Raw genomic sequence first — 54,899 nt, 5'->3', positions numbered from 1 at the left:
GCTGGCGCTCACATGTGCTTCATCACTGCCGGTATGGGCGGTGGCACGGGTACAGGCGCTGCTCCGATCATCGCACAAGCGGCTCGCGAGCTTGGCGTTCTGACCGTCGGCGTCGTTACCAAGCCGTTCCAGTTCGAGGGCGGCAAGCGCATGAAGCAAGCTGAAGAAGGCGTTGAAGCCCTTCAGAAAGTTGTCGACACGCTGATCATCATTCCGAACCAGAACCTGTTCCGTCTGGCCAACGAGAAAACGACCTTCACCGAGGCGTTCTCCATGGCCGATGACGTGCTCTATCAAGGTGTTAAAGGCGTCACCGATCTGATGGTGCGTCCCGGCCTGATCAACCTCGACTTCGCCGACGTTCGCGCCGTGATGGACGAGATGGGCAAAGCCATGATGGGCACAGGCGAGGCAGAAGGCGAAGATCGCGCCGTTCAAGCCGCCGAGAAAGCCATCGCCAACCCGCTGCTGGACGAAATTTCCCTGCGCGGTGCCAAAGGCGTGCTGATCAACATCACCGGCGGTCACGACCTGACTTTGTTCGAACTCGACGAAGCTGCAAACCGCATCCGCGAAGAAGTGGACCCAGAGGCCAACATCATCGTCGGCTCCACTTTGGACACCACAATGGACGGCAAAATGCGTGTCTCCGTCGTGGCGACCGGTATCGAGGCCTCCGAAGAACTGCTGTCGCACCCAGTTGCACGCCGCTCTTTGGCAGCCCCGTTGACCTTGGATCGCGCCGAACCTGCTCCGCAGCCAATGCCGGAAGCTGAAGTCGCCGCTGCACCTGCTTATCAGCAGACTGCGACCGCAGCGCCAGAGCCTTCTTTGTTCGAAGACATCGTGCAGGACGAGGTGGAAACCGAAGATGGTTTGCCACAGCCGGTCTATACTCCAGCACCGCAGCCAGCCTTCCAGCCCGTTGCAGAATCAGAGCCAGCACAGCCGGTGTTCCAGTCTCGTCAGCAGCCCGGCACTCCAACGCCGGAAGCGATGCAGCGTTTGCGCGCCGCCGTTGGTCGCAACCCCGGTCACGACCATCAGCAGGACCAGCAGCACCAACCTGAAGTTGCAGAAACGCATGCCGAGAAGCCACGCTTCGGGATCAATTCGCTGATCGGTCGCATGACAGGTGCTGCGGAAGGCGAAGGCCATCACGGCTCTGCGCCACAGCGTCAGCAGCCACAATTGTCGCAAGCTCCGGCGTCTCAGCCACAGCAAGCCAAGGCCGATCCAGAGCAGGAAAAGATCGAAATTCCTGCCTTCCTGCGCCGTCAGGCCAACTAAAACAAACGTTGTAACGCAACGTCAAAAGGCCGGGCACTGCCCGGCCTTCATCGTTTTTATTCTTAAATTTCAACACACTTGCCGCGTTGCAGCGAAATGCGACAGTTATGTTGCAAACGGTCATAAAGAGTGAGTTGTGACACGCCCCCCAACCCCATATTTTACACTCAACCCGGACAGACCAATGCGTCTCGATGGATTGAGCAGAAACAACGAAGCCCAAGTAACGGCTTTATCGGGGGTCTTGCGTGCAAGCCACTTTGACACAGACGATCAGCTTTGAGGGCGTGGGCCTTCATTCCGGCAAGCCGGTTCGCATGGATGTGCATCCTGCGGCTGCTCGTTTTGGCATCTGGTTCAAACGCACCGACGTTTCGGACGCGGACAACATGGTGCGTGCGATCTATTCCGCCGTGGGTGCCAAACCTCTTTGCAGCGAATTGACCAATGATGCGGGCGTGGGCGTATCCACCGTCGAACATATCATGGCGGCGCTGGCAGGCTGCGGTATCCACAACGCACTGATCGAGCTGGACGGACCCGAAGTTCCGATCATGGACGGCTGCTCCGCTGATTTCGTTCGGGCCATCGTTGAAGTTGGCGCGCGTAAGCAAGCGGCGCGGCTTTATGCGATCGAAGTCCTCTCCCCTGTGATGGTCGAGGAAAACGGCGCTATGGCGATGCTGACCCCTGCGGGCGGTCTCGAAATCGACTTCCACATTGAATTTCCCGATGCCGCAATCGGCCGCCAGCATATGGCGCTGGATATGCGCAACGGCACATTCGTGCGCGAGCTGTCCGACAGCCGCACTTTCTGCCGCAAAGCAGATATCGACATGATGCATGACAACGGCTTGGCTCTTGGTGGCACATATCACAATGCCGTGGTCGTGGATGGCGACGACGTCCTCAGCCCCGGTGGCCTGCGCCACGCGGACGAGGCTGTACGCCATAAAATGCTGGACGCTTTGGGCGATCTGGCCTTGGCTGGCGCGCCGATTTTGGGCCGCTATACAGGTGTGAGAGCGGGTCACGCGATGACCAACAAACTGCTGCGCAAGCTGTTTGCCAACCCGTCAGCCTACCGTTTTGTGCCTTGCACGCCAGAGCAGGCGGCGCGTCTGCCCGGTGTTGGTGTCCGCAAGGCCGATCTGGCACTGGTTGCCTAAACCATCATAAAGGCGTTTTGCCCTGCAAAGAGATGTGTTAGACCAGCCCAAACAGGCCGTGAACCGGATACCGGGACGGTCAAGCAATGAGGTTGGCGGTCAATGACAGGGCGCAGCGGGATTATCCTAAGAACAGTCACAGCGCTCGCGCTGGCATCAAGCCTATCTGCATGCGGTAATCGCGGCGGGGACGGATTTTTGGCTAACTTTTGGGGCTCCAAAGCAGAAGCGCCACTCGAGACCTTCGGACCCGAAGAAATCTACAAACGCGCCGAATTCCAACTGGAAGACGGCGATATCGACGAAGCCGTCCGCCTTTTTGGCGAGGTGGAGCGTCTGTACCCCTATTCCGAATGGGCCAAACGCGCGCTGATCATGCAGGCTTTCTCGTACCACGCTGACCGTGACTACGAAAACTCCCGCGCCAGCGCCCAACGCTTTCTCGACTTTTATCCTGCAGACGAAGATGCCGCCTATGCGCAATATCTGCTGGCGATCAGCTATTACGACCAGATCGACCAAGTCGGCCGCGACCAAGGTTTGACGTTCCAAGCCTTGCAAGCCCTGCGCACGGTGATCGAACGCTACCCCGAAAGCGAATACGCCAAGTCCTCTATTTTGAAGTTCGATCTGGCATTTGACCATCTGGCTTCCAAGGAAATGGAAATCGGGCGCTATTATCTCAAGCGCGGCCATTATGCGTCTGCCATCAACCGCTTCCGCGTGGTGGTCGAAGAATTCCAAACCACGACCCACACCGCAGAAGCGTTGCACCGTCTGGTGGAATCCTACCTGTCGCTGGGTCTGACCGACGAAGCGCAAACCGCTGGGGCCATTCTGGGCCATAACTTCCAGTCTACGGGCTTCTATCAGGACAGCTACAACCTGCTTCAAGGGCGTGGTCTGGAGCCGGAGGCGGCGGGCAAAGGCTGGTTGCAGGACATCTATCGTCAGGTAATCCGCGGCAAGTGGTTGTAACGGGCGGCGGGGTCTTCCTCGCCCCACAGGTGGTGTAGATGCTGCGCACGCTTGAAATTCGCGACATGTTGATCATCGACCGGCTGGAGCTTGAGTTTCAGCCCGGTCTCAACGTGCTCACCGGTGAGACCGGTGCAGGTAAGTCTATCCTATTGGATTCGCTTGGGTTTGTCCTTGGCTGGCGCGGGCGCGCGGAGCTGGTTCGGGCAGGGGCCGAGAAGGGCGAAGTGACCGCGCAGTTCGATTTGCCGTCGGGGCATGCCGCGTGGGCCGTGTTGGAAGACGCAGGGTTCGAGCATGACGGCGAGTTGATCCTGCGCCGCACCAACTATCCTGACGGGCGCAAGCAAGCCTATATCAACGACCGCCGCACCTCCGGCGAATTGCTCCGCAGCCTGTCCGAAACGCTGGTCGAATTGCACGGTCAGCACGACGACCGCGGCATCCTGAACCCCAAGGCCCACCGCGAAATGCTCGACAGTTTTGCGGGGTTGGACCTGTCCAAACTTGGCACCCGTTGGCAAGCGCTCACCGCCGCCAAACGCGAGTTGAAGCGCGCGCAGAAAGCGCTGGACGAGATCCGCGCCGAGGAAGAATTCCTGCGCCACGCGGTGGCAGAACTGGACGCCATTGACCCGCAACCCGGCCAAGAGGCCGAACTGGACGTAAAGCGCCGCCAGATGCAGGCGGGCGAGCGTATCCGTGACGATATTGCAAAGGCATTGCAAGGGCTTGGCCTGAACGGGGCGGAGGGGCTGGTCAACGACGCCGCCCGCTGGCTCGACGGCGTGGCCGATCAGGCGGAAGGCCAATTGGACGGCGCGCTGTCCGCGTTGGAGCGCACGGTAAATGAACTTAGCGACGCCCAGCAAGTGGTCGAAGCCGTACTGGACCGCTTGCAATTCGACCCGATGGAGTTGGAGCAGGTCGAGGAACAGCTCTTCGCCCTGCGTGGCCTTGCCCGCAAACATGACGTGTTGGCCGATGATCTGGCAGCGTTCGCCGAAGGTCTGCGCATCCGCCTTGCCGCGCTCGACGGGGGCGAGGTGGAACTGGCCGACCTGCGCAAAGCGCTCGACGACGCGACCGCGACCTATCAGGAAGAAGCCGACCGCGTCACCAAAGCCCGCCAATCCGCCGCCGCCAAGCTGGACAAGGCGATGGGGACGGAACTTGCGCCGCTTAAGATGGAGCGCGCGGTGTTCAAAACCGACGTAACCCCTGAGGCCGCAGGGCCCGAAGGCAAAGACGATGTGTCCTTCACCGTCGCCACCAACCCCGGCGCACCCTCCGGCCCACTCAACAAAATTGCCTCCGGCGGCGAGCTGTCGCGCTTCCTGCTGGCCCTCAAGGTGTGCCTGTCCGGCACTGCCGAAGGTGTCACCATGATCTTTGACGAGATTGACCGTGGCGTCGGTGGCGCGACCGCCGACGCCGTGGGCCGCCGACTGAAATCGCTGGCCGACGGCGCACAAGTGCTTGTCGTTACCCACTCGCCGCAGGTGGCCGCTTTGGGCGGGCATCACTGGCGGGTGGAAAAACAGGTGCGCGACGAGCAGACATTTTCCACCGTCATCCCGCTCGACGAGGCCGCCCGCATCAACGAAATCGCCCGCATGGTGTCGGGGGATACGGTGACCGATGCCGCCAAGGACGCCGCACGGTCCTTGCTGAAGGTCTAGCGCCCTAGACCCCCTGCATCCATTGTCCTAAGACGGAATGAACGCAGCGCGGGGCGTCGGAGATTTATGGCCGAGCAACCACCACAAAACGACGAAGATCGCGGCTTTATCCGCGACCAAGTCACGACCGGCCTCAGCGAGCTGCGCCGCGCGTTCCATGTCCTGCGCCACAGAGGCCCGTCGCAGGTGCAATTCTGGTTCATCGCCTTGCTCGTCGGGATCGCGGCGGGCCTAGCTGCCCTGCTGTTTCGCAAGGGCATCTCGATCATCCAAGGCGTGGTTTATAATTCCAAAGACGTGCGCGCGTTGCAGGAATTCGTCACCGATGTGGACTGGTACTGGATCGTCCTGATCCCCATTATGGGCGGCTTGCTGACGGGCTGGATATTGCACCTGTTCACCGATGACGGGCGTGTCCGGTCCGTGGCCGACGTGATCGAAGGATCGGCGCTCTATGACGGGCGGGTCGAAAAGCGCGCAGGGCTGGCCTCCGCCGCCGCCTCGATCATTACGCTGAGTACGGGGGGCTCGTCCGGTCGGGAGGGGCCGGTCGTCCACCTTGCCGCCGTCATTTCAAGCTGGGTCTGCGGGCTAATCAAGGCCAACGGCATCACCGGTCGCGACTTGCTGGGCTGTGCTGTGGCCGCCGCCGTCTCCGCCTCGTTCAACGCGCCCATCGCGGGTGCGCTGTTCGCGCTGGAGGTGGTCTTGCGCCACTTCGCCGTGCACGCCTTCGCACCCATCGTTATCGCCTCGGTCGCGGGCACGGTGATCAACCGTCTGGCCTTTGGCGATGTGACCGAGTTTATTCTTCCGGTGAACACCACCCTCGATTTCTACGTCGAGCTGCCCGCCTTCCTGATGCTGGGCCTTGTGTGTGGACTTGTCGCCGTCGCGCTGATGCGTGCGATTTTCTGGGCCGAGGACGTGGGCAATCACGTCCAAACCCTCACCAGAATGCCCCGTTGGCTGCGCCCCGCCTGTGCCGGTGGGCTGTTGGGCGTGATGGCGATCTGGTTCCCGCACATCATCGGCGTGGGCTACGGCACCACGTCCGCCGCGCTCACCGGCGAGTTGCTGCTGCATGAGGCGATCATCTTCGCGATCCTTAAGGTGGCCGCCGTGGCGATCACTATGGCGGGCCGCATGGGGGGCGGGGTGTTCTCGCCGTCACTAATGGTCGGGGCGTTGACGGGGCTGGCGTTCGGCGGGATCGCGACAAGCGTGTTCCCGAACGTCTCCGGCTCGGAGACACTCTATGCGCTGGCCGGAATGGGCGCGGTCGCCGCGGCGGTTCTGGGTGCGCCGATATCGACAACGCTGATCGTGTTCGAGCTGACGGGGGATTGGCAAACGGGCTTGGCCGTGATGGTCGCGGTGTCGCTGTCGACGGCCTTGGCCAGCCGTCTGGTCGATAGGTCGTTCTTCCTCACACAACTGGAGCGGCGCGATGTCCACTTGGCCGCGGGGCCACAAGCTTACCTGCTGTCGATGTTTCGGGTCCGCAACGTCATGCGCGACGAGGATCATCCGCATGCAGCGGCGGAGGACGATATCTGGGCAATGATCGAGCAAGGCATCTACATCGACCCCAACGCGACGCTGGAAGACGCCATGCCGCTTTTCGAGCGCAACAATGACGTCTTCATCCCCGTCGCCACGATGGGCGAAGAGGGTAAGCCGCCCACAATTCTGGGCGCGTTGTTTCAGGTGGATGCGTTAAAGCAATATAACCGCGCCTTGGCTGCCACAGCGGCCGAGGAGCATTCCTGACGCCGCCACCAAATCCTCCCCGAGGATTTAGGTCCAGACTTTCCACGAAAGTCTGGCGCGCCTAAACCTCTTCGACGGTGACCTTGTCTTTGTAGAACGCCAAATGCCCCGCAATGTCTTCAAGCCCTGCTTTCGGGGTCTCATAGGACCATGCCGCATCAGGGATCGGCCCGCTTTTGGCTTCCAGCGTATAATAGGTCGCGTCGCCCTTGTGCGGGCAGTGGCTGCTGGTGTCTGTTTTGTCGAAAAACGCCATAGCCAGATCGGCACGCGGTACATAGAGGACCGGAGCCAGATCACCCTCAGACAGCTCAATCACATTGCTGCTTTCACCCAACACGGCCCCAGCTGCTCGGATGGAATATTTACCGGGTGCGTTACGCAATTTGATCTGGTTGGCCATGTTGAAAGCCCCTCTGTGAACGGTCATTATCTGCTGATCGCGGAACATTGCATGTTCATGGCGTTTTGGGAAGCCGTGACGTTACAGCGGCTGTGTCGCAGCCTCCAGCCAGTCGCGGGCCTTGCCCTGAACGCTTAATTTTTCAGCGATTGTTGCGTGATACCGGTCGATCCAGTCCCGCTCGGACGGGGATAGCATATCGACCGCGATCAGACGGCGATCCAGCGGCACCCATGTCAGGGTTTCAAAGCTCAACTGGTCGCGCTTGTCGCCCATCTGGGGCGCGTCTTGCACGACGATAAGATTCTCGATGCGGATACCGAAAGCCCCTTCGCGGTAATAGCCGGGCTCGTTCGACAGGATCATGCCGGGTTGAAGCGCGACATCCGAGAGGCGGCTGATACGGGCAGGGCCCTCATGGACGCTCAGATAAGAGCCGACGCCGTGGCCTGTGCCGTGGTCATAGTCCAACCCGTGCCGCCACAAGGGCGCGCGGGCCAGCGCGTCAATGTCACGACCGGCCAACCCGCGCGGAAACCGCGCCATCGACAGGGCAATCATGCCTTGCAACACCAGCGTGTAGCACTCTTGTTGCTCCCGGGCAGGGCTGCCCATGACCACCGTGCGGGTGATGTCGGTGGTGCCATCCACATATTGCCCGCCACTGTCGACCAGCAGAAGCTCTCCGTCTTGGAGCGCGCGGTTGGTGTTTTTGGTGCAGCGGTAATGCACGATGGCCCCATTCGGTCCAGCCCCGGCAATCGTCTCGAAGCTGATGTCGCGCAGCGCGTTGGTCTCGGCACGGAAACCTTCCAACGCGGTTACGACGTCGATTTCCGTCAAGCCCGGCTGTTGCTCGTCCAGCCACGCCAGAAAATTCACCATCGCATGGGCGTCACGCAGATGGGCGCTGCGTGCGCCCTCGATCTCGGTCGCGTTCTTGCAAGCCTTGGGCAGGATGCATGGATCATCGTCGAAGGCGATCTGCGCCGTGATCGTTTGCGGGACGATGGCAGGGGCGTAGGCCTTGTCGACGCGGACGGTCCCATTCAATGCAGCAAGCGCTTCTAAGAAGTCTTCCGGTGCGTGAAGGCGAATATCGCAGCCCAGATGATCGCCGGTCTCGGTCAGTTTCTCGGACGCTGCGAAAAGGTCAAGGCTGGCATCGGCATGCAGGATCGCAAGACAATGCGGCACCGGATTGCGCGGAATGTCCGAGCCGCGGATGTTGAGCAGCCACGCGATACTGTCCGGCAGGGTCAGTATGGCGGCATCATGGCCCGCGTCGCGCAGCTGCGCGGCCAGTCGCGCGCGTTTGTCTTCATGAGATTCACCCGCCAGTTCAAGCGGTTGAACGGTAATCTTGCCCACTGGCGGGGCCGGACGGTCGGCCCAAACCCGGTCCACCAGATTGTCGGTGGTCACAAGCGTGACACCTGCCGCCTCGATCGACTCGATCTCTGAGAGGGTGTGCAACCACGGGTCATAGGCCATCACATGGGGCGCGGGCAAATGCTCTTTCAACCACGGGCCCGGTTTGGTTTCGGGCCACGCTACGGGGGTGAAATGGGTCGTATCGACTTGAGATTTGACCTGCAAGCGGTAGCGCCCGTCGATGAAGACCCCCGCGATGTCGCGCAGAACGACACAAAATCCAGCCGAGCCCGTGAACCCTGTCAACCACGCCAAACGGTCATCCGATGGTGCGACATATTCCCCCTGATAGGCGTCGGCGCGAGGAATGAGAAAGCCGTCAAAGCTTTCGATTTCAAGCTGTTGGCGCAAGGCCTTCAAGCGCGGCGGACCTTGGTCTGGGGAGGTGGAATCGTCAAAGCGTTGGAACATGGGAAGCTCTCGGGTTGGGTTGGCGTGAGGGTGCTTAGAAACAGGGCGTGGTGCAAGTGGAAAGCAAGGGTTTGCGCCGCGCCAAGGGCCGCGTCGCCACGCCGGGGAGGCGCTGCCTCCCCGGACCCCTCCGAGGTATTTTTAAAGCAATGATAGGAGATTAGCTGGCGCGCTTGATGCCCATAACGCGGGCGCGGGCGCGCGGGTCGCTGTCGAACAGCGCAGCCAGTTGTTCGGTCATCGCACCGGCCAGTTGTTCGACATCGGTGATCGTCACCGCGCGTTCATAATAGCGGGTCACGTCATGGCCGATACCGACCGCGATCAGCTCCACCGCTTTGCGTTTTTCCACCATGGCGATCACGTCGCGCAGGTGTTTTTCCAGATAATTCGCGGGGTTAACCGACAAAGTTGAATCATCGACGGGCGCGCCGTCGGAGATCACCATCAGGATTTTGCGCGCCTCAGGGCGGCCGATCATGCGTTTATGCGCCCATTCCAGCGCCTCGCCGTCGATGTTCTCTTTGAGCAAGCCCTCTTTCATCATCAAGCCCAGATTGTCGCGGGACCGGCGCCAGGGAGCGTCGGCGGATTTGTAGATGATGTGGCGCAGATCGTTCAAGCGGCCCGGTTGTTGCGGGCGTCCATCGGCCAGCCAGCCTTCGCGGCTGAGGCCGCCTTTCCACGCGCGGGTGGTGAAGCCGAGGATCTCGGTCTTGACCTGACAGCGCTCCAGCGTGCGGGCCAGCACGTCGGCGCAAATCGCGGCGATGGAGATCGGGCGGCCGCGCATCGAGCCGGAATTGTCGATCAGCAGGGTCACGCAGGTGTCACGGAACTCCATGTCCTTTTCCTGCTTGAAGCTGAGCGGGGTCGTCGGGTTCGCCACCACACGGGCAAGGCGGCCTGCATCGAGGATGCCTTCCTCCAGATCGAACTCCCACGAGCGGTTTTGCTGCGCCTGAAGTCGGCGTTGCAGCTTGTTGGCCAGCCGCGACACAGCGCCTTTCAACGGCTCCAGCTGCTGGTCAAGATAGGCGCGAAGGCGTTCCAGCTCGGCCGGTTCCGCCAGCTCCTCGGCGCGGATTTCCTCGTCATGTTCCGTGGCATAGACCGCGTAATTCGGGTCTGCGTCGGAATGCGGCGCGGGGGGGGGCGGGTCCATCGGGGCCTCGCCCTCGGGCAGTTCGGCCTCGTCGCCCATCTCCGCATCGGCCATATCGTCGAGCTGCACCGTCGCCTGAGACGCGTCGTCCTGTTGTTCCTGCGACTGCTCGGCAGAGGCGTCCTGATCCTCGGAATTGTCCTCCTTGTCGGGGTTCGCGTCGTCGCTTTGATCCTGGTCCTGCTCGTCCTCGGAGGCTTCGTCTTCCTGATCCTCGTTGATGTCGTCAGGGTCGTCACCCAGCTGGTCGCCATAGCCCAGATCGTCGATGATCTGGCGTGCAAATTTGGCGAAACTGGCCTGATCGGACAGCACGTCTTGCAGGTTCTCCAGCGTGCCACCCGCAGCCCCTTCGATGAAGTCCTTCCACAGGTTCATCACGTTGGAGGCATCCGCTGGCAACTCGCGCCCGGTGGCCAGATGGCGGATCAGGTAGCCCGCCGCGACAGACAGGGGGGCTTGGCCGGCTTCGGTGATTTGGCCGTAGCCTTTGCGTTCCGCCTCTGCGCCGATTTTGGCGTCGATATTGCCCGCCGTGCCGGGCATGGTGCGTGCGCCCATGGCTTCGCAACGCGCGGTTTCCATCGCGTCATAGAGCTCGCGCGCCATGTTGCCTTGCGGCAAATACCGGTTGGCGGTGCTGTCACTGTGGAAGCGGCGACGCAGTGCGAACGCATCCGCTGTGCCGCGCGCCAGCAGCACTTCGGCCTTCGTCATCCGCCGCGTGACCTGCGGCAGGCGCACTTGGTCGTTGGTCATCCCCGGAGGGTCGACCGAGAAGGCCACACCCAGATCAGGATCATTGGCGAGCGTCTTGGTCGCCTCGGCCAGCGCCTTTTTGAACGGGTCGGCGGGGTTGTCGTTGTTAGCCAAGGCTCACACTCGCAGCGCTCTCCGGAAGCTCCTCGTCAAAACAGCGCTGGTAGAACTCGGCCACGGTTTCGCGCTCCAGCTCGTCGCATTTGTTCAGGAAGCTCAGGCGGAAGGCGTAGCCGACATCGTTGAAGATCAACGCGTTTTGCGCCCATGCGATGACGGTCCGTGGCGACATCAGCGTCGACAGGTCGCCATTCATAAACGCGGTGCGGGTCAGGTCGGCGACGGTGACCATCTGGCCCACGGTTTTGCGGCGCTCTTCGGTGTTGTAATACGGGTTCTTGGCCAGCACGATCGCGGCCTCCGCGTCATGGCTCAGGTAGTTCAGCGTGGTGACCAGCGACCACCGGTCCATCTGGCCTTGGTTGATCTGCTGGGTGCCGTGATACAGCCCCGTCGTGTCACCCAAGCCGACCGTGTTGGCGGTGGCAAACAGGCGGAAATAGGGGTGCGGGTTGATCACCTTGTTCTGGTCCAGCAGCGTCAGCTTGCCGTCCACTTCCAGCACGCGCTGGATCACGAACATCACGTCGGCGCGGCCCGCGTCATATTCGTCGAACACGATGGCCGTCGGGGTGCGCAGGGCCCAAGGCAGAATGCCCTCTTGGAATTCGGTCACTTGCACGCCGTCTTTCAGCTTGATGGCGTCCTTGCCGATCAGGTCAATCCGGCTGATATGGCTGTCGAGGTTCACCCGCACACATGGCCAGTTCAGCCGCGAGGCGACTTGCTCGATATGTGTCGATTTGCCCGTGCCGTGATAGCCTTGGATCATCACGCGGCGGTTATGGGTGAAGCCCGCAAGGATCGCGAGGGTGGTGTCGCGGTCGAACTTGTAGGTGCTGTCATGCTCCGGCACGCGGTCCGTCCGGTCGGCAAAGCCTTTGACCTTCATGTCGCTGTCGATGCCAAAAACTTCGCGAACCGAGATATCCTCGGTTGGTTTCGCGTTCAAATCCATGCTGCCGTCGGCCATATTTTCGTTCCCTCAGAATAACCCCATCGGGATGCAACATATCGCGGGGAAGGGCAAGGGGAAGGCCCGCGCCAGATCTGAATTCACAAGCGACCTGACGCCGCGTTTTATCAGCCCGAGAAGTTGCGGCTGTCTTTCAGCTGGTCCCATGCCCAGACGACCTGTTGCAACTGCTCCTCGTCGGTGCGGTTGCCGCCATTCATGTCGGGGTGCAGCTCTTTGATCAGGCTCTTATATTTCTTGCGCAGGTCGGGTTTGCTCATGTGAACAGTGCCTTCCAGAATTTCCAGCGCCTTGCGTTCCATCGCGGGCAGCTTGCGTCCTGCGCCATTGGGGTTGCGGCCCGGGTTGCGGGTGGCGTTTTCGCCCAGCACGGCCATCGGGTCGTCCACGCCAAGGCGCGACCACGCGCGTTGCTCCTCGCCTTTTTTCATCGGTTTGGTCGGGCGCTCCCAGACCTTGTCCGAGGACATCTGGCGCTCCATCTCTTCTTGCGTGTGGGTCTCGAAGAAATTCCACTTCAGGTTGTATTCGCGGACATGCGCTTGGCAGAACCAGTAGAAGTCATCCAGCACATCCGGCGATTTCGGCGCGCGGTATTTGCCCGGCTCTTCGCAGCCCGGCGCTTCGCAGGTCCGCTGGGATGTCTCCACGGCACCTGACATACCCCGACGCCCTTTGGCACGGCGAGCTTTGTCACTCTTCGCGGAAATATCGAACTCGAACGGATCAAACGGGGGGCGCGCCATGACTTAACCTTTTAGACTCGGAGAAGACACTTTAGGGTTTTGAGCAGCGAGGTGAAGGGCAGATTGGAAAAAATATGGGTATAACACAGCAGATTGACGACAAACTGCGCACAGCCTTCGCGCCGACGCATCTAGAGGTGGTCGATGATAGCGAAAGTCACCGTGGGCATGGCGGATACCAAGAGGGGGGCGAGAGCCATTTCAACGTGGCCATCCGCGCGCCTGCGTTCGCCGACATGTCACGTGTGCAACGCCACCGTGCGGTGCACGCGGCGTTGGGGCCCGAGCTGATCGGGCGCATTCATGCGCTGGCTTTGGATATCTCGAGCTGACGGCCGCGCAACTTACTCGGCGGCGACGCCCTTGCGGTCCTCGGACGGCGTTTCGGCCTCGCTCATAAACCCTTCGGAGGCGGGGCCTTCCGTGCGGCTTAGCACTGGCTCCGGACGGGTGTTCTCGACCGGGGTCTCAACGACCTTTTCGACCACAGGCGCGGCAACCACCGCGGCCACGGGCGCATCTGCGATGACTTCTTCTGCGGCCAATTCACGGCGGAAGACCAGCATGGAATGGTATTTGATCGTCTTGCCGGTAAAGCCCTGACGCTCTTCGCAAGGCAGGGTCTCGGCGCGCTGGTATTCCCAGCCCTCTGCCGCCATTTCGTTCATCAACTCACTGATAGTGTTGGCAAACTTGGCTTCGGAGCCACGAATTTTACGCGCGGACTTGCCCTTGCGGGGCGCCGGAACAACTTGGTATTCAAAATTTGGCATCGCTTATACCCCCTGCAGCAGAAGGCTTTGTGTTACAAAAGCCCTGCATCCGAGTCCAGCGAAAGCCGCGCTGTCAGCCCAACTGGTGCGCGGACGCCACGGCAAACCGCCTGCGATACAGGCCAAGCAGTCCAAGGACGATCCAAGCCACCTGAATCAACGCGGAGGCAAAGTTGAACGCGTGATACAGGCTGACCAACACCAAGGACGCACCGATAATATTGCTCACGCAATAAGCGCATCCATTGCCGTCCAGCCAGCCCAGTTGGAGCCCCGCAAATCCCGTCATATAGGCGATGAAACCACATACTCCGATAACTTGATACAGCATCGCTGGGTCCATGACGGTGGGGCTCCGGGGAAAAATGTTACTCGTTACTACTGTAAAAGCATCATGCACGAAGGGCGCGCGTGAAAGCGAGTGAAACAAGTGTGAATGAATCGTTCCCCGGGCAGCGCACGCTGCCTTTCCAGATTGCTAACACCTTGAGGCTAAACCCTGTCACCGGTACCGCGCGGCGGGGTGACACCCTCCGCATTCAAGACATCAGAAACATGCGGCAGTCCGTTCGGGCTGCTGGCGTTTCGCGAAACAATGGCCGCCGGAAGGGAAACCTTTCGGGGGAACCGCATGGATCATGGCCGTCTGACTTTAGGTGGCGCCACCATTTCGCTAACAAGATGCGAGACGCTTCCCCCGCCACGGCACTTGAGCCGTTGGTGGGTGGAGGTGCGCCGGGTGTCTGCACCGAATGGCGTCGAAACGGCTTCGTAGAATGCTATCCCTAAAATATGTTGTCAAAGTCACCAGTATTGCCCTACCAGTTTTGAATTATGAAGCAACGCTCATCAGTAGTTACAAACACATGACCGATGCCGGTGGCCAAGCTAAGAGACGCAGCGGCGGCCGAGCGCAACGCCTTATTCAACGGGCAGCCAACCCGGTTGTCGATCCGTGCCCGCCAGGTCAGATCGGCGGTTCATATAAACCGCTGAGCGAAGTAGATCTGGCTCGTATTTTCAAGACCGCCTTAAAGCTTTTGTCCGACCTTGGAATGGGAGAAGTTCCCGATAGGCTTAGACGCGACCTTCTTGCGGCTGGCGCGCAGGACAATGGAAAGGATCGCGTAACCTTCCCGACGCCTCTTGTTGAGGATGCGATCGCGCGGGCGGCCAAAACCTTCACGTTGCATGGTCGCGATGACAATCGCTCAATTGAGGTAGGTGGCAACAAGGTTTATTTTGGCACTGGTGGAGCAGCGGTTCAAACGCTGGATTTGGAGGACGGCATCTACCGTCCGTCAACGCTTGCCGACCTTCACAATTTCACGCGACTGCAAGATACGCTGGCGAATGTAAGCTGGTATACACGCTGCTGCGTTGCGACTGATGTGCCCGACAATTTCGATCTGGACGTGAACACGGCCTATGCTTTGTTGCGCAATACGACAAAGCCGACAGCGACGTCGTTTACCTTGGCTGAACATATAGATCCGATCGTCAAAATGCTCGACATCGCAGCAGGTGGCGAAGGCGAATTCTCAAAGCGCCCCTTCATGAAAGCACATATCAGTCCGGTGATTTCGCCTATGCGGTACGGGGAAGACGCGGTGGATGTCGTCTACGAATGCATCAAACATAACATTCCGATGTCATGCATCACGGCCGCCCAAGCCGGTGCGACTGCGCCCGCAACGATGGCGGGCTTTCTGGCGCAATCCTTGGCTGAAACGCTGGCAAGTCTCGTTATGGTCCACGCGATCAAGCCCGGATTTCCCATGGTCTTTTCAAACTGGCCATTGGTTGTTGACCTGCGCACTGGCGCGTTTTCAGGTGGGAGCGGGGAAAGCGCTGTTCTGAATGCCGCCTCTGCGCAACTGTCGAACTGGTTGGGACTGCCATCCGGCGTGGCGTGTTCGATGACGGACGCCAAAGCAATCGACGCGCAATACGGCGCGGAAAAGGGCCTAAGCTCGCTTGCCGCGGCCCTCGCTGGTGGCAATTTGATTTACGAGAGTTCAGGCATGACCGCGTCCTTGCTGGGGGCCAGTTTTGAAGCCTTCATTCTAGACGACGAGATGCACTCGCATACCTATCGTGCGCTGCGTGGGATCGAAGTGACCGAAGAAAACCTTGGATTTGATGCGATCAACGAGGCGGTTCTTGGCCCGGGTCATTTTCTAGGGGGGGAACACACGATAGCTGCGATGGAGCGTGACTATTTTTACCCGTCAGTTGCCAATCGTGACGAACCGCGCACATGGGCCGAAAACGGAGCAAAAGACGCGAGAACAGTAGCGCGGGAACGCGCGCGAAAAATCTTGGCGGATCACCATCCTGAATACCTTTCGAGCGACCAAGACGCCGCCATCCGCCGTCAGTTTAAGATCCTTTAGCGTATTACTCTGAAGATAAGAGCCCACCGCTGCGGCTCAAAGCACCAATCCCCTCCGGCCTTCAGGAAAAAAGTGCGTTTGGACCCAAATCAGTCACCCAACAAAACTGTCGGACGATAGCGCTTAGGGTTCTCTTTCGCATTTTCCACCTGCGCGGATTTGGAGATTCTCAACGGCACTCAAGATATCAGCACCATGCGGCAGTTCGCTTGGGGCAGTGGGCGTTTCGCGAAACAATGACCGCTGGAGGGGAAACGTTCTGGGGGAACCGTATGGATCATGGCTTTCTGCCCAAGGCGGCGCCACCATTTCGCTAATAAGATGCGAGACGCTTCCCCCCGCCACGGCATCCCAGCCGTTGGTTGGTGGAGGTGCGTCGGGTGTCTGCGTTCAGCCTCTTACGAAAGCTGCTGCCATTGAAACTCGTTTGAGATTTTTAATTGCAGCTTTGCGAAACAAAGCAAATTCACCGCGAGGTAGATCAAATTAGTTTGGGTCGGATTGACCTAAGCTTATGTACTCACGAATAAAGTTGGCCAGTTTTCGGTTCTTAGTCGTCAGCTTAGTCGACAGTGACCTTAGCAAGGAGATATCAGTTGCGCTCAAGGAGACTACTTCACGAATAAAATCAAAATCATGTTCATCTGCCCATAAGGTAACAAGAGTGACAGCGTTTTCGCTTCCATGGAGACTAGAAAAACCAGTTGTTAGCGCCGCCGCTGAGTAATCGCTATCCTCCGTTATTGCGTCCAGACAGATTTCAGAAATACCATTTAAGTTTGCCGTGAACCAATCCTCCAATCTGGCAAGAACTACCGTGTCTTCAGGTCGCAGGTGCTTTTCCTTTGGAAGCCAACCCAGCGCATGTTCGTTACAATTGAGCGGAAGCCCTCGGTACTTGCCACGAGGTCCTTGGCCGTCGCATCCAGTTCCGCCTGAAGTTGTTGCGCAATACAAGACGTGTGAAAAAAACAGCAGACTATCTAGGTCAGCACCGCTTTTCGCGTCTGAAATTTTCCATAGCCAAGGCAAGGCCGCGAATGTGACCGGGTATATATCATCTTGGTGGTGGAGTTTTTCCCAGTAGAGGTCTTTCGCAATTGCTTTGTCCCAACCCCACTCTAATTTTCCTAAGATTCCTGCTACGTCGTCTATGCCGTAAGGACCATAGAGACGGGACCAGATTGGGTCAGACAAAGGGATGAGCAATGATCTAGCCTTTCGAAAATGCTATTTCGAGAAGCGTAGCCATACAGTTGAAAAAATCGCCAGCCTGTCTACCAAGGCCTCAGAGCAGTAGCCCAACATTCTTGTCGGCTAACCACCCCTCATCCCTCAAACCCGCTACCCAGCCAACTTCTTCGCCACCAGCTCGTTCACCGCTTTCGGGTTGGCCTTGCCGCCCGTCGCCTTCATCACCTGACCCACAAACCAGCCGGCCAGCTTGGGGTTCTCTTTCGCCATTTCCACCTGCGCGGGGTTGGCGGCGATGATTTCGTCCAGCGCGGCCTCGATCGGGCCAAGATCGGTGACCTGCTTCATGCCGCGCGCCTCGACGATCTCGGCAGGGTCGCCGCCTTCCGAGTAGACGATCTCGAACAGGTCCTTGGCGATCTTGCCAGAAATGGCATCCGACGCGATCAGGTCGATGATCCCGCCCAACTGGGCAGGGGAGACGGGGCTGTCCCCAATCGCCTTGTCGTCGTCTTTCTTGAGACGTCCGAACAGCTCGTTAATCACCCAGTTCGCGGCCATCTTGCCGTCGCGGCCTTTGGCAACTTCTTCAAAGTAAGCCGCATCAGCGGTATCCGCCGTCAGCACGCCGGAATCGTAATCCGACAGGCCGAACTCCTCCATAAAGCGCAGGCGCTTTTCGTCGGGCAGTTCCGGCAAATGGGCTTTCAGATCGTCAACCCAAGCCTGCTCAATCTCCAACGGCAGCAGGTCGGGGTCGGGGAAGTAGCGGTAGTCATGCGCCTCTTCCTTGGAGCGCATCGACCGCGTCTCGCCCTTGTCGGGATCATACAAACGGGTCTCTTGGCTCACCGTGCCGCCGCCCTCAACAATGGCGATCTGGCGCTTCGCCTCGACTTCAATCGCCTGCTGGATAAAGCGCAGCGAGTTCATGTTCTTGATCTCGCACCGCGTCCCCAGATGGGAAAAATCGCCGCTCTCTTGGTACTTCTCATACTGACCCGGTGCACAGATCGACACGTTCACATCGGCGCGCATGGAGCCGTTTTGCATGTTGCCATCGCAAGTGCCCAAATAGCGCATGATCTGGCGCAGCTTGGAGACATAGGCGGCGGCCTCTTCCGGCCCACGGATGTCAGGCATGGAGACGATCTCCATCAGTGCCACGCCGGTCCGGTTCAGGTCGACAAACGACATCGTCGGGTCCATGTCGTGGATGGATTTGCCCGCATCCTGCTCCAAATGGATACGCTCGATGCGCACGGTGCGCGCAACGCCGGAGCCCATTTCAACCAGCACTTCGCCGACGCCCACAATGGGGTGGTAGAGCTGCGAAATCTGGTAGCCCTGCGGCAGGTCGGGGTAGAAGTAGTTCTTCCGGTCGAAGGCCGAATAAAGGTTAATCTCGGCTTTCAATCCAAGGCCGGTGCGCACGGCTTGGGCCACGCATTCCTCGTTGATAACCGGCAACATGCCGGGCATGCCCGCGTCCACGAAGGCCACGTTGGAGTTCGGCTCCGCCCCGAATTTGGTCGACGCGCCCGAAAACAGCTTGGCGTTGGAGGACACCTGCGCATGCACCTCAAGGCCAATCACCAGCTCCCAATCCTGCTTGGCGCCAGCAATCACTTTGGGCTTCGGGGTCTCGTAGGTCAAATCAAGCATGGGGGTCTCCATTAGGTCGTCCGCGTTCTAGTGAAATTCCAAGGGTCGGGCAAGGTGACAAAGGCGCGTCGGCCTGCTTTGTTGAAGTCGCGTCCAAGGCGCTGAATCGGCTTAACAGGTGTGTAGTCCCGCGAAACTCAGCGGATTGTTGCGAGATTGGAGACAGTTAGGGGGCGGAACATACAATGTTGTTGTCAGCGTTCCTTATCTCTGATTGTCATATTCGCCATGCGCTGCCACGCACTTATAATCGCCGCTTGTTTCGCGGCAGGATCCGCATTTGCTCAGGATCAAGGTACCCCACATTCGGGCGCCGACAATGTCGTGCCCGCGTCATTGTCTGTTGCACCGCCCGATATCGTGCGACCTATCCCCCGTAAAGACCACATACCCCGCGCCCGCTGGGACTTCCGCCCCGAAGGTCGGCTTTGGACGCGCACCACGTTGGAGGCGTTGAAGGGACACGGTCTGCCGCTGCTAACAATGGTGCCCCGCGACATAGCCGACTGGTGCCCAAACTACGAGGCCAACGGCTTGGACAAGCGGGCGGCGTTCTGGAACGGGTTTCTCAGCGCGCTGGCCAAGCATGAAAGCACATGGAAGCCCCGCGCGGTGGGCGGCGGTGGCCTGTGGTACGGGCTGACCCAGATTTTACCCGGCACGGCGCGCGGCTATAAATGCCGCGTCGGCTCGGGGGAGGCATTGAAGAACGGCTCCGACAATCTCAGCTGCGCGGTGCGGATCATGGCTCATACGGTGGTCCGCGATAACGCCGTGGCTCGGAAGGCCAATGGCCGTTTGGGGGGGGTGGCGGCTGATTGGGGGCCGATGATCAAAGCGGGCAAGCGCAATGAAATGGCGTCGTGGCTGCGCAAGCAGAAATACTGCAAGCTGCTGAGCGACACCAAGCCGATCCCGCGCCCGCGCGAAATTACCCAGCGTTTGCCGCTCGAGAAGCGGCTTTCCGATATCAAACCGGCGGAGCGGCCCCAAGGTCCGGCAAACTAGCCTACGGCTGAGATGCCCGCAAAAAAACCCGCCCTCCGCGTAGGGAGGACGGGATAAGTCGGGCAGATAAAGTCGGGACGGTTCAGGCGGCGTCGCGTTGATGATCGCCTTCTTCCATCTCTTCGACGATTTTGGACACGAAGGCTTTCAGGTCTTCTGGGCTACGTGAGGTGATGATGCCGTTGGATACTGCAACATCCTTGTCCACCACGTCAGCACCCGCATTCTTCAGGTCGGTGCGGATTGAATGATAACTCGTCATTTCACGGCCCTTTACAACGCCCGCCTCGATCAGAAGCCATGGCGCATGGCAGATGGCCGCGACGATCTTGCCGTGCTCGACAAAGCCGCGCACCAGGTTGACGGCGTCCTTGTTTGCGCGCAGCAGGTCGGGATTGATCTGGCCGCCGGGCAGAACCAGACAGTCGTAATCTTCGATTTTGACCTCAGAGAGGGCCAAAACCGCCTCGGCCTCACGCCCCCAGTCGCCGCCGTCCCAGCCTTTGATCGCTTCGCCGTCGGGCGTTGCGACATGGACCGTCCCACCTTTGGCGCGCAACTGGTCGCGGGGGAATTCCAGCTCGGATTGCTCGAACCCGTGGGTCGAGAGGATCAGGATTTTCGATGTGTCGATCTTTGGCATATCATGCTCCTTTGCAATTGCATCGGTTCTGCAATCACAACGGATAGCCCCGCCTCAGAGTTCCAAGATGTCGCGAATTGTTTTACCGCCCGCCCGAGATGTCCAAGGTCGTGCCGGTGATGTAGCTGGCCCCTTCGCCCATCAGGAACAGGATCGCATGAGCGCATTCCTCGGCCTCGCCGGGGCGCTTCATCGGCACGGTGTCGGCCAGATCATCGCAGCGGTCGGGCAGGCCGCCCTTGGCGTGGATCGCGGTTTCGATCAGGCCGGGCCGGATTGCCACGACGCGCACACCGTCCGGTGCAACTTCGTCGCTTAAGCCTTTGGTAAAGATGTCGATGCCCGCCTTCGTCGCTGCGTAGTCCACATATTGACCCGCCGAGCCCAGCCGCGCCGCGGCAGAGCTGGTATTGACGATCACGCCACCATCGCCGCCAAAGGCTTTCGACATACGCAAAACGCCTTGTTGAGCCACCAGCATCGCGCCGATCAGATTGACGTCGACCATCCGGCGCAAACGCTCGTAGGACATTTCCTCCACCCGCTGCGGCTTGTCGACAATGCCCGCGTTGTTGACCAGCGCGTCCATCTGCGGAAAGGCGGCGTCGAATTCCTCAAAGATGCGTTCCACATCATCGTGGTTGGCCACATCGCCCTGAAACATATGAGTAATAGCGCCTTCCTGTTCGCACATCTGTGCCACAAGCTGCGCGCCCTTCAGGTCGGAGTTGTAGTGGATGCCCACATCATAGCCGCTTTTGGAGGCCAGAACTGCGGTGGCCGCCCCGATGCCGGAACTTGCGCCAGTGATCAGAACGGTTTTGGTTTTGCGAGCCATTGGGGCATCTCCTTGATTGCGGTGTTGGACGGGTTCAACAGCCGAACTCTGGCGGATTTATGGCGGTGCAGGCAAGTCTTAAGCTTTGGGCTGAATACCGCTCGAAGCTGTCGGTCAGGACAGATGCGCCAGCACCTCTTTGGCCAAGGCGGCCACTTCGAGTGCGGCGGGATTGTTCGGTGCCGCGTCCTGCACGGCGCGGCCTTGCCCGAAGGTTTCGGCATAGGCGACCCTGTTGGCAAGGCTGGCCGTGGCCAAGCCTGCGTCGATCTTCGCGGCGGCCTCCGCGATGTCGCGGCCCAGCCGCGTTCCGGCCCGTGTGCGATTAAGCACCATCATCGCGGGGGTGTTTTCGCGGCGCGCCAGATCAAGCACCCCTTCCGTTGCCCACAGGTCCACATGGCTGGTCGCCACCGGCACCAATGTCAGCGCGGCCTTGCGCAGGGCAGGGCGCAGGTCGCTGTCGGCTTTGGGCGGCGTGTCCACCAGCACGATGTCGACCGTATCGAGCATCTTGCCGATCTCGTACTCAATCCCCCATGCGGAGGCGGTCGAGAACTCCATGCTCGGGTCCTCCATCACCTCGCGCCGCGCCATGAACCAGCGGCCAAGGCTGCCTTGCGGATCGGTGTCGATGATCGCCACCCGCTTGCCGAGCTTGGTGAAGGCCACGGCCAGATTGGCCGTCAGCGTGGTCTTGCCGCTGCCGCCCTTTTGCTGGGCAATCGTGATGACTGAGCCTGACATGTGGTAATCCATCCATGAGTTGTGCTGCGGTGCAGCATGTCACGGATCGCGGCGGAATGCACGCCCCTGATAGTGGGGCGTTTCAGGTGCTTAGGATATCACCGCCGCGACTCAGCAGCGGTTTGATCACAGTTTGAAGGCGTATTTGATGTCGTCGAGCGCATCGCGCTGGCGCTCCGACAGGGAGCCGTCGCCAGCCGTCCCGATGGCGTTGAGCACCTGCATCAGCGGGGCCAGTTGTTCGCCGCCGCCGAGCTTGTACAGCTTTTTGGAAAGGCGTGTCACCGTGGGTTCTGGCCCGCCGCATTCGCTCATCAGCCAGCGGCCAAGGATCGCCAGTTCTTCGGCATCCTGAAGCGTCACATTGGTGGCCCGTTGCAATTCGCGCGTCATGGCGATGCGGGCGTCCTGAGATGGCAGGTTATCCAGTTCCAGAAATGCCACCGCTAGCCCGCCGATGGCGACCTTGGGGTCCTCGATACTTTCCGCCGGATGGGTGTTGGACCGGCGCGAGAACCCGAAGCGGCGGGCGGCAAGGCGTACGTCATTGGCGACATTGGCCAAATCGCGGCCCGCGACGCCGATATCACGCATGCGGAAGTACCAGTAAGCGGCGGCGCCCAAGGCCCCGATGATGGCAATGAGTATAGGCATAGAAATCTGCTCGCTGTTGTTGCCGGTCCTTTATAGCGCGGATTTGGGCCGAACTATGACTGTTACGCGTTGAGAATTCTGGTGACCATTTCCAACAGATCGCCGCTGAGGTTCGAGGCCGCCTTCATCCGCTCCAGCGCCTCGCGCATCATCGCCTGCCGGTCCGCGTCATAGCGTTTCCACGTCTCGAAGGCGGTGGACATGCGGGCGGCGGTTTGCGGGTTCTTGGCGTCGAGCTTGATCAACCAGTCCGCCAGCAGCGCGTAGCCCGATCCGTCGGGCGAATGGAACCCTGCCGTATTGCCCGCCAGCGCCCCGAATACCGCGCGGAAGCGGTTGGGGTTGGTCATGTCGAAATCGGGGTGGTTCGTCAGCGCCTTGGCCGTCGCGGGGGCGGCGTCGAGCTTGGCGTAGCTGACCTGCATGGCGAACCATTTGTCGATGACCAGCCGGTCGTCTTTCCATTGTTCGCAGAAGGCGTTCGATGCCTCCTCGCCGACCTCCGCCCGCAGCAACGCCCCAAGGGCCGACAGTTGCTGGGTCATGTTGTCCGCGCTCTCGAATTGCGTGCGCGCCTGCGCACCGCCGTCGAGGCGGGTCAGCAAGGACAGCGCGACATTGCCCCACGCGCGCTTGCCTGCGGCCTCTGCATCGGGCGAGAACGGGCCGTCCACCTGCATTTCCGCATAGATGCGGGGTAGGGTGTCCTGCATCGCGTGGGCCACAGATTGCCGCAGGGTTTGTGTCGTGTTGTAGATCTTGGTCGGGTCAGGCGTCACGCCGCCATCGAACAAGGCCTGCGCGATGTCGTCGGCGGACGGTGTGGAGAAGGCCAGCGCCTTGAACGCCGGGTCCAGCGTGTCGTCGCGGGCCACGGCAAGCAGCGCGTCCAGATACGCCTGATCGGGCGTCGCATCCTCGGTGACCATGCGGATCATCACGTCGCGGGCCAGCGCGCGGCCTGCTTCCCACTTGTTGAACGGGTCGGTGTCATGGGCGAGCAAGAAGGCGCGGGTGGCGTTGTCTTGATCCTGCTCCAGAATGATCGGGGCGGAGAAGCCGCGGTTGATCGACGGGACCGGCTTGGCGTCAAGGCCGGTGAAACGGAAGGCGTGGACCACATCCGTCATCTCGCAGATGCGGGTCGCGTGGACTTCCTCGCCCGCGTCATTGAGCAGGCCCACGGCGATGGGGATCACCTTGGGGTCTTTGACGTCTTGGCCCGGTGTGGGCGGCGTGTCTTGCGTGAAGGTCAGCGTGTAAGTGCCTTCACTCCAAGCCTCTTTCACCGCGACGCGCGGCGTGCCTGCTTGGGAATACCACAGCTTGAACTGGGTCAGATCGCGGCCTGTGACCTCCTCGAAACAGGCCAGCCAGTCCTCGATGGTGCAGGCCTGCCCGTCATGGCGGGTGAAATACAGATCGCAGCCTTTGTAATAGGCCTCGTCCCCGATCAGGGTCTTGAGCATACCGATGACCTCGGCACCTTTCTCGTAGACGGTGGCGGTGTAGAAGTTGTTGATCTCCACGAAACTTTCGGGCCGCACCGGATGCGCTAAAGGCCCGTTATCCTCGCGGAACTGGCGCGCGCGCAGGGCGATGACGTCCTCGATGCGTTTGACAGCGGGGGAGCGTTCGTCGGCGGTGAACTGGCTGTCGCGATAGACCGTCAGACCTTCCTTCAGGCACAGCTGGAACCAGTCGCGGCAGGTGATGCGGTTGCCGGTCCAGTTGTGGAAGTACTCGTGGGCGATGATTGCTTCGATACGTTCGAAATTTGCATCTGTGGAGGTCTCGGGCGACGCCAGAACGGCGGAAGAGTTGAAAATGTTCAAGCCCTTGTTTTCCATCGCGCCCATGTTGAAGTCGTCCACGGCGACGATATTGAACAGATCGAGGTCATACTCGCGGCCATAGACCTCCTCGTCCCACTTCATGGATCGTTTCAGCGCGTCCATGCCGAACGCGCATTTGTTCAGGTCGCCCTTGCGGACCCAGATGTTCAACTCCACCTGCTTGCCCGACATGGTGTTGAATGTGTCGGGGTGGTTGACCAGATCGCCCGCGACCAGCGCGAACAGGTAGGCGGGTTTGGGCCATGGGTCGTGCCATTTTCCGCCGCCTAGGTCGTTGCCGTTGGACAGCTTGACCGGCTCACTGCCTTCAATCGTCACGGTGAAGACGCCCATCACGTCGGGGCGGTCGGGGTAGTAGGTGATCTTGCGGAAGCCCTCGGCCTCGCATTGGGTGCAATACATGCCATTCGACATATAGAGACCTTCCAGCGCAGTGTTGGTCTGCGGGCTGATTTCGACCTCCGCCTCGAAGACAAACGGCGCGTCGGGGGCCTGCGCTGTCAGGCCCAGATCGGTGATCTTGGCGTTTGCGTCCTTGCCGTCGATGGTCGCGGAGATCAGCTTGAGTTGTTCGCCATGCAGATAAAACGTCCGGTCCGTCGCCTCGGGATTTGGCCGAAACGCGATCTTCGACAGAACCCGCGTGGCGGTGGGGTGCAGCTTGAACACCAGCTCGACCGTGTCGACCAGATAGGCGGGCGGGGTGTAGTCGCTGAGGAAGATTTCCAAAGGGGCGGCGGCAGGGCTGGCGTCTTTCATGGGGGCTCCGTTCGACAAATCAGGGAACTTATGTCGCGCTGGCACGTTAGGTCTGTGAAGCGGGCCACGCAACCGGATTGCGCAGGCCCGAAAGCCATACTGGAAGGAGAACTTCAATGTCCTCACCAAACACAAATCTGGAAAAGCAGCAGCGCCAGCACAAGGGGCCGCTGACCGGCATCGCGGGCGTCCTTGTCTTTGCGGGCGTGCTGCTTGCAGCGCTGATCGGCTGGACCGTGTACCAAGGCGGCGAGCCACAGGGTGCCGAGGTTCAGGTAGACGGCCGCACCGGAGACGCTTCCGTGGTTGCGACCGAATAGTCCCCTCGACTTCCGACGCAACGCGGGACCGGTCTGCCATTGGCAGGCCGGTTTTTTGCTGTCACGGTGCGGGATATGGCCAGAATGCGAAAGAAATCAGACCTGCCGACGAAGACTTGCGCGACATGCGGCAAGCCCTTCGCGTGGCGCAAGAAATGGGCGCAGGTATGGGACGAGGTGCGCTACTGCTCCGAGCGGTGCCGCAACGCCAAAGGCTGAGACCGGCGGGCGTTTGCGCCCAAGCGTGTTGCCTATCGGAAACTTTTTTTCTAGACAGCATACGATTGTATTCATACACGCCCCTGTTTGCAGAAACGCCCCCGTTTGCAGATACGCCCCCGCCCATCGAAAGGGACCCCGAGATGACCAAGACCTCCACCACGCGTCAAGATAAGCACGGTTTGCAAGTGGACAGCCTTCTGGCTGACTTCGTGGAAACCAAAGCATTGCCCGGAACAGGTATTGCAGCGGATGATTTCTGGAAAGGCTTCTCTGATCTAGCGCATGAGCTGGGGCCCAAAAACGCAGCGCTGCTGGACAAGCGCGAGTCGCTGCAAACGCAGATTGACGCGTGGCACATCGCCAACCGCGACCAACCGCATGACCACGCGGCCTATAAGGCGTTCCTGAGCAAGATCGGCTATCTGCTGCCCGAGGGCGGAGAGTTCCAGATCGACACGGCGAATGTGGACCCTGAAATCGCCTCGGTGCCCGGCCCACAACTGGTGGTGCCGATCACCAACGCCCGCTACGCGCTGAACGCGGCGAATGCCCGCTGGGGCAGCCTCTATGACGGGTTCTACGGCACCGACGCCATGGGTACGCTGCCGCCGAAGGGTGGCTATGACAAGGGCCGTGGCTCTCGTGTGGTGGCCCGTGTTCGGGTGTTTCTGGACGAGGCTTTCCCGCTGGAAGGCACCAGCCACGCCGACGTGAAAAGTTACGAAATGCGCGACGGCGCGTTGCTGGCGGACGGCAAGCCACTAGCCGACCCGTCCAAATTTGTAGGCTACAAAGGTGACGCGGCGAAACCGGATGCAGTGCTGCTGCGCAACCACGGGTTGCATGTGGAGATGGTGTTCGACAACATGCATTTCATCGGCAAACACGACCAAGCCGGTCTGGCCGATGTGCGTCTGGAAAGTGCAATGTCGGCGATCATGGATTGCGAAGATTCCGTGGCCTGCGTCGATGCCGAAGATAAGGTGCAGGCTTACTCCAACTGGCTGGGCCTGATGCAGGGCACCCTTGAAGAAGTCATGGAAAAAGGTGGCAAGACCATCACCCGCAAGCTGCGTGGTGACATGAGTTATACCGCGCCCGATGGGGGCGAGGTGGTGCTGAAAGGCCGTGCGCTGATGCTGGTGCGCAATGTGGGCCACCTGATGACCAACCCCGCCGTGCTCGACCGCGATGGCGGCGAGGTCTACGAGGGGCTGATGGATGCGATGATCACCACGCTGATCGCCATGCATGATCTGAAGAAATCCGACGGTCTGCGCAACTCGCATCACGGCTCGGTCTATGTGGTGAAGCCGAAGATGCACGGGCCGGAAGAGGTGGCCTTCGCCGACGAGATTTTCAGCCGTGTGGAGGACATCCTCGGGCTGCCTGCCAACACCGTCAAACTTGGGATCATGGACGAGGAACGTCGCACCTCGGTCAACCTCAAGCAGTGCATTTTCGCCGCCAGATCCCGCGTGGCGTTTATCAATACAGGTTTCCTGGATCGCACCGGCGACGAGATACACACCTCGATGGAGGCGGGTCCGTTTTCGCGCAAGGATTTCATCAAGCGCAAAGCGTGGATCGGTGGCTACGAGAACCGCAACGTCGATATTGGTCTGGAATGCGGCCTGTCGGGCCGCGCCCAGATCGGCAAGGGCATGTGGGCCATGCCGGACCTGATGGCGGCGATGCTGGAGCAAAAGATCGAGCATCCGAAATCCGGCGCGAACTGTGCGTGGGTGCCGTCCCCGACGGCTGCAACCCTGCACGCATTGCATTACCACAAGGTGGATGTGTTCGCGGTGCAGGAGAAGCTGAAAGCCGGTGGCCGCCGCGCGCATGTGGAAACGATATTGGATATTCCGCTGGCGACATATCAGATGTGGACCGAAGACCAGATCATGCGGGAAGTCGAGAACAACGCGCAAGGCATCCTCGGCTATGTGGTGCGCTGGATTGATCAGGGCGTCGGCTGCTCTAAAGTGCCGGACATCAACAATGTGGGCCTGATGGAAGACCGCGCCACTTGCCGGATTTCTTCGCAGGCTTTGGCGAACTGGTTGCTGCATGATGTCGTCTCGGAAGAGGCGGTGATGGGTGCGATGAAGAAGATGGCCGCTGTGGTGGATGGACAGAACGCGGGCGATGCAAGCTATACTCCGATGGCACCGGGCTTTGACGGGATCGCGTTTCAGGCCTGCTGCGATCTGGTGTTCAAGGGACGTGTCCAGCCGTCGGGCTATACCGAGCCGGTTCTGCATGCGCGGCGTCTGGAGTTGAAAGCCAGTTGATTTCGCCACGCCTGTGGCGTGTCGATCCGCGGGGGCGCTGCCCCCGCACCCCCGATTTTTAGTGGGGCGCTGCCCCACACCCCGAGGTATTTTTGAAGCAATGATGGGGGGAGGTGCGAGCAGGTTTGAATTTGTGCAGAGCGACTGTGCGCCTGTATGGCTATTCATGCCGTGAAACTTGGAGTAGATGTACCCCGAGCAGTCAGCGGAGTTAAAGTTTTATGGTGCGTCCGGTCATTGGTATTATCGGCAACTCGTATCTGATCAACGATCAATATCCCGCCCATGCGGCCGGCAGCATGAACTGTCAGGCGATTGCCGAAGTGTCGCGCGCGGTGCCGGTGATTGTTCCCTCTTGTCCTTCGCTGATTGAGGTCCAAGACCTGCTGGATACCTGCGACGGCTTTTTGTTCACCGGCGGTCGCCCGAATGTGCATCCCGAAGAATATGGCGAGGCGGAGACCGAGGCGCATGGCGCGTTTGACCGGTCGCGTGACCGCATCGCGCTACCGCTGATCCGGTCCTGCATCGAGCGCGGGCAGCCGATTTTTGGCGTGTGTCGCGGCTTTCAAGAGGTCAATGTGGCCATGGGCGGCACGCTCTATCCTGAAATTCGCGATCTGCCGGGGCGGATGAACCACCGCATGCCACCCGACGGGACGTTGGAAGAAAAGTTCGAGCTGCGCCACGCCGTGACCTTCACCGAAGGCGGGCCGTTTCACAAATTGCTGGGTGCGCGCGAGGTGATGACCAACACGCTGCATGGCCAAGGCATCAAGGCCGCGGGCGAGCGGGTGGTGATTGACGGGTTCGCGCCGGATGGCACACCGGAAGCGATCTATATCAAGGACGCGCCGGGGTTCAGCCTGTCGGTCCAGTGGCATCCCGAATACCGCGCGGCGCAAGATCCGGTCTCAAGGCTCTTGTTTGAAGCCTTCGGGGAGGCGGCGGCGCAATGGGCCGCGGGCGAGCGGCCGCAAATTTTGAAGTCGGCCTAGCGTCAGGACGTCAGGATTTCGCTGACCTTCAAGGCGCGCATCTGGTTGCCATCGACCTTCAGCTTTCCCGTCATCACCGCAGTGATCGGATTTTGACTGCCGTCGAGGATGGCGCGGAACACCTGCTCGCTGGCCTTCAGTGTCACATCCGCCTCCGCGTCGGATTGCACGGCACCGTCTTGCGTCAACAACACAGAGCCTTGATCGGTGATGACCAGCTTGGCGGTGCCTTTGATGGCGCCTTTGGCTTTTTCATGCAGCAGGGCGGTCAGGGTGTCGAGATGGGTGGTCATGCGAGGGGCTCCGGCAAGGTGACGTCCGCGTCACTTTGGTGGCGGGATCGGGGATCGCGCAAGCGGGACGTGGCGTCAGTTCTCGGGCTGCACGGGATGCTCTGGCAGGTGCGTGCGAAGCTTTTCGGCCAGCTGCTGGACCGATGCGTCGGCCTCTGTGGTCCAGCCCGCGGCAAGCTGCCAGACATGGGGCACATTGGTCCATGTGTGAAAGTCGACATTCGGCAGGATTTCAGCCAATTGGGCGGCATCGTCATAAAGCACCTCCCCTTCCGCCACATGCAGCGCTGCGGGCGGCGCCATGGACAGGTCGGCATAGGCGGGGGAGATGTCGGGGTCTTTCGGATCGCGCCCCGTCAGATAGGCGGGCATGCATCGTGTGACCCATTTGTGGGGCAACAGCATGTCGGTGTCGCGGAAGGCTGTGCGGCTGGGGCTGGTATGCGCCAGATCGGTGAGCGGCGACAGCAATGCAAGCGCTGCGGGTTGGGGCAGGCCGAGGGCCGCGAGACGTGTCACGGTGTTGAGCACCAGCGTGCCACCCGCGCTGTCACCGCCCAGCACGATCCGCTCTGGCGGAAAACAGGTCAGGGCCAGCTTGTAGGCGGCGATGCAATCATCAGGGGCTGCGGGGTAGGGATGCGCAGGGGCGAGGCGGTAGTCTGGCAACCACGCCTCCGCCCCGATTTCCGCAGCGATGCGGGCAGCAAGCCAGCGATGGGTGTAGGACGAGCCGACGGTGAAGCCACCGCCGTGAAAAAAGAGCAAAAGATTGCCCTGCGCGGCACGGGGGATCATCCGGCGGATGCGGAAATTCGGGGTTTGCAGGAAGGCGCATTTGGTGCCGCGCAGCGGGCGCATACCGGTGACGGCCAGAGCGTCCAGCACGCGGGCCAGCGTGGTCTGGTTCGCAATATTCGCAAACAGCGGTTTCTCGACATAGCGGGCAAAGCCGTTGAACAGCTTTTGCGGCAAAGAGGTCATGTGGCGGTCTCCGGCGCGACCGCATGGGGGCAGAACTGCATTTTCATAGACCTCACCCTAGCAGCGACAGGTCCGGTTGCCAGCGCCGGAGTTTCGCGCTCTTATGAATGTGATGGATAACGAGGAGCATCACGACATGGGGTTTGCAGGGTTCAAGGCGCGGATGCAGTCGGGAGAACGACTGCTCGGGACGTTTGTGAAGACGCCCTCGGTGGAGGTTGTCGAGGTTTTGGCGAAATCAGGTCTCGATTTCATTTGTCTGGATGCCGAACACGCGGCATGGGACCGGATGCGCATGGATGCCTGCCTTGCGGTGGCGCGGGCGCTGGACCTGCCAACGCTGGTGCGGGTGACATCGGGCGGGGCGGATGACATTTTGAAGGCGATGGACGCAGGCGCTGTGGGCATTGTGGTGCCCCATGTGGACAGCCCCGAGAAAGCCCGCGCGGTCGCCAAGGCGGCGCGGTTTGGTCATGGCGGGCGCGGCTTTGCGGGCTCGACCCGTTGGGCGGGCTATGCGACGCGACCGATGGGCGACATTCTGGAGCAGTCGAAATCCGAGACGGTGGTGATTGTGCAGATCGAGGAGCCCGAGGCCGTCGACGAGATTGACGGCATCGCCGGAGCACAAGGGGTGGACGCTGTTTTCATCGGACCGGCCGACCTGACGGTGAGCTATGGAGAGAGCTCGGTGGACAATGACCAGCTAAAAGACGCCATGCAGCGCGTCGGGGACGCGGCGCGGCGTGCGGGCGTAGGGTTTGTCACTTGGGTGCCGAACGCCGCTGCGGCCAAGGCGTGGGAAAGCTATGGCTTCACCATGTTCGTGATGGGGTCGGAGCATTCATGGATGCTGGCGGGCGCAAAGGCGGCTGTTGCGGATATGCGAAAGGAATGACTTAAGGTCAAAGGTTTATGGGGTCGCTATGCAAATGCTGCATGGCGGCATTCCGACTTTGGGTGATGTCTTGGGGCAGAGGCTGACCTATCTGTAGGTCAACAAACGAACCATAGGAAACTGTTATGACCCATCTCAACGACGCCCCGATCGACATGCACGCCATCGAACTTGAAGCCCGCAAAATGCGCGCTGAATACACCGCACAGCTTATGGCATCTGCCCGTGCGTGGATTGCTTCGAAGTTCTCCGCATCTGTGCCTGCCTCGGCCAAAACTGCCTAATTCCGGCGATTTGGCCCCCGAATTGGGCCGCCGCCGCGTGCTAAAAATCCCGGTTCCGCCATTAAAGCGGACCGGGATTTTCTCATTTTAGCCTGATTTCAACGCCATATTTACTCAATCTTAAGCAATACGCGCCCGATGACGGAGCGCCGGAAAGGTTGAGAACATGAAGTTTATGAAGCTGATCGCCGGACTTGCGGTTGCCGTTGGATTGAGCGCTTGCGCCTCCTCCGGCCCGATTTCCGAGACTGCAACACGTAACGCGCCTGATGTGGCCCCGGTTGTGGGGGCAGAATTGACCGCCCGCAGCGCCGACTGGCGTTTGGCCGATGTGCGGGTGAACGTCTCGGGGGATCTGAAGGTCTCCGAGGCCAACCGCTACTACCCGATCGCAGATATTGTCTGGCGTGAAGACCCGTATGGAGATCGCCGCGCACAAGTCGCGAAAATTCTTGACGACGGTCTGACCAGCGGCCTGACCCATCTGAAGGGCGACCGCCCGGTGTTTTTCGACATCAACTTGAGCCGCTTCCACTCATTGACGGAAAAAACCCGCGTTTCAATCGGTGGTGTTCACAACATCATCTACACGCTGACCGTAGTGGACGCGGCGACCGGCGTTGCACTGCATGGCCCGATTGAAATGGAAATTGCCCTGAAGGCGTTCGGCGGCGACCAAGCTTTTGAAGCAGAGCGTCGTGGCCAGACCCAGAAGGTGCGTATCCAGACCCATTTGGCCAGCCTGATGCGCCAAGCCTTCAATGGCGGGCAGGAAATGCGCGTTGTCGCACGGGCCGCGGTTGCGCCGCAGGACGTCTATACTGGCGTCACTCAGTAACAGCACGACGCACAGTCGGGCTTTCGCCTGACGAAAATACCGACTAAGGGGAGGATATGACATCCTCCCCTTTTTCCGCCTCACCCTATCCTGTTATCCGCCTGAAGCCGAAGGCCAACGCCCTGACCATCCGTGGCGGCGCCCCTTGGGTCTACTCAGACGAGCTGGTCACCGACCGCCGCGCCCGCCGCCTTGAGGCAGGATCGCTGGCTGTGTTGGAGGATAGCGACCGCGAGCCAATCGCCGTGGTCACCATCAACAACGAGTCCAAAATCATCTGCCGCGTCATGGACCGCGACCCTGCCGCCGTGCTGGATCAGGACTGGCTCGTGACCCGCGTGCGCCGTGCGCTTGATTTGCGCGAGCATCTGTATGACGCGCCGTTCTACCGCCTGATCCACGCCGAGGCCGACGGATTGCCGGGTGTAATCGTCGACCGCTTTGGCGACGTGCTGGTGATGCAACCGAACGCCGCGTGGGCCGAGACCGCCTGCGAAGGTTTGGCGGCGGCCTTGGTTGAGGTCACAGGGGCCACGACCGTCATCAAGAACGCTGCGGGCCGTGCGCGCGGTCTGGAAGGGTTGGACGACGTGTCGACAACCTTGGTCGGTGGCCATGAAGGGCTGATCGAAGTCCCGATGAATGGTGCCACCTATATGGCGGATGTCGTGGACGGCCAGAAAACTGGCCTGTTCTTTGACCAACGCGACAACCACGCATGGGCGGCAAAGTTGCCGCGTGGCGGAAGCGTACTGGACGTGTTCTCCCATGTGGGGGGCTTCTCGCTGGCGGCTTTGGCGGCGGGGGCATCGTCCGCGCTGGCCGTTGACGGCTCCGAGCCGGCCTTGGCACTGGCCGAAAAAGGCGCGGAAGCCTCCGGCGTGGCCGACAAGTTTACGACTCGTAAGGGCGATGCGTTCAAGGTGATGGAAGCGCTGGCCGCCGAAGGCGAGCTGTATGATCTGGTCGTCGCCGACCCGCCAGCCTTTGCCCCGAACAAGCAAGCTTTGTCGAACGGGCTAACGGCGTATAGCCGCGTCGGCTCGATGGCGGCGAAGCTGGTGAAGCCGGGCGGGTATCTGGTGCTGTGCTCGTGCTCCCACGCTGCGGACCTGACCAAGTTCCGCCAAGCGTCACTGCGCGGTGTCGGTAAAGCAGGTCGGCAAGCGCAAATCATCCACACAGGCTCTGCCGGTGCGGACCACCCGCTGCATCCCGCCTTGGCGGAAAGCGGATACCTCAAGGCCATTTTCCTGCGCCTCGACTGATGCGCGCGCTGCTTGATGCCTGCGTGATTTATCCTACCGTACTTCGCGAAGTGCTGGTGGGCTGCGCGGGGTTGGGTTTGTACGAGGCCTTGTGGTCCGAGCGCATTCTGGAGGAATGGGCGCGGGCGACGGTCAAGTTAGGGCCGGAGGCCGAAGTGCAGGCGCGGGGCGAGGTGGCGGTGCTGAAGGCGCAGTTTCCCAATGCCTGCGTGCGGCCCCGTGACGGGGACATGGCGCGGCTGCATTTGCCGGACGAGAACGACATTCACGTGCTGGCCGCTGCGATTGCGGGATCGGCGGATGTGATCGTGACGATGAACGCCAAAGACTTCCCGCGCCAGACACTAGCTTTTGAAGGCTTGAAGCGCCTTAGCCCCGACGAGTTCCTGATGGAGCTGTGGTTGGACACCCCCGAAGCCGTCGAGCAAGTTGTTCGAGGCGTCCATAAAGTGGCCTGCGAAATGTCGGGGGAAGCGCTGGAGTTGCGCGCCTTGATGAAGCGCGCGCGATTGCCGCGACTGGGCAAGGCGATCAGCTAGGTTTCGGTCACGCCCCATTTGGCTTCGCGTGCCTCGATGGCGGCGATGCGCTCGGCGGTTTTCGGGTGGCTCAGGAGCCATGCGGGCGTCCCCGCGCCAAGACTGCCCGTCAGCTTGTCCAGTTTCAGAAACAGCGATTTTTGCGGTGCTGTGCCGATGCCTGCTTTGGTGAGCAGGGCGGAGGCATAGGCGTCGGCCTCGTACTCGTCGCCGCGCGACAGGCGGGCGGCGAGCATGGTGGTCAGCATATTGGCGATCCAGATTCCAATGCCGGGCAGGAAGCGACCCAGCACGGTGGCAAGCGCTACGCGGATAGCGTTCTGGCCGGAGAAGTCGATCATCCGACGGCGCGAATGGCCCAAGGCGACGTGACCCAGTTCATGCGCGATGACCGAGGCCATCTCGGCGGCACTGACAGAGCCGTCTTTATACTTGTTGAAAAACCCACGGGTGATGAAGATGCGCCCGTCGGGGGCGGCAAGGCCGTTGATCGGCTCGATCTCGTAGATATGGACCTTGATCTTGGGCAGGTCCAACGCACCAGCCATATCGAGGTTGAGCAGGTCCAGTTCGGGGTCATTGAGCAGCGAGGATTGCTGATCCAGCGTCCGCGCGGTGTTCCACGCGGAGAATTTATACATCACCAGCGCGTAGATGATGGCGATCAGGATCGGGGTCAGCTTCAGCATACCCTTAGATATGGGGCGCGGGGGACATGCAGGCAAGGCCCAAGTCAGAATCGCGATTCTGCCGGATATTTCAGTGTTCTCACACTCTGTGATCCGCTTCTCACGGGCGCGTTACGTGGTGCGCGGATGGGAGTTGAGATATGTGCGCAAACGCACAAAAGATCACCAATATGCGATAATAGTTGCGTTGAAGCGCTGATCTATATGCCCCATATTGGTCTCATCAAACGGCAACACGCCAACACACAAATCGGGCAACAGCCTGAAAACAAACAAAAGAGAGTACATAAAATGAAAACTATCATCGCAACCGTCATCGCCCTGTCCGTATCTGCTCCTGCATTCGCAGCTCAAGTGACAGACGCCGCCGCATTCTTCGCACTGGGTAACAATTCCGCCGCCGAGCGCGTCATCTCCGACACATCGACCGGTAACGTGTTCCAAGCACAACTGGCCGGAGCAAAAGCCAACGACTCGGTCGCTGAAAGCACCGTGGACGTGACCGCAGGCCAAGCGACCCGCGCCAGCACCGACTTGTTGTCGTTCTTCGCACTGGGCAACGACTCCGCCGCCGAGCGCGTTAACTACTAAGTTCCCCCGAAGGTCTCCTCCCCGTAGACCAAAGGCCCCTCGCGTTTCGCGGGGGGTTTTTTTCATGCGCGGTCGGAAAATGCCCCGACTTGGGTGTTTTTTAACCTTATTGCTGCCCCGCTTCGCCGCGATTTTTCTGCAGTCCGGCCAATGCATGGGGTGGGCAGTATGAGGGCCAGTATTTGCCAAGTTATACCGTATACACGCTAGGGGCGTCGCAAATCTCGATTTCGGGAGGCGCAGTGCTGTCCGGCTTCACGCAAGGAGACGGCTCGCATCTGGCAGGTGTGACGATCACACTGAATTCCAATTCATGGGAAGCCGTCGCCGTTTCGGATGATGATCCCAACTTCAATGACAGTGAGAACGGGCAAATTCTTGACGGGGCGACGTCTTATGACGGGCTTACGGGTCTGGCGGGCAACGAGCGGGTCGAGGCGGAATACACGCTGACGCTGCAAGACCCGGATGGCAACACCTACACAGTTATCGGGTTTAACATCAACGAGCCGGGTGTCACCAGCTACGCGACGGTCGAAGGTCTGGCCTTTGTCGGCGGCGTCGGAGGGTTCCCCCCGCAAGGCGTGCCGCTGACGGTGATTGCCACAAGTGAAGGGCCAAGCGGGTCGACCACGCCCTATTCGGGCTATGCCACGCCGCCTTGCTTCACGCCGGGAACACGGATCGAGACGCCTTCGGGGATGCGCCTGATCGATGATATTGCGGTGGGAGACATGGTGTGCACGCTGGATCGCGGCGCGCGGGTCGTGCGGTGGGTGGGCCGCACCAGCCTGTCGACAGGTGATTTGCGTGCGCAAGCGCGTCTGCGGCCTGTGCTGATTTCGAAGGGGGCGTTCGGCGCGGGGCTGCCCGTGCGCGACATGCTGGTGTCACCGCAGCACCGGATATTGCTGCACGGCCATATGGTGGAACTGTTCTTTGGCTGCGACGAGGTGTTGGTGCCTGCGTTGCATCTGGTCAACGGTCGCACGGTGCGGCAGGTGATGCGCGGTACGGGCGTTGAATATCTGCATCTGGCGTTTGACCGCCACGAGGTGGTGATGTCGGAAGGGTTGCCAACGGAAAGCTTCTTCCCTGGTGCCACCGCACTGAGCGGGTTTGACGCTGATGTACGTGCGGAGCTTGAGTTACTGTTCCCCGGTTGCACGCAGGATGCGGGCGAGGTCGCGGCGCGGCGTTGCCTGAAAGGTCTGGAAGCGCGGGTACTGGTGCCGCTTTAGCCGCGGGTCAGTTGCTTCATGCCTGCTTCGATCCCTTGCAAAGTCATCGGCACCATGCGGTCCGCGCCGAAGATTTGCTGGATCATGGTGATCGACTGGGTGTAACGCCAGAAGCGTTGTTCCAGCGGGTTGATCCATAGGTGGCTTGGCCATTGGTCGCGGGCGCGTTCCAGCCAGATTTGTCCTGCTTCCGCGTTCATATGCTCGTTGGCCCCGCCGGGATAGGCGATCTCGTATGGTGACATCGACGCGTCCCCAACGAAGATGCATTTGTAGTCAGGGCCGTAGGTGTGCAGGATTTCATGGGTCGGGATTTGCTCGTTCCAGCGGCGGGAATTGTCCTTCCAGACGCCTTCATAGAGACAGTTGTGGAAGTAGAAATGCTCCATGTGCTTGAACTCGGTGCGCGCGGCACTGAACAGTTCTTCCACGACGCGGATATGCGGGTCCATGGAGCCGCCGATATCGAGAAACAGCAGGACTTTGACGGCGTTGCGCCGCTCTGGGCGGGTTTTGACGTCTAAGTAGCCGTGTTCGGCGGTGGCTTGGATGGTGCCGTTCAGGTCCAGCTCCTCGGCAGCGCCATCCCGAGCCCATTTGCGCAGGCGTTTCAGGGCGACTTTGATGTTGCGGGTGCCAAGTTCGATGGTGTCGTCGAGGTTGCGGAACTCGCGCTTGTCCCAGACCTTGACCGCGCGCTGGTGGCGCGATCCGTCTTGACCGATGCGGATGCCTTCGGGGTTGTAGCCATAGGCGCCGAAAGGGGAGGTGCCAGCGGTGCCGATCCATTTATTGCCGCCTTGGTGACGGCCTTTTTGTTCCTCAAGGCGCTTTTTCAGCGTCTCCATCAGCTTGTCGAATCCCCCCAAGGCTTCGATCTCGGCGCGTTCCTCCGCGCTGAGATGCTTTTCGGCCATCTTGCGCAACCAGTCTTCGGGGAGGTCCATTGCCTCCAGCACGTCCTCGGGGCTGATCTTTTCAAGCCCTTGGAATGTATGGGCGAAAGCGCGGTCGAAGCGGTCGAGATGCCGCTCGTCCTTCACCATTACCGTGCGGGCAAGGTAGTAAAATCCGTCAATGTCATAGGTGACAAGCCCCGCCTGCATGCCTTCGAGGAAGGCCAGATATTCGCGTAAGCTGACGGGGATTTTAGCCGCCCGCAGGTTGTCGAAGAAGGGCAGAAACATCAGGCTGCGACGGCGGCGCGGGCCAGATAGATGGCGACGAACAGCCCGATCAGGCCAAAGATGATGGCGAACCCGCCCGCATATTGCGCCATATCGAGGCGGTTGCCGCCTTTGCGTTTTGCCACGACCGCGCCGAGAAGCGCGCCGATCAGCATACCGATGAGAGGGGCCATTTAGTGCCTAGCTCCGTACCCGGCGGGGGGCCAATGCTTTGATCTCATTGAGCCGCGCCCGCACATTGCGTTCCGAGCCGAAGCCATAGCGGCCCCAACCCAGACTGTCGAGCCTGACGCGGCGGGCCTCTTCGTCGCGGCCCGAAGCTTCGAGGGCTTCGGCCTTGATCATCAGAAGCGTCGCCAGAAGGGCGGCGTTGGATGAGTTGCGGGCAGCGGGGATACCTTCATCGGTCAGGCGGATCGCCACATCAAGCTGGCCGGAGGACAGCGCGAAGGCGGCCATCTGGGTGTTGACATGGGCGGCATGAACGGAGGCGCCGTAGAGTTGTTTGTAGATGTTGCCGGACTGCACAAAGGCGGAAATCGCGGTTTCCGGCTTGGAGCCCAATGTGACACGTCCTTGCACGAATAGCGAAAAGGCCAGCCGGTTGTCTTTCCAGCCCTGCGCTTGAGCGATTTTCACCGCCTTGGCGGCGGAGGCCGCGCGTTGCGATTGCGATGTGCGCATGGCCAGCGCCGAGGTGATCGCGTCGTTCCATTGTTTGGGCGTGCGATTGGCCCCAGCATTGCTGGCGCGGTTGCCGCGCGGGTTCAGACGGCTCAAGACAGCTGGTAAAACACGGGCCGTTTGGCCGCGTGTCATGCCGTTGCGCAGTTCCGGCGAATAGTAGGCGCGCAGGATCAGCATGTCGAAGCCGGTCAGGATAGTGTGGAAGTTGTCATCGTTGAAGATGCTGTCGGGCAAGCGGTACAAATCGTTCAGCGGGCCGAGGGCCTGCGAAATTTCTTCATGCAAACAGTCGCGCACTTCTTGCGGGGACACATCGTTTGGAATGATGACGGTTGCTTTTTTGCGGTTGGACAGGCGGGTCCAATCGGTTTTGCCGTTGCCACGATTGCGCTTGAATTCGGACCAGCCGGAGACGTTCGGCACCACAAAGCACGCGGCTTGGGGGACGGCCTTTTGCAAGGTCTTGCGAGGAATGGCCTCGACGATGATCTGGGCCTCTTCGCCACGTGCGGCGCGGGAGATGTTGATGCCAGCCTCGGAGCGCAACCGCGCGAGCAAGCGGGCAAGATCACCCTCAAGCGAGCCGGGGGCCTGTCCGGTGACGGCAACTTTGATCGGGCCTTCGAATTTGGTGAGCCATGGCAGCGGGCGACCGCTTTCCATTTGGAACGTCAGATCCAGAAAGTCCTGAGCGATTTGCGAATTCGGCCTGTTCACACCGCCACCACGTTGGGTGGCAAAGGTTTTCATCGGCGGCAGGGCCGTGGCAACGGGAGAATTACGGCCGGGAACCTCGTTTTTAGTCGAGGGCACACAGGCGGCCATGAGGCACAGAATCGGAATAGCTAAGCGGCGCATTAGAGCGTTATACCCGCGTTTTCGCGATCTGGTGCGAAATTTATGCAAAGGCCGGTTATCGTGGCCCTGTGGACACAATGCCACTGGGGGCAGCGCATTGACGCGGAAGTATGGTCAATGATCTTGGCCCGCGATGGGCGCACTGAATTGCTCTTCACGGATTTGTCCCGCCTTATTGCTCGATTACTGACCTGTTAACCGGTTCATTAAGGCGCGAGTTGGGGACGAATTAGGCATTTTGCAGGCGATTGTTTCCGCGGCTGGCGCGTTAGCGTTGACCCCGTGCCAGAAAGGCCAGCCTTTCGAACAGGTGGACGTCTTGCTCGTTCTTCAACAAGGCCCCGTGCAGACGCGGCAGTGCGGATGTGCCTTTTTGGGCGAGGTCTTCGGCGGATAAGTCCTCCGCCAGCAACAATTTTAACCAATCCAGAACCTCGGAGGTCGACGGTTTCTTCTTCAATCCGTTGGTCTCGCGGATCTCGTAGAATTGCGTCAGCGCGGCGGTTAGCAGGGCGGGCTTGAGGCCGGGGAAATGGACGTCGACGATAGCCCGCATGGTATCGATATCAGGGAAGCGGATGTAGTGGAAAAAGCAGCGGCGCAGGAAGGCGTCGGGCAGTTCTTTTTCGTTGTTGGAGGTAATGATGACGATGGGGCGTTGTCGGGCTTTGACCGTCTCGCCGGTTTCATAGACATGGAATTCCATCCGGTCGAGTTCTTGCAGCAGGTCGTTCGGGAACTCGATATCGGCCTTGTCGATCTCGTCGATCAGCAGGACGCATTTCTCTTCACGTTCAAAGGCTTGCCAGAGTTTGCCGCGCTTGATGTAATTGGCAACGTCATGGACTTTCTCGTCGCCGAGCTGGCTGTCCCGCAGGCGGGAAACGGCATCGTATTCATACAGACCTTGCTGCGCTTTTGTGGTAGACTTGATGTGCCATTCGATCATCTCCAGCCCGAGCGCGTCGGAGACCTGACGGGCAAGCTCTGTCTTGCCGGTGCCGGGTTCGCCCTTGACCAGTAAGGGGCGCTCCAGCGTGACGGCGGCGTTGACGGCAACGGTCAGATCATCGGTTGCCACGTAGCTCTTGGTGCCTGTGAACTTCAGCGGGCGGGTAGGGGGCGTCGTGGAATCCATAAACAAAACAAGCCTCTGTGACGTGGAGTTGATTAACGTATAATTGATCGTGCTAAGGCTCTTTTAACGGTCCTTATATGCGTGACAAGGGGGGGAGCTTCGGTTACGAGGACGCAGGGAAGTTAAAGCATGATGTGTTTTTGAGTCGGACTTAAGAACACAGACTGAGTTAGAGTGAGGACCTGGGATGAAAGCCGAAGCATTTCTACCCGATGATTATCGCCCGGCCGAAGACGAGCCGTTCATGAACGACCGTCAAACCGAGTATTTCCGTCGCAAGCTGCTGGATTGGAAGGCTTCCATTATGGAAGAGACCGCCCAAACCATCGAAGGCATGAAAGACGGCACACGCAACATTCCGGACGTCGCGGACCGTGCGTCGGAAGAAACAGATATGGCGTTGGAGCTGCGCACCCGTGATCGGGAGCGCAAACTTATCTCCAAGATTGACGCCGCGTTGCGCCGCATTGACGAAGGTGAATACGGATATTGCAGCGAGACCGGCGAGCCCATTTCGCTGAAACGTCTTGATGCGCGTCCGGTGGCCACCATGAGCCTTGAGGCGCAAGAGCGTCACGAGCGTCGCGAAAAAGTCCACCGCGACACGTGATCAGGCCTGATCATAATCACACTGTAAACGCCGCCGGTGCCGCAAGGTTTCGGCGGTTTTTCGTTACGGGTCTTGGATGCTGAATTTCGCCGCGGCCATTTTCCTGCTGATCATCACCCCCGGGCCGGGCGTGTTGTCTTTGGCCGGTGTCGGGGCCGCATTCGGGTTCCGCGCGGGGTTGCGGTATCTCACGGGGCTGTTCTTCGGCACGAACCTTGTCGCATTGGCCGTTGTAACGGGGTTGGGCGCGTTGGTGCTGGCGAACCCCACGATCCGGCTGGTCTTGCTGGGCGTGTCGACCTGCTATTTGCTGTATCTGGCGGCGCGGATTGCCTTGGCGGGCTCTAACATCGCCTTTTCCCCGGCGCGCCGACAGCCCGGCATCCGCGACGGGTTGCTGCTACAGGCGGTGAACCCGAAGGCTTATGTGGTCAACACCACGCTATTTTCCGGCTTCCCGATTTTCCCCGACGCCTACGGGCTGGAGGTGGCCACGAAGTTTGCGATTATCAACGTGATCTGGCTGGCGATCCACTTCCTTTGGCTTTGGGCAGGGAGCGCCGTTAAACGCATGGCCCTGCCACCGCGCACGCAGCGGGTGATCAATGTCGGCATGGCCTTGGCGATGCTGGCGGTGGTGGGTTTGGCGGCATGGAGCGCCTTTTAGGCGGCAAGCTCCACCCAGACGGGCACGTGATCTGACGGCTTTTCGCGTCCTCTGTATTCCTTGTCGATCTGGCAATCCTTCAGCAAGTCTGCGGCTTGCGGGGTCAACAACAGGTGGTCGATGCGGATGCCGTCGTTTTTGTTCCAAGCCCCTGCTTGATAGTCCCAGAAGCTGTATTGCTCGGGTGCGGGGTTGCGGGTGCGGAAGGCTTCGGTGAAGCCGAGGTTCAGGATACGGCGATAGGCGGCGCGGCTATCAGGGTGAAACAGCGCATCCTCGCGCCATGCCTCGGGGCGGGCGGCGTCGATGGCTTGCGGGATGATGTTGTAGTCACCAGCCATCATCGCGGGCATCTCGTCTGCCATGAGTTGCTGCGCACGGGCATACATCCGCTCCATCCATGCGAGTTTGTAATCGAATTTCGGACCCGGACGCGGGTTGCCGTTGGGCAGGTACAGGCCACATAGCCGCACCGCATGTTGATCGCCCATGACAGTGGCCTCGATCCAGCGGGCTTGCTCGTCACTGTCGTCACCGGGCAGGCCGCGGGTCACGTCCTCCAAAGGCAGCTTGGACAGGATGGCCACCCCGTTGAAGCTTTTCATGCCGTGGGTTTCGACATTATAGCCCATGTCCTCGAAATGCTGGCGGGGGAAGCCTTGATCGACGGTTTTGATCTCTTGCAGCAGGGCGACGTCGGGCTGAGTTTCCGCCAGCCAGTCGGTCAGCGCATTGATGCGTGCCTTGATCCCGTTGATGTTGAACGTGGCGATTTTCATAAAGTGGCCCCCTTCTTGTGCAAAAGGTATCACGCATGGCGCGCTGGGGAGCAAGAGGCGGAATTGCGCCAAGGGCAGGCCTTTTCCCCGCTGTAGAGACCGGACAAAACCGGTATAGATCATGATGAATCGATCAATCGCGAAGAGGGAGACGCAATGTTCAAGTTTTTGTTTCGGGGCCGCGATAAAGACGCTGTGGTGGAAACCCAACGTCAAAGCTTCGAGCGCATTGTGTCCGAGTTGAACGAGGCCATCGACGCATTGCCGGTCAAGCCGAGCGTGACGCTTGATCCTGAAAGCGGCCATATCACCCTGCACCTGCCGGAGCATATGCCCGATGAAGCGCTGGCCTTGCCGGCGCCAGAGGATGACGGCGATGCGACATCGACAAACGAAACACCAGAGGCTGTGACGCAAGCAGCGGAGACGAAAGTCGCCTGACAGGTCAAACTGCGGGAGACCCCTTTACGGCCACGTCTGGGTGCACCGGCGTGGTCGTTTTTTATTCATATTGCAGGAAAGTGGCCGATCTTGACCGCGAAATGACCGCGTCCACGCCGCTGACGTGCCGCATTGGTGCCGTGATTGCGGGTCAGTCATGGCGTTAACAAATTTGAGAAGGTTAACGCTATGAAACGTCTGATACCCCTCGCTGCGGTTGCCGCTTTGGCACTGGCCGGTGCAGCAAGCGCCAAAACAGTGACCTATGTGGAAACTGTGACGCGCGCGGACGGCTCGCAAGTTGTGACGATCACCAAAGTGCGTGTGCCTTCAGAGGTGCAAGTCACCCGCGCGTCGCTTGAGCGGTCGCTGCTGCGGTCCAACCTGCGCTAGGGCGACAATCCATAGCCTTTCGGCCCGATTTTCTGTGGCTGAAAGGACACATCGGATCTACTGATTCGGGGGGCAATGACATAATTGCGCCCCATTGCTGTGTTTTGTTTCTACAAAAGAGCCAAATAATAAACAAAAACAATACACTGCATGAGGCAGACAATGAGAGTAGTTTTGGTACTGGGCGCAATGTTGGCGCTGACAGCCTGCGGAGTCCCCGAATCCGAGGACGTGCAGGCTTCGCGAGGAGCCATACAGGGGCTCTATTTCATCCCGTTTGACCCCGAAATTCTGGAGAATTCTCCGGCGTGGGACGCGGCGTTGGAAGAGTATAAACGCGAGATGTAATTGCCGGGAAAGTCCGAGAGGTCGGGGCGCGCTGAAAAGCGGCGCCCCTTTTTTGCGTTTGACTACATCGAAAAAGACGTACCGCAGCCGCAAGATGATGTGGCGTTGGGGTTTTCGATCACGAAGCGCGCACCGATCAACTCTTCGGAGAAGTCGATAACCGCATTGGACAAGAAGGGCAGCGACACGGAATCCACGACGACCGTTTCCCCGTCTTTCGACAGGATCAGGTCGTCCTCGGCGGGCGTGTCGAGCTTGATGTCATACTGAAAACCCGAACAGCCGCCACCATCGACGGCGACGCGCAGGGCCTGGCCTTGTCCGGACGCACCGATTTCGGCCAACCGCTCGAAAGCGCGGTCAGTGACTTTGGGGGGCAGGGTGAGTTCCATCGCTCGCATCCTATATGAGTGCGCGTTTGTCTAGAAGGTAAGGCGAGCGACGGGGTATCTCAAGATGTTCAGGCGTTAGACCGGAAAATTCTCGTTGTCGTCATCGCCTGAGGCAGGTGCGTCGGCCATCTCCAGATAGGCTTCGGCCTGCGCGCGGTCCTTGAACTCGAAGCTGCGGATGGTCATGCCCGGAATAATCTTGCCTTCCAGCATTGCCATGTCGCGGATCCATTTCTGGTCTGACACCAGAGCCACCTTTTTCACCTTGCCGATCACGCCGAACAACTGGGGCAGGCGTTTCATTTCCTCAAGGATCGCGCCGGCCTCAGGGAATTCAATATCGTGGTACAGCGCCAGCATCCGGCCGTCGGCCATGGCTGAGGTCAATGGTAGCAAGGTATCAAGGCCGCTCGACATTTCCTCGGCGGTGATCTTTCCACCAATTTCAACTTTCAGAAGGTCGGGGGCGAGGGTCTCTACGGTGAACATGGTCTGGTGTCCTTTCGGGCAAGGGTAAGGTAGTCCTGTTCGCCTCTAATATATGGGCTTGGTTGCAGCGATCCGCAACGGGGTGCGCGCTCTCGTCACGGGGGGCGCAGTGGTGTAGGACATAGGCGAAAAGAAGAACGAGGATACCGCTATGCTGGCCCCCTATGCCTGCCATCCAGGTGAAAGCCGCGGACGGCTTTACCCGGAGGATGAAAGCACCTTCCGGTCCTGCTTCCAGCGCGACCGAGACCGGATCATTCATGCTAGCGCGTTCCGGCGACTGAAGCACAAAACCCAAGTGTTTATCGAGCATGAGGGGGATTATTTCCGCACGCGGCTGACCCATTCGATCGAAGTGGCCCAAGTTGCGCGCACGATTGCCGGCGTGTTGGGGCTGAACGAGGAGCTGACCGAGGCTGTCGCCTTGGCGCATGATCTGGGCCACACACCGTTCGGGCATACGGGCGAGGAGGCACTGGACGCGTTGATGGCACCCTATGGTGGCTTTGATCACAACGCGCAGGCGTTGAAGATTGTGACTTCGCTGGAGCGCCACTATGCCGAATGGGACGGGCTGAACCTGACTTGGGAGACGCTGGAGGGCATTGCAAAACACAACGGGCCGGTGACCGGTGATTTGCCTTTTGCGTTGACAGAGTATTCGGCGCGACACGATCTGGAACTGGGCACCTATGCCAGCGCCGAGGCGCAAGTGGCGGCCTTGGCGGATGACATTGCCTATAACAACCACGACCTGCATGACGGGCTGCGGGCGGAACTGTTCTCGACGGATGAATTGGCAGAACTGCCGCTGGTAGGCCCGTGTTTTGCACGGGTGGACGCGCTGTATCCGGGGTTGAACTATTATCGCCGCCGCCACGAGGCGCTGCGCCGGTTCTTCGGTCTTCTGGTGGAGGATGTGATCGCGGTGGCGAAAGCGCGGTTGGATGCATTGGGGCCAAGGTCTGTGGCGGATATTCGCGGCGCAGGGCGCGCGATGGTGCAGTTCTCGCCGGACGTGTGGGCCCAGTTGAAAGTGATCCGTGCGTTCCTGTTCACCCGCATGTATCGCGCCCCTGCCGTGGTGGAAATGCGCGTGCAGGTGACCCAAGTGGTCGACGAGTTGTTCCCGCTGTTCATGACGCAAACGGACCTGCTGCCCAAGCAGTGGCGCAAGGATGTGGAAGACGCGGACGGGGAGACCGCGTTGGCGCGGATCGTGGCGGATTACATTGCGGGGATGACGGACAGGTTCGCCTTGCAGGAGCACGAGCGGTTGATTGGTGGCGTTGCAGCGGACAGTTATGTGGTGGAACGCGGGTAGCCAAACTGGGCGCTGCGCGCGCTTGAAGTTTTGATGGGGGCGCTGCCCCCAAACCCCCGAGGTATTTTTGAAGCAATGATGGGGGGTGGACCGTGCATCTGGGCATGGTAAACCGCGCGGGACTGATGAGGTGAGATGATGAACCTGTTTTCCGATATTCGTGCTGTTGTGATTGCATCGCTTGACGCGATGGTGGCAGAGGGCGTGTTGCCCGAGGGGCTGGACTTTGCCAATGTGGCGGTAGAGCCGCCGCGTGACGCGGCGCATGGCGACATGGCGACCAACGCGGCGATGGTGCTGGCGAAACCCGCCAAGAAAAACCCGCGCGAAATCGCAGAGGCTTTGGCGGGCAAGTTGATGGTTGACGCCCGTGTGGCCTTGGCGGAAGTGGCGGGGCCGGGGTTCTTGAACTTGCGCTTGGAGACCGGCGTTTGGGCCGGTGTGGTTCAGGGCGCACTCGAGAGCGGGACGGCCTTCGGGCGCTCCGACATGGGGGCGGGCCGGAAGGTGAATGTGGAATATGTCTCTGCCAACCCGACGGGGCCTTTGCATGTGGGCCACACCCGTGGTGCCGTGTTCGGAGACGCCTTGGCGTCCTTGCTGGACTACGCGGGCTACGATGTGACCCGCGAATATTACATCAATGACGGCGGCGCGCAGGTCGACGTTTTGGCGCGGTCTGTCTATTTGCGCTATCTGGAAGCGCATGGCCAAGACGTGGCGTTCGAGGATGGGACTTACCCCGGCGACTATCTGGTGGCAGTGGGCGAGGCGTTGAAAGCCAAGGTTGGCGATGCGTTTGTGGGCAAGGGCGAAGATGTCTGGCTGGAAGACGTGCGCGAATTTTCTACGGACGCGATGATGGAGCTGATCCGCGCTGATCTGGCGTCTTTGGGCGTCGAGATGGACGTGTTTTACTCGGAAAAATCGCTTTATGGCACGGGCCAGATCGAGGCGGCAATTGCTGATCTTAAGGGCAAAGACCTGATTTATCGTGGCACGCTGGAGCCGCCCAAGGGCAAGGTGCCGGAAGATTGGGAGCCGCGCGAGCAGATACTGTTCCGCTCCACCGCGCATGGGGATGATGTGGATCGCCCGATCCAGAAATCTGACGGGGCATGGACCTATTTCGCACCGGATATCGCCTATCACTACGACAAGGTGCAGCGCGGGTTTGACGAGCTGATCGACGTGTTCGGCGCGGATCATGGCGGCTATGTGAAGCGGATGAAAGCGGCGGTCTCGGCGCTGTCGGATGGCCGCGTGCCGCTTGATATCAAGCTGACGCAGCTGGTGCGACTGTTCAAAAACGGCGAGCCGTTCAAGATGTCGAAGCGGGCAGGGACCTTTGTGACCTTGCGCGATGTGGTCGATCTGGTCGGTGCGGATGTGACGCGCTTCGTGATGTTGACCCGCAAGCAGGACGCGCCGCTGGATTTCGACTTTGCCAAAGTGCTGGAGCAATCCAAGGATAACCCTGTTTTTTATGTGCAGTACGCCCATGCGCGGGTGTGTTCGGTGCTGCGCAAGGCGCAGGCTGAAGGTTGGAATACCTCTGATGCGGTGCTGGCCAAGGTGGACCTGTCGGGCAACACCCATGAGGCGGAGCTGAAGCTGGCGACGAAGCTGGCGGAATGGCCGCGCTTGGTGGAGATTGCGGCCCGCACGAACGAGCCGCATCGCATCGCGTTCTACCTCTATGAGCTGGCCGGAGAGCTGCATGCGCTGTGGAACCGGGGCAACGATGTACCGGAACTGCGCTTTTTGCAGGACAGTGAAAGCGCGAGTTTGCCAAAAATCGCCCTCGCACGTGCCACGGCGATTGTTATTTCCGCAGGTCTTGGTATTCTAGGTGTGGCTCCTGCCGAAGAGATGCGCTGACGTCTAATGATCCGCGCCCGGTCCAGGAGCCACGAGCAGGCTTAAAGACAGACCACCCGAAACCAATTCGGGGGCGGAGAGGCGAGTATGGCAGATCTGGAATTCGGCGCGTTTGAGGCGCCTGCGACCCCGCAACAAGGGGGCTTTTCGCGTATGATGAACCTTGTGGGCGCTGGCAGCTCCGTGGTGTTGGTGCTTGGGTTGGCCGTTTGGGGCTATCAACTGACCGTGCGCGACGTCACCGATGTGCCTGTGATCCGAGCGCTGGAAGGACCGGCCCGTGTGCAGCCCGCTGACCCCGGTGGTCAATTGGCGCAACATACTGGTTTGGCTGTAAATTCTGTGCAATCCGAAGGCGAGGCCGAAGGGCCGACACCGCAAGTGATCCTTGCGCCAGAGCCGATTGATTTGACACAGGAAGACGCGATTGTTGCCTCACCGAACGAAATTGAAGTCGAAGCCGAAGGCGTCGTGGAAGAAGCCGTAGGCACCATGGTGTCATTGAACGGCGAGCTGCGCGACGATGATGATGATGTGGCCTCCGCTTTGGCGCTGGCGGACAGATTGGCCGACGGCGTCGAGCCGCTGGAAAATACAGCCCCTGCCGAAGAACAGGCCGCGCTGAACCTTGCGCGCCCCATTCTTGATCCAAAAGTTCCGGGTGTGAGCCGCTCTCCCGTGCCAGCCCGAAAGCCGAAAGTCGATCTGGCAGCCTTGCAAGCGCAGGCTGCTGTCGCATCCGCTGTATCGGCAGTGGGGGGCGGTGCGACGCAAGACGTCGATCCGGCGAGCATCGCAACGGGAACACGACTTGTGCAGCTGGGCGCGTTTGACGACGCGGAAACCGCACGAGCCGAATGGGATAAAATCGCCGCGCGGTTTGAGGATTATATCGACGGCAAGTCGCGGGTCATTCAGGAAGCGACCTCTGGCGGGCGGAAATTCTACCGCCTTCGCGCAGTCGGTTTCGACGATCTGAACGCCTCGCGTCGCTTTTGTGCGGTCCTTGTGGCCGGAAAAGCCGCATGTATCCCCGTACTGGCCCGTTAAACGGCCCTTTGTTCGGTTTGTGCAAGTGCACGGAGCGAGTCTAGCTTAAGAGGTTCAAGTAATGCACTCAGGCGCATACATTTTTGGCTGCGAGGGGGTGAAGCTCTTGGAAGCGGAACGTCGCTTTTTTGCAAGCTCAAACCCTTGGGGGTTTATCCTTTTTGCCCGAAATGTGGAAAATCGCGACCAATTATCGGCGCTGACGTCGGATTTGCGGGATGCTGTGGGCTGGAATGCTCCGATCCTGATTGACCAGGAGGGCGGGCGCGTGCAGCGGATGCGGGCGCCGGAATGGCGGGAATATCCGCCGGCCTTGGACCAGATGGACATGGCCGGACCGAACGCCGCGCGCGCAATGTATCTGCGCAACCGGATGATTGCCGAGGAGCTGTTCGAGGTCGGGATCGACGTGAACTGTGCGCCGTTGGCAGATGTGATCTGGCCCGAAAGCCACCCTGTGCTGCGCAACCGGTGCTATGGCTCGGACGTGGATACCGTTGTTGAGATGTGTCTGGCGGCAGAGCAGGGCTTGCTGGACGGCGGGGTGCTTCCGGTGCTCAAACATATCCCAGGCTATGGCCGTGCGGTGGTTGACGGGCATAAGGATTTGCCACGGGTCGATGTTTCGCGCGACGATCTGGACGCGCTGGACTTCGCGCCGTTCAAGCGGCTGACCCATATGGCGATGGGGATGACGGCGCATATTGTTTTTCCGTGCGTTGATGATTTGCCTGCGACGACCTCGCCCAAGGCGATGAAGATGATCCGCGACGATATCGGGTTCGACAATCTGATCATGACGGATGACATTTCCATGGAAGCCCTGTCGGGGACGGTAGCGGAGCGGGCGCGGGCCTCGCTGGATGCGGGCTGCGATATTGCGCTGCATTGCAACGGGAAGATGGCGGAAATGCAGGCTGTCGCGGATGTGTGTGGCCCGATGACCGAGGCGATGATCACGCGTGCAGAGCGCGCATTGGCCTATCGCAAAACCCCAACAGATATTGACATTTCGGCGCTTGAAGCGGAGTTTCGCACCCTAGTTGCAGGGTAGCGCATGAGCGAGCAGGACCAGACCGGAATAGAGTGGGACGAGGGCACTGTCGAAGCGCGCTTGGCCGCCGAGGCGTTGATCGTCGATGTGGACGGGTTTGAAGGCCCGCTGGACCTGCTATTGACCCTGTCGCGGACGCAGAAGGTCGATCTGCGCAAAGTCTCGATCCTGCAATTGGCCGAGCAATATCTGGTCTTTATCGAACGCGCCAAGGCGTTGCGGCTGGAACTTGCTGCGGATTATCTGGTGATGGCGGCATGGCTGGCTTTCCTGAAATCCCGCCTGTTGTTGCCCCCTGATCCGTCAGAAGAAGGCCCGTCGGGGGAAGAACTCGCCGCACATCTGGCTTTCCAGCTGGAGCGGTTGAGCGCGATGCGCGAGGCGTCGGCCAAGCTGATGGCGCGCGACCAGTTGGGGCGCGACTTTTTTGCCCGTGGCCTGCCAGAAGACGTCACGCGGGTGCGCAAGGTGACCTATACGGCGACGCTGCTGGATCTGATGCAAGGCTACGCGCGGATCAAAACCAAGGACGAGTTCCGCCCCTTCGTGATGGACCGCGAAAAAGTCTATACGATGGAGCAGGCGCTGGAGAGGATGCGCAGCCTGATCGGCTATGCAGGCGACTGGTCCGACCTGAATTCTTGGCTGCCGGACGGCTGGGAAACGGACCCGGTGAAGCGCCGTTCCGCGACGGCTGCGACCTTTGCGGCCTCGCTTGAGATGGTCAAGCAAGGGCAACTTGAACTGAGGCAGGGCGACGCCTTCGCCCCCATACAAATTCGCAAGAAGGGCAGTTAGATGTCTGAAGAACAAGAAGAATCCCTGTTCGAAGCCCCGCCCATGGGCGAACAGGAGCGGATGGTGGAGGCGATTTTGTTTGCCTCGGTCGAGCCTGTGACGATCAGGGAACTGTCCGACCGTATGCCGCATGGGGCGGACCCTGCGGAAGCACTGGTCTACCTCAAGAAGCGTTACGAGGGGCGTGGCGTGCATCTGGTGCGCGTTGGAGACGCTTGGGCGATACGTACGGCGGGTGATCTGGGCTTCTTGATGCAAAAAGAGACCGTTGAGACACGTAAACTGTCGCGCGCGGCAATCGAGACCTTGGCGATTGTGGCCTACCACCAGCCCGTCACCCGCGCCGAAATCGAAGAAATTCGCGGTGTGTCGGTGTCGCGTGGCACTGTGGACCAGCTGATCGAGATGGAGTGGATCCGGTTCGGGCGTCGTCGCATGACACCGGGGCGGCCCGTAACCTTCGTGGTGACTCAAGGCTTTCTTGATCACTTTGGTCTGGAAAATGCCCGCGATCTGCCGGGGCTGAAAGAGCTGCGCTCTGCCGGATTGCTGGACAACCGACCCTTGCCCGGTGCCGCGGTGGGCAGCGATGACGAGGACGACGAAGATGAAAGCCCGGAAGGCCAGAACGAGCTTTTCGAGGATTAAGCCCTATTTAAAAGGGGCAACGCAGGAGAGGCGAGATGAACCAGATAATAAACATGGTGATCCGGATGGTCATGCGCCGCATGGTCAATATGGGGATCAACAAGGGCATCGACGTCGCTGCCAAACGCGGGCAGGGCGGCAAGGATTTAACGCCTGAGCAGCGGCGAGCGGCCGGACAGCAAACCAAACGTGCCAAAAAAGCGGTGCGCATGAGCCGCCGGATCGGGCGGTTTTAGACCAACCTCGTGTACGATCCCAAGGGAAACGGCAAAGACAAGGCTGTGCCGGAGGTGCAATTTGTCGAAGCGGAGCCGCCAGGTCACTTGCGCGGTATTGTTCACCGTTTTCTAGAGCTTAAGACGGATGGCACGCTGCCTGAAGACTACCGCTTTCATGCGTTGCCCGATGCCTGTGCCTATATCGTTTTCGACCAGCTAGATCGAAAAGTCGCGGGGGTATCGAAGCTGCGCGCCGTGTCCGAGGAATTCAACTTGGGCAAAAGCTTCCACTTCGTAAACATCCGCTTCCTGCCGGGTGTGTGGCAGGGCGACGAGACGCAGGTTTCTCACGGAATGGTGGACGCGCCCTATGCGGGGGAATTGCCTTTGCTCGACATTAACCGTGACCTGTCGGGGCGAGGATTTGTCGACCAGCAAGCGATCCTGTCGCAGCTTGTCGAGGCTTTGATTGACGCCAAGCTGGTCGCGCCAAACCCCGTTACCGAGAAGATATTCCAGCATCTCGACGACATTCACACGGTAGCCGATATGGCTGAGCTTTCAGATCTGTCGACGCGACAGTTACAGCGCACCCTGAAACGGACCACCGGATTTGCCCCGCATGACTTCCTCAAGATTCTGCGATTACAGCAGGCATTGAACGGCAAGGACACGTGGTCCTATGCGGATCAGTCGCATTTTATCCATTCATTTCGGAAGGCTACAGGCTACACGCCGGGAAAGTACTCCCGGAAGTTTGATGTCTGATATCTACAATACGTGGCAACCCGGCTTTGTTAGATCAGGAACATGATCAACAAATAATGGAGTTGAAGATGTCTAAAATGAACGCAGTCGGATGGTTTGATATCTACGTGGACGACTTGGACCGTGCCGTGGCCTTTTACGAAACCGTATTAGGCCAGACGCTTGAGAAAATGGATGATCCCACAGGCCAGTCACAGATGATGAGCTTTCCCGCCGATATGGGGGCTTACGGGGCCGGTGGCGCTTTGACCAAGGCCGAATACGCCTCGCCGGGTGTCGGAGGCACGATCGTCTATTTCATGGTGGAGGACACGGCGGTGCAAGAAGCGCGCGTGGGCGAGGCCGGAGGGGTCGTCATTCGGCCGAAGTTTTCCATCGGAGAGTTCGGCTGGATTTCCCTGTGCCAAGACACCGAGGGCAACATGGTTGGCTTCAACTCGATGAAATAGGGTTTTCTTGGCCCTAGTCTGACACCGATTTATTTCCACGGGCGGCTCTAACGGGCTGCCCGTGTTGCGTTATGCTGGCGTCTTGAAGTGCTTCGACAGCTTGAGTCCTTGGCCTTGGTAATTCGACTTGATGTCAGTGCCATAGAGCTGGGTCGGCACCTCGGACATATGCTCGTAAACCAGACGGCCCACGGTCTGGCCATGCTCCAGCACAAATGGCGCCTCATGGCAGCGCACTTCCAGCACCCCGCGCGAGCCTGTGCCGCCTGCGGCTGAATAGCCGAAACCGGGGTCGAAGAAGCCTGCGTAATGCACCCGAAACTCGCCAACCATTGCAAGGTAGGGGGCCATTTCAGCGGCACAATTCGGTGGAATAACAATGCTTTGCTGGCTGACGAGGATATAGAAGGCGCCGGGGTCAAGGATGATGCGGCCCTCATTGGTGCGCAACTCCTCCCAATAGTCCGACGGATCATAGTGGCCCAGCTTGTCGAGGTCGATCACACCTGTATGCGGCTTGGCGCGGTAGCCGACCAGATCACCGCGTTCGGGCTTCAGATCGACCGAGAAGCCCAGACCGTCGGAGATCACCGCCTCGCCCGAGACGATGGGGGAGGTTGCGTGCAACTTGCGAAGCTCGTCGTCGTCCATGACGGTTTTACCGACACGAAAGATGATCTGGTTGAGCATTTGGCCCGTGCGCGCCACGACCGAGAAGGAACGGGGACAGATTTCCGCATAGAGCGGCCCGACATAGCCCGCAGGGACGCGGTCGAATTCCACGCCATAATCGGTGATCACGCGGGTCAGCAGATCAAGACGCCCGATGGAGGACTTGGCGGAAGCGGCGGCGGACATATCCTCGGCCAGAGCCAAGTGCTCGAGCAGCGGGACGACATAGACGCAGCCCTTTTCCAATACGGCCCCGTTGGTCAGGTCGATCTTGTGCATGGTGAAATCTTGCAGGCGACGCTCCACCGGATGGTCACGGCCCGTCAGGAAAGAGGCGCGGACGCGGTAGGCATGGGTGCCAAGACGCAAATCAAGGGATGCGGGCTGGATCTGGCCGTCGCTGATCGGCTCCTCGGCTGTAATCGCACCGGAATTGACCATCGCTTGCATTTGGTGATCGGCGAGTACGCCACGATTGAAATCAGCCACTATCTTCCCCCTGGATACACGAAACGCCCGGCGCTTGAGCACACGGGCGTTTTGTTATTGGTCGGGCTAGCAGGACTCGAACCTGCGACCTTCCGTCCCCCAGACGGACGCGCTACCAGGCTGCGCCATAGCCCGACTAATGGCGTCATGTCATAGCCAAATTCCAAGCGGTGGCAAGGGCTTTGGCCAGAATATTGCGGAGCCGGAGGAAACATCGCGGCGCACAGCGGCCTATTGGCCGGACAGATCGCGGGCAAGCCGGTCGCGCAGCGCTTGCAGGCGGGCGACATGCGGTGCAAGCCCCTGTGCGCTTAGCTTTTGCGCAGGCGTGCCGCGCAGCTTGCGTTTGAGTGCTTGCGCCGCCAATTGCGCGTCGGAAAGTTGGAAGCCTTCCTGCGTTGGCTCGGGGGGCGGGGCCGCGTCGGCGGGCGGCGGAAGGGTTTTCTCCCGCGCGGCCACTTCTGGCGCGGTCTCTTCGTCGGCGACAGGCTCTTCGTCGGCCTCGTGGTGAGGCTCTTCCGGCTCGACTTTCGGTTGCGCGTCGGGCGTTGTGGCGGCATTTTCTGGCTCTGGCTCTGGCTCTGGCTCTGGCTCTGGCTCTGGCTCTGGCTCTGGCTCTGGCTCTGGCTCTGGCTCTGGCTCTGGCTCTGGCTCTGGC

At 60.1% G+C, this 54,899-nt stretch carries 58 protein-coding genes, 1 tRNA gene and 1 pseudogene (1 of these 60 running past the window's edge); 33 read left to right on the top strand and 27 right to left on the bottom strand.

The annotated features are described in order from the left end of the window. The 5 genes from ftsZ to BUB72_RS17725 all read left to right on the top strand — a co-directional run. Window positions 1-1,290, top strand: partial view of a cell division protein FtsZ gene (ftsZ, locus tag BUB72_RS17745; RefSeq protein ID WP_073146195.1) — the 3' portion only. It extends 288 nt beyond the left edge of the window; only the last 1,290 of its 1,578 coding nucleotides appear in the window; its start codon lies beyond the left edge, outside the window; it ends in the stop codon at window positions 1,288-1,290. A gap of 248 nt (window positions 1,291-1,538) precedes the next feature. Further along, complete coding sequence (gene lpxC, locus BUB72_RS17740) at window positions 1,539-2,459, top strand: UDP-3-O-acyl-N-acetylglucosamine deacetylase (RefSeq protein ID WP_073146194.1); 921 nt, start codon at window positions 1,539-1,541, stop codon at window positions 2,457-2,459. A gap of 102 nt (window positions 2,460-2,561) precedes the next feature. Continuing rightward, window positions 2,562-3,437, top strand: a complete 876-nt coding sequence (locus BUB72_RS17735) for an outer membrane protein assembly factor BamD (RefSeq protein WP_073146193.1) — start codon at window positions 2,562-2,564, stop codon at window positions 3,435-3,437. A gap of 38 nt (window positions 3,438-3,475) precedes the next feature. After that, window positions 3,476-5,119 (top strand): DNA repair protein RecN, encoded by a 1,644-nt coding sequence (gene recN, locus BUB72_RS17730; RefSeq protein ID WP_073146192.1) that lies wholly within the window; start codon window positions 3,476-3,478, stop codon window positions 5,117-5,119. A 66-nt stretch (window positions 5,120-5,185) separates the two neighbouring features. Continuing rightward, the gene (locus BUB72_RS17725; protein WP_073146191.1) at window positions 5,186-6,892 is read left to right on the top strand and encodes a chloride channel protein; all 1,707 of its coding nucleotides are present in this window, start codon (window positions 5,186-5,188) and stop codon (window positions 6,890-6,892) included. Window positions 6,893-6,953: 61 nt separating this feature from the next. Here BUB72_RS17725 and BUB72_RS17720 read toward each other — a convergent pair whose 3' ends face one another. From BUB72_RS17720 to BUB72_RS17700, 5 genes are all read right to left on the bottom strand, one after another. Continuing rightward, a complete protein-coding gene (locus tag BUB72_RS17720) occupies window positions 6,954-7,295 on the bottom strand; it encodes a DUF427 domain-containing protein (RefSeq protein WP_073146206.1) in 342 nt (113 codons plus the stop codon). 81 nt (window positions 7,296-7,376) lie between these two features. Further along, window positions 7,377-9,140, bottom strand: a complete 1,764-nt coding sequence (locus BUB72_RS17715) for an aminopeptidase P family protein (RefSeq protein ID WP_073146190.1) — start codon at window positions 9,138-9,140, stop codon at window positions 7,377-7,379. Window positions 9,141-9,300: 160 nt separating this feature from the next. Next, a complete protein-coding gene (cobT, locus tag BUB72_RS17710; protein ID WP_073146189.1) occupies window positions 9,301-11,178 on the bottom strand; it encodes a cobaltochelatase subunit CobT in 1,878 nt (625 codons plus the stop codon). Next, window positions 11,171-12,157 (bottom strand): cobaltochelatase subunit CobS, encoded by a 987-nt coding sequence (cobS, locus tag BUB72_RS17705; RefSeq protein WP_073146188.1) that lies wholly within the window; start codon window positions 12,155-12,157, stop codon window positions 11,171-11,173. Before cobS ends, cobT begins: the two co-directional genes overlap by 8 nt. Before the next feature lie 110 nt (window positions 12,158-12,267). Then, a complete protein-coding gene (locus BUB72_RS17700) occupies window positions 12,268-12,906 on the bottom strand; it encodes a J domain-containing protein (RefSeq protein WP_073146187.1) in 639 nt (212 codons plus the stop codon). Between the two features lie 74 nt (window positions 12,907-12,980). Here BUB72_RS17700 and BUB72_RS17695 point away from each other — a divergent pair, with 74 nt between their 5' ends. Beyond that, window positions 12,981-13,238 carry a BolA family protein gene (locus BUB72_RS17695; RefSeq protein WP_073146186.1) on the top strand — a complete coding sequence of 86 codons (258 nt, stop codon included), beginning with the start codon at window positions 12,981-12,983 and terminating at the stop codon, window positions 13,236-13,238. A gap of 12 nt (window positions 13,239-13,250) precedes the next feature. Here the strand turns inward: BUB72_RS17695 and BUB72_RS17690 are convergent, their stop codons facing one another. Together BUB72_RS17690 and BUB72_RS17685 are read right to left on the bottom strand one after the other, a co-directional pair. Further along, complete coding sequence (locus tag BUB72_RS17690; protein ID WP_073146185.1) at window positions 13,251-13,679, bottom strand: DUF4177 domain-containing protein; 429 nt, start codon at window positions 13,677-13,679, stop codon at window positions 13,251-13,253. 73 nt (window positions 13,680-13,752) lie between these two features. Further along, a complete protein-coding gene (locus tag BUB72_RS17685; RefSeq protein WP_175549203.1) occupies window positions 13,753-14,010 on the bottom strand; it encodes a CBU_0592 family membrane protein in 258 nt (85 codons plus the stop codon). A 535-nt stretch (window positions 14,011-14,545) separates the two neighbouring features. On the opposite strand from BUB72_RS17685, the gene BUB72_RS17680 reads away from it, so the two are divergent. Beyond that, on the top strand, window positions 14,546-16,075 hold the full coding sequence (locus BUB72_RS17680) for a trimethylamine methyltransferase family protein (RefSeq protein ID WP_073146183.1): 1,530 nt from the start codon (window positions 14,546-14,548) through the stop codon (window positions 16,073-16,075). A gap of 486 nt (window positions 16,076-16,561) precedes the next feature. Here the strand turns inward: BUB72_RS17680 and BUB72_RS17675 are convergent, their stop codons facing one another. Beyond that, window positions 16,562-17,272, bottom strand: a complete 711-nt coding sequence (locus BUB72_RS17675; protein ID WP_175549202.1) for a hypothetical protein — start codon at window positions 17,270-17,272, stop codon at window positions 16,562-16,564. Between the two features lie 147 nt (window positions 17,273-17,419). Then, a complete protein-coding gene (gatB, locus tag BUB72_RS17670) occupies window positions 17,420-18,934 on the bottom strand; it encodes an Asp-tRNA(Asn)/Glu-tRNA(Gln) amidotransferase subunit GatB (RefSeq protein WP_073146181.1) in 1,515 nt (504 codons plus the stop codon). A 360-nt stretch (window positions 18,935-19,294) separates the two neighbouring features. Between gatB and BUB72_RS17665 the strand changes: the two genes are divergently transcribed. Next, window positions 19,295-19,942, top strand: coding sequence for a transglycosylase SLT domain-containing protein (locus tag BUB72_RS17665; RefSeq protein ID WP_245814935.1), 648 nt, complete (start codon window positions 19,295-19,297; stop codon window positions 19,940-19,942). 82 nt (window positions 19,943-20,024) lie between these two features. Here BUB72_RS17665 and BUB72_RS17660 read toward each other — a convergent pair whose 3' ends face one another. The 5 genes from BUB72_RS17660 to pepN form a co-directional block, all read right to left on the bottom strand. Continuing rightward, window positions 20,025-20,585: a type 1 glutamine amidotransferase domain-containing protein gene (locus BUB72_RS17660; protein WP_073146179.1), complete on the bottom strand. Its 561-nt coding sequence runs from the start codon at window positions 20,583-20,585 to the stop codon at window positions 20,025-20,027. A gap of 82 nt (window positions 20,586-20,667) precedes the next feature. Beyond that, complete coding sequence (locus BUB72_RS17655; protein ID WP_073146178.1) at window positions 20,668-21,423, bottom strand: SDR family oxidoreductase; 756 nt, start codon at window positions 21,421-21,423, stop codon at window positions 20,668-20,670. Between the two features lie 114 nt (window positions 21,424-21,537). After that, window positions 21,538-22,170 carry a ParA family partition ATPase gene (gene parA, locus BUB72_RS17650; protein ID WP_073146177.1) on the bottom strand — a complete coding sequence of 211 codons (633 nt, stop codon included), beginning with the start codon at window positions 22,168-22,170 and terminating at the stop codon, window positions 21,538-21,540. A gap of 126 nt (window positions 22,171-22,296) precedes the next feature. Continuing rightward, a complete protein-coding gene (locus tag BUB72_RS17645; protein WP_073146176.1) occupies window positions 22,297-22,824 on the bottom strand; it encodes a hypothetical protein in 528 nt (175 codons plus the stop codon). 62 nt (window positions 22,825-22,886) lie between these two features. Continuing rightward, window positions 22,887-25,439 carry an aminopeptidase N gene (gene pepN, locus BUB72_RS17640; protein WP_073146175.1) on the bottom strand — a complete coding sequence of 851 codons (2,553 nt, stop codon included), beginning with the start codon at window positions 25,437-25,439 and terminating at the stop codon, window positions 22,887-22,889. 116 nt (window positions 25,440-25,555) lie between these two features. Between pepN and BUB72_RS17635 the strand changes: the two genes are divergently transcribed. The 4 genes from BUB72_RS17635 to BUB72_RS17620 all read left to right on the top strand — a co-directional run bounded on the left by BUB72_RS17635 (window position 25,556) and on the right by BUB72_RS17620 (window position 29,276). Beyond that, the gene (locus BUB72_RS17635; RefSeq protein WP_073146174.1) at window positions 25,556-25,759 is read left to right on the top strand and encodes a hypothetical protein; all 204 of its coding nucleotides are present in this window, start codon (window positions 25,556-25,558) and stop codon (window positions 25,757-25,759) included. A 75-nt stretch (window positions 25,760-25,834) separates the two neighbouring features. Then, window positions 25,835-25,978, top strand: coding sequence for a DUF2256 domain-containing protein (locus BUB72_RS17630; RefSeq protein WP_073146173.1), 144 nt, complete (start codon window positions 25,835-25,837; stop codon window positions 25,976-25,978). Window positions 25,979-26,121: 143 nt separating this feature from the next. Then, window positions 26,122-28,278, top strand: a complete 2,157-nt coding sequence (locus BUB72_RS17625) for a malate synthase G (protein ID WP_073146172.1) — start codon at window positions 26,122-26,124, stop codon at window positions 28,276-28,278. 221 nt (window positions 28,279-28,499) lie between these two features. Beyond that, window positions 28,500-29,276, top strand: a complete 777-nt coding sequence (locus tag BUB72_RS17620; RefSeq protein WP_073146171.1) for a gamma-glutamyl-gamma-aminobutyrate hydrolase family protein — start codon at window positions 28,500-28,502, stop codon at window positions 29,274-29,276. Window positions 29,277-29,278: 2 nt separating this feature from the next. Here the strand turns inward: BUB72_RS17620 and BUB72_RS17615 are convergent, their stop codons facing one another. Both BUB72_RS17615 and BUB72_RS17610 read right to left on the bottom strand, forming a co-directional pair. Continuing rightward, on the bottom strand, window positions 29,279-29,569 hold the full coding sequence (locus BUB72_RS17615) for an SCP2 sterol-binding domain-containing protein (RefSeq protein WP_073146170.1): 291 nt from the start codon (window positions 29,567-29,569) through the stop codon (window positions 29,279-29,281). A 75-nt stretch (window positions 29,570-29,644) separates the two neighbouring features. Beyond that, window positions 29,645-30,553 carry an alpha/beta hydrolase fold domain-containing protein gene (locus tag BUB72_RS17610; RefSeq protein ID WP_073146169.1) on the bottom strand — a complete coding sequence of 303 codons (909 nt, stop codon included), beginning with the start codon at window positions 30,551-30,553 and terminating at the stop codon, window positions 29,645-29,647. A 112-nt stretch (window positions 30,554-30,665) separates the two neighbouring features. On the opposite strand from BUB72_RS17610, the gene BUB72_RS17605 reads away from it, so the two are divergent. The 5 genes from BUB72_RS17605 (at window position 30,666) to BUB72_RS17590 (ending at window position 34,380) form a co-directional block, all read left to right on the top strand. After that, window positions 30,666-31,451, top strand: a complete 786-nt coding sequence (locus BUB72_RS17605; protein ID WP_245814933.1) for an HpcH/HpaI aldolase family protein — start codon at window positions 30,666-30,668, stop codon at window positions 31,449-31,451. A gap of 125 nt (window positions 31,452-31,576) precedes the next feature. Then, window positions 31,577-31,735 (top strand): RSP_7527 family protein, encoded by a 159-nt coding sequence (locus BUB72_RS18915; protein WP_175549201.1) that lies wholly within the window; start codon window positions 31,577-31,579, stop codon window positions 31,733-31,735. Between the two features lie 166 nt (window positions 31,736-31,901). Next, entirely contained in the window at window positions 31,902-32,573 is a 672-nt protein-coding gene (locus BUB72_RS17600; RefSeq protein ID WP_073146168.1) for a DUF6778 family protein, read from the top strand. Between the two features lie 56 nt (window positions 32,574-32,629). Beyond that, window positions 32,630-33,841, top strand: a complete 1,212-nt coding sequence (locus tag BUB72_RS17595) for an RSP_2647 family RNA methyltransferase (protein WP_073146167.1) — start codon at window positions 32,630-32,632, stop codon at window positions 33,839-33,841. Beyond that, window positions 33,841-34,380 carry an RSP_2648 family PIN domain-containing protein gene (locus BUB72_RS17590; RefSeq protein WP_073146166.1) on the top strand — a complete coding sequence of 180 codons (540 nt, stop codon included), beginning with the start codon at window positions 33,841-33,843 and terminating at the stop codon, window positions 34,378-34,380. Before BUB72_RS17595 ends, BUB72_RS17590 begins: the two co-directional genes overlap by 1 nt. On the opposite strand, the gene BUB72_RS17585 is transcribed toward BUB72_RS17590, so the two are convergent. Continuing rightward, complete coding sequence (locus BUB72_RS17585) at window positions 34,377-35,069, bottom strand: M48 family metallopeptidase (RefSeq protein WP_073146165.1); 693 nt, start codon at window positions 35,067-35,069, stop codon at window positions 34,377-34,379. The genes BUB72_RS17590 and BUB72_RS17585 overlap by 4 nt on opposite strands. Before the next feature lie 291 nt (window positions 35,070-35,360). On the opposite strand from BUB72_RS17585, the gene BUB72_RS17580 reads away from it, so the two are divergent. Beyond that, entirely contained in the window at window positions 35,361-35,660 is a 300-nt protein-coding gene (locus BUB72_RS17580; protein ID WP_073146164.1) for a hypothetical protein, read from the top strand. Window positions 35,661-35,842: 182 nt separating this feature from the next. After that, complete coding sequence (locus tag BUB72_RS17575; protein ID WP_139250720.1) at window positions 35,843-36,901, top strand: Hint domain-containing protein; 1,059 nt, start codon at window positions 35,843-35,845, stop codon at window positions 36,899-36,901. On the opposite strand, the gene BUB72_RS17570 is transcribed toward BUB72_RS17575, so the two are convergent. From BUB72_RS17570 to BUB72_RS17560, 4 genes are all read right to left on the bottom strand, one after another. Beyond that, complete coding sequence (locus BUB72_RS17570) at window positions 36,898-38,088, bottom strand: vWA domain-containing protein (protein ID WP_073146162.1); 1,191 nt, start codon at window positions 38,086-38,088, stop codon at window positions 36,898-36,900. The two genes, BUB72_RS17575 and BUB72_RS17570, sit on opposite strands and share 4 nt — an antisense overlap. Next, a complete protein-coding gene (locus BUB72_RS18910; RefSeq protein ID WP_040818472.1) occupies window positions 38,088-38,261 on the bottom strand; it encodes a hypothetical protein in 174 nt (57 codons plus the stop codon). The genes BUB72_RS17570 and BUB72_RS18910 overlap by 1 nt, the downstream gene beginning before the upstream one ends. Window positions 38,262-38,268: 7 nt before the next feature. Continuing rightward, on the bottom strand, window positions 38,269-39,633 hold the full coding sequence (locus BUB72_RS17565) for a DUF2927 domain-containing protein (RefSeq protein WP_073146161.1): 1,365 nt from the start codon (window positions 39,631-39,633) through the stop codon (window positions 38,269-38,271). 268 nt (window positions 39,634-39,901) lie between these two features. Continuing rightward, entirely contained in the window at window positions 39,902-40,741 is an 840-nt protein-coding gene (locus tag BUB72_RS17560) for an AAA family ATPase (protein ID WP_073146204.1), read from the bottom strand. 217 nt (window positions 40,742-40,958) lie between these two features. Here BUB72_RS17560 and dksA point away from each other — a divergent pair, with 217 nt between their 5' ends. Together dksA and BUB72_RS17550 are read left to right on the top strand one after the other, a co-directional pair. Next, window positions 40,959-41,381, top strand: coding sequence for an RNA polymerase-binding protein DksA (dksA, locus tag BUB72_RS17555; protein ID WP_073146160.1), 423 nt, complete (start codon window positions 40,959-40,961; stop codon window positions 41,379-41,381). 76 nt (window positions 41,382-41,457) lie between these two features. Next, window positions 41,458-42,048 (top strand): LysE family translocator, encoded by a 591-nt coding sequence (locus BUB72_RS17550; RefSeq protein ID WP_073146159.1) that lies wholly within the window; start codon window positions 41,458-41,460, stop codon window positions 42,046-42,048. On the opposite strand, the gene xth is transcribed toward BUB72_RS17550, so the two are convergent. Continuing rightward, window positions 42,045-42,827, bottom strand: coding sequence for an exodeoxyribonuclease III (gene xth, locus BUB72_RS17545; protein WP_073146158.1), 783 nt, complete (start codon window positions 42,825-42,827; stop codon window positions 42,045-42,047). The two genes, BUB72_RS17550 and xth, sit on opposite strands and share 4 nt — an antisense overlap. A gap of 156 nt (window positions 42,828-42,983) precedes the next feature. Between xth and BUB72_RS17540 the strand changes: the two genes are divergently transcribed. The 3 genes from BUB72_RS17540 (at window position 42,984) to BUB72_RS17530 (ending at window position 44,009) form a co-directional block, all read left to right on the top strand. Beyond that, window positions 42,984-43,268, top strand: coding sequence for a hypothetical protein (locus BUB72_RS17540; RefSeq protein WP_073146157.1), 285 nt, complete (start codon window positions 42,984-42,986; stop codon window positions 43,266-43,268). Window positions 43,269-43,457: 189 nt separating this feature from the next. Continuing rightward, on the top strand, window positions 43,458-43,661 hold the full coding sequence (locus BUB72_RS17535; RefSeq protein WP_073146156.1) for a hypothetical protein: 204 nt from the start codon (window positions 43,458-43,460) through the stop codon (window positions 43,659-43,661). Window positions 43,662-43,823: 162 nt separating this feature from the next. After that, window positions 43,824-44,009 (top strand): hypothetical protein, encoded by a 186-nt coding sequence (locus BUB72_RS17530; RefSeq protein ID WP_073146155.1) that lies wholly within the window; start codon window positions 43,824-43,826, stop codon window positions 44,007-44,009. Between the two features lie 62 nt (window positions 44,010-44,071). On the opposite strand, the gene BUB72_RS17525 is transcribed toward BUB72_RS17530, so the two are convergent. After that, window positions 44,072-44,401 carry a HesB/IscA family protein gene (locus BUB72_RS17525; protein ID WP_073146154.1) on the bottom strand — a complete coding sequence of 110 codons (330 nt, stop codon included), beginning with the start codon at window positions 44,399-44,401 and terminating at the stop codon, window positions 44,072-44,074. Window positions 44,402-44,476: 75 nt separating this feature from the next. After that, window positions 44,477-44,890, bottom strand: coding sequence for a SpoIIAA family protein (locus BUB72_RS17520; protein ID WP_073146153.1), 414 nt, complete (start codon window positions 44,888-44,890; stop codon window positions 44,477-44,479). Window positions 44,891-45,041: 151 nt separating this feature from the next. On the opposite strand from BUB72_RS17520, the gene BUB72_RS17515 reads away from it, so the two are divergent. The 9 genes from BUB72_RS17515 to BUB72_RS17475 all read left to right on the top strand — a co-directional run bounded on the left by BUB72_RS17515 (window position 45,042) and on the right by BUB72_RS17475 (window position 53,080). Next, window positions 45,042-46,214 carry a deoxyguanosinetriphosphate triphosphohydrolase gene (locus BUB72_RS17515; RefSeq protein WP_073146152.1) on the top strand — a complete coding sequence of 391 codons (1,173 nt, stop codon included), beginning with the start codon at window positions 45,042-45,044 and terminating at the stop codon, window positions 46,212-46,214. Window positions 46,215-46,352: 138 nt separating this feature from the next. Continuing rightward, window positions 46,353-48,095: an arginine--tRNA ligase gene (gene argS / locus BUB72_RS17510; protein WP_073146203.1), complete on the top strand. Its 1,743-nt coding sequence runs from the start codon at window positions 46,353-46,355 to the stop codon at window positions 48,093-48,095. Between the two features lie 87 nt (window positions 48,096-48,182). Then, on the top strand, window positions 48,183-49,145 hold the full coding sequence (locus tag BUB72_RS17505; RefSeq protein ID WP_073146151.1) for an SPOR domain-containing protein: 963 nt from the start codon (window positions 48,183-48,185) through the stop codon (window positions 49,143-49,145). Between the two features lie 61 nt (window positions 49,146-49,206). Further along, the gene (locus tag BUB72_RS17500; RefSeq protein WP_073146150.1) at window positions 49,207-50,199 is read left to right on the top strand and encodes a glycoside hydrolase family 3 N-terminal domain-containing protein; all 993 of its coding nucleotides are present in this window, start codon (window positions 49,207-49,209) and stop codon (window positions 50,197-50,199) included. Between the two features lie 3 nt (window positions 50,200-50,202). Next, a complete protein-coding gene (locus tag BUB72_RS17495) occupies window positions 50,203-50,997 on the top strand; it encodes a segregation and condensation protein A (RefSeq protein ID WP_073146149.1) in 795 nt (264 codons plus the stop codon). After that, complete coding sequence (scpB, locus tag BUB72_RS17490; protein WP_073146148.1) at window positions 50,998-51,645, top strand: SMC-Scp complex subunit ScpB; 648 nt, start codon at window positions 50,998-51,000, stop codon at window positions 51,643-51,645. It abuts the gene before it with no gap. Window positions 51,646-51,680: 35 nt separating this feature from the next. Then, window positions 51,681-51,881 carry a hypothetical protein gene (locus tag BUB72_RS17485; RefSeq protein ID WP_073146147.1) on the top strand — a complete coding sequence of 67 codons (201 nt, stop codon included), beginning with the start codon at window positions 51,681-51,683 and terminating at the stop codon, window positions 51,879-51,881. Between the two features lie 9 nt (window positions 51,882-51,890). Further along, window positions 51,891-52,631, top strand: a complete 741-nt coding sequence (locus BUB72_RS17480) for a helix-turn-helix domain-containing protein (RefSeq protein ID WP_073146146.1) — start codon at window positions 51,891-51,893, stop codon at window positions 52,629-52,631. Between the two features lie 68 nt (window positions 52,632-52,699). Then, window positions 52,700-53,080, top strand: a complete 381-nt coding sequence (locus BUB72_RS17475; RefSeq protein ID WP_073146145.1) for a VOC family protein — start codon at window positions 52,700-52,702, stop codon at window positions 53,078-53,080. Window positions 53,081-53,149: 69 nt separating this feature from the next. On the opposite strand, the gene BUB72_RS17470 is transcribed toward BUB72_RS17475, so the two are convergent. The 3 genes and pseudogenes from BUB72_RS17470 to BUB72_RS18905 all read right to left on the bottom strand — a co-directional run. Further along, on the bottom strand, window positions 53,150-54,241 hold the full coding sequence (locus BUB72_RS17470; RefSeq protein WP_281250227.1) for a 2'-deoxycytidine 5'-triphosphate deaminase: 1,092 nt from the start codon (window positions 54,239-54,241) through the stop codon (window positions 53,150-53,152). 58 nt (window positions 54,242-54,299) lie between these two features. Then, window positions 54,300-54,376, bottom strand: a tRNA-Pro gene (locus BUB72_RS17465). A 96-nt stretch (window positions 54,377-54,472) separates the two neighbouring features. Beyond that, window positions 54,473-54,899: pseudogene (locus BUB72_RS18905) on the bottom strand (hypothetical protein); the annotation flags it as partial.

The sequence above is a fragment of the Litoreibacter ascidiaceicola genome, from assembly GCF_900129235.1.
Taxonomy (GTDB): Bacteria; Pseudomonadota; Alphaproteobacteria; order Rhodobacterales; family Rhodobacteraceae; genus Litoreibacter; species Litoreibacter ascidiaceicola.
Note: the sequence above shows the minus strand (reverse complement) of the source record. Positions and strands in the feature narration are given on the sequence as shown.

Excerpts from the sequence above, each read along its gene's own strand:
- BUB72_RS17515 (WP_073146152.1), top strand. The coding sequence starts at position 45,042 with ATGCTGGCCCCCTATGCCTGCCATCCAGGTGAAAGCCGCGGACGGCTT.
- recN (WP_073146192.1), top strand. The coding sequence starts at position 3,476 with ATGCTGCGCACGCTTGAAATTCGCGACATGTTGATCATCGACCGGCTG.
- dksA (WP_073146160.1), top strand. The coding sequence starts at position 40,959 with ATGAAAGCCGAAGCATTTCTACCCGATGATTATCGCCCGGCCGAAGAC.
- cobS (WP_073146188.1), bottom strand. The coding sequence starts at position 12,157 with ATGGCCGACGGCAGCATGGATTTGAACGCGAAACCAACCGAGGATATC.
- argS (WP_073146203.1), top strand. The coding sequence starts at position 46,353 with ATGAACCTGTTTTCCGATATTCGTGCTGTTGTGATTGCATCGCTTGAC.
- BUB72_RS17535 (WP_073146156.1), top strand. The coding sequence starts at position 43,458 with ATGAAACGTCTGATACCCCTCGCTGCGGTTGCCGCTTTGGCACTGGCC.
- BUB72_RS17570 (WP_073146162.1), bottom strand. The coding sequence starts at position 38,088 with ATGTTTCTGCCCTTCTTCGACAACCTGCGGGCGGCTAAAATCCCCGTC.
- BUB72_RS17585 (WP_073146165.1), bottom strand. The coding sequence starts at position 35,069 with ATGCTGAAGCTGACCCCGATCCTGATCGCCATCATCTACGCGCTGGTG.
- parA (WP_073146177.1), bottom strand. The coding sequence starts at position 22,170 with ATGTCAGGCTCAGTCATCACGATTGCCCAGCAAAAGGGCGGCAGCGGC.
- BUB72_RS17715 (WP_073146190.1), bottom strand. The coding sequence starts at position 9,140 with ATGTTCCAACGCTTTGACGATTCCACCTCCCCAGACCAAGGTCCGCCG.
- BUB72_RS17530 (WP_073146155.1), top strand. The coding sequence starts at position 43,824 with ATGAGAGTAGTTTTGGTACTGGGCGCAATGTTGGCGCTGACAGCCTGC.
- BUB72_RS17620 (WP_073146171.1), top strand. The coding sequence starts at position 28,500 with ATGGTGCGTCCGGTCATTGGTATTATCGGCAACTCGTATCTGATCAAC.
- BUB72_RS17735 (WP_073146193.1), top strand. The coding sequence starts at position 2,562 with ATGACAGGGCGCAGCGGGATTATCCTAAGAACAGTCACAGCGCTCGCG.
- BUB72_RS17595 (WP_073146167.1), top strand. The coding sequence starts at position 32,630 with ATGACATCCTCCCCTTTTTCCGCCTCACCCTATCCTGTTATCCGCCTG.
- xth (WP_073146158.1), bottom strand. The coding sequence starts at position 42,827 with ATGAAAATCGCCACGTTCAACATCAACGGGATCAAGGCACGCATCAAT.
- BUB72_RS17680 (WP_073146183.1), top strand. The coding sequence starts at position 14,546 with ATGACCGATGCCGGTGGCCAAGCTAAGAGACGCAGCGGCGGCCGAGCG.
- BUB72_RS17615 (WP_073146170.1), bottom strand. The coding sequence starts at position 29,569 with ATGACCACCCATCTCGACACCCTGACCGCCCTGCTGCATGAAAAAGCC.
- BUB72_RS17485 (WP_073146147.1), top strand. The coding sequence starts at position 51,681 with ATGAACCAGATAATAAACATGGTGATCCGGATGGTCATGCGCCGCATG.
- scpB (WP_073146148.1), top strand. The coding sequence starts at position 50,998 with ATGTCTGAAGAACAAGAAGAATCCCTGTTCGAAGCCCCGCCCATGGGC.
- BUB72_RS17505 (WP_073146151.1), top strand. The coding sequence starts at position 48,183 with ATGGCAGATCTGGAATTCGGCGCGTTTGAGGCGCCTGCGACCCCGCAA.
- BUB72_RS17700 (WP_073146187.1), bottom strand. The coding sequence starts at position 12,906 with ATGGCGCGCCCCCCGTTTGATCCGTTCGAGTTCGATATTTCCGCGAAG.
- BUB72_RS18915 (WP_175549201.1), top strand. The coding sequence starts at position 31,577 with ATGACCCATCTCAACGACGCCCCGATCGACATGCACGCCATCGAACTT.
- BUB72_RS17550 (WP_073146159.1), top strand. The coding sequence starts at position 41,458 with ATGCTGAATTTCGCCGCGGCCATTTTCCTGCTGATCATCACCCCCGGG.
- BUB72_RS17500 (WP_073146150.1), top strand. The coding sequence starts at position 49,207 with ATGCACTCAGGCGCATACATTTTTGGCTGCGAGGGGGTGAAGCTCTTG.
- BUB72_RS17475 (WP_073146145.1), top strand. The coding sequence starts at position 52,700 with ATGTCTAAAATGAACGCAGTCGGATGGTTTGATATCTACGTGGACGAC.
- BUB72_RS17520 (WP_073146153.1), bottom strand. The coding sequence starts at position 44,890 with ATGTTCACCGTAGAGACCCTCGCCCCCGACCTTCTGAAAGTTGAAATT.
- BUB72_RS17565 (WP_073146161.1), bottom strand. The coding sequence starts at position 39,633 with ATGCGCCGCTTAGCTATTCCGATTCTGTGCCTCATGGCCGCCTGTGTG.
- BUB72_RS18910 (WP_040818472.1), bottom strand. The coding sequence starts at position 38,261 with ATGGCCCCTCTCATCGGTATGCTGATCGGCGCGCTTCTCGGCGCGGTC.
- BUB72_RS17720 (WP_073146206.1), bottom strand. The coding sequence starts at position 7,295 with ATGGCCAACCAGATCAAATTGCGTAACGCACCCGGTAAATATTCCATC.
- BUB72_RS17645 (WP_073146176.1), bottom strand. The coding sequence starts at position 22,824 with ATGCCTATACTCATTGCCATCATCGGGGCCTTGGGCGCCGCCGCTTAC.
- BUB72_RS17655 (WP_073146178.1), bottom strand. The coding sequence starts at position 21,423 with ATGGCTCGCAAAACCAAAACCGTTCTGATCACTGGCGCAAGTTCCGGC.
- BUB72_RS17630 (WP_073146173.1), top strand. The coding sequence starts at position 25,835 with ATGGCCAGAATGCGAAAGAAATCAGACCTGCCGACGAAGACTTGCGCG.
- BUB72_RS17525 (WP_073146154.1), bottom strand. The coding sequence starts at position 44,401 with ATGGAACTCACCCTGCCCCCCAAAGTCACTGACCGCGCTTTCGAGCGG.
- pepN (WP_073146175.1), bottom strand. The coding sequence starts at position 25,439 with ATGAAAGACGCCAGCCCTGCCGCCGCCCCTTTGGAAATCTTCCTCAGC.
- BUB72_RS17495 (WP_073146149.1), top strand. The coding sequence starts at position 50,203 with ATGAGCGAGCAGGACCAGACCGGAATAGAGTGGGACGAGGGCACTGTC.
- BUB72_RS17660 (WP_073146179.1), bottom strand. The coding sequence starts at position 20,585 with ATGCCAAAGATCGACACATCGAAAATCCTGATCCTCTCGACCCACGGG.
- BUB72_RS17600 (WP_073146168.1), top strand. The coding sequence starts at position 31,902 with ATGAAGTTTATGAAGCTGATCGCCGGACTTGCGGTTGCCGTTGGATTG.
- BUB72_RS17580 (WP_073146164.1), top strand. The coding sequence starts at position 35,361 with ATGAAAACTATCATCGCAACCGTCATCGCCCTGTCCGTATCTGCTCCT.
- BUB72_RS17610 (WP_073146169.1), bottom strand. The coding sequence starts at position 30,553 with ATGACCTCTTTGCCGCAAAAGCTGTTCAACGGCTTTGCCCGCTATGTC.
- gatB (WP_073146181.1), bottom strand. The coding sequence starts at position 18,934 with ATGCTTGATTTGACCTACGAGACCCCGAAGCCCAAAGTGATTGCTGGC.
- BUB72_RS17695 (WP_073146186.1), top strand. The coding sequence starts at position 12,981 with ATGGGTATAACACAGCAGATTGACGACAAACTGCGCACAGCCTTCGCG.
- BUB72_RS17590 (WP_073146166.1), top strand. The coding sequence starts at position 33,841 with ATGCGCGCGCTGCTTGATGCCTGCGTGATTTATCCTACCGTACTTCGC.
- BUB72_RS17725 (WP_073146191.1), top strand. The coding sequence starts at position 5,186 with ATGGCCGAGCAACCACCACAAAACGACGAAGATCGCGGCTTTATCCGC.
- BUB72_RS17625 (WP_073146172.1), top strand. The coding sequence starts at position 26,122 with ATGACCAAGACCTCCACCACGCGTCAAGATAAGCACGGTTTGCAAGTG.
- BUB72_RS17635 (WP_073146174.1), top strand. The coding sequence starts at position 25,556 with ATGTCCTCACCAAACACAAATCTGGAAAAGCAGCAGCGCCAGCACAAG.
- BUB72_RS17685 (WP_175549203.1), bottom strand. The coding sequence starts at position 14,010 with ATGCTGTATCAAGTTATCGGAGTATGTGGTTTCATCGCCTATATGACG.
- BUB72_RS17605 (WP_245814933.1), top strand. The coding sequence starts at position 30,666 with ATGGATAACGAGGAGCATCACGACATGGGGTTTGCAGGGTTCAAGGCG.
- BUB72_RS17690 (WP_073146185.1), bottom strand. The coding sequence starts at position 13,679 with ATGCCAAATTTTGAATACCAAGTTGTTCCGGCGCCCCGCAAGGGCAAG.
- BUB72_RS17540 (WP_073146157.1), top strand. The coding sequence starts at position 42,984 with ATGTTCAAGTTTTTGTTTCGGGGCCGCGATAAAGACGCTGTGGTGGAA.